This window comes from Nitrosospira lacus, from assembly GCF_000355765.4.
GTDB lineage: Bacteria > Pseudomonadota > Gammaproteobacteria > Burkholderiales > Nitrosomonadaceae > Nitrosospira > Nitrosospira lacus.
Genome location: NZ_CP021106.3, coordinates 864,383 through 922,053 on the forward strand (window position 1 = coordinate 864,383; position 57,671 = coordinate 922,053).

Genomic DNA, 57,671 nt, shown 5'->3' on the forward strand with positions numbered 1-57,671 from the left:
TGTTGCGCGGCAGCCGGTAGAAATCCGCACCATGAAAGCTGGCAAAGGCTTCGAGTTTATCCAGCGCACCTGCTTGTTCAAAAGCTTCCGCATACAGTTCAATGGCCGCGTGTGCGGTATAAATGCCCGCGCAGCCGCAGGCCGTTTCTTTGGTGGATCGGGAATGTGGCGCGCTGTCGGTGCCGAGAAAAAATTTTGGATTGCCGCTGGTGGCGGCTTCAACCAGCGTACGGCGATGAATTTCGCGCTTCAGCACAGGAAGGCAATAGTGGTGTGGCCGGATACCTCCCTGAAACAGGGCATTGCGATTGAGCAGCAAGTGATGGGCGGTAACAGTGGCGGCAATATTGCTTGAGGCGCCCCTGACGAATTCCACCGCCTCCCGCGTGGTGATATGCTCGAATACGATTCGCAATCGCGGAAAGCGTTGCGTGAGGGGGATCAGCACTCGTTCCAGAAATATTTTTTCCTTGTCGAACACATCTACTTCGGGATCGGTCACTTCACCATGCACCAGCAGCGGCATGCCCACCTGTTCCATCGTTTCCAGCGTAGCGTGGCACTTGGCAATATCGGTAACGCCGGCCGCGGAATTTGTGGTGGCGCCGGCGGGATAATACTTCACGGCCTGTATCGCACTGCTTCTCTTGGCCTCGATAATTTCCGCGGCCGTAGTGTTTTCGGTAAGGTATAGCGTCATCAGCGGCTCGAAGCGCATTCCCCGAGGCAGAGCGGCAAGAATACGCTCACGGTATGCCAGCGCCATGCCGGATGTCACGACCGGTGGCTTGAGATTTGGCATGATGATGGCACGGGCAAAGCATCGCGCGGTATCCGGCAGCACTGCGCGCATCTGCTCCCCGTCGCGCAGGTGGAGATGCCAATCGTCCGGGCGGGTGAAGGTTAGCGTTATCAAGATGGTATTTGGTGGTATCGCACCGTTGCTATTTATCCCGGCAACTGGTTGCTCCCAACATCCCGGTGAGCCAAGGTACGGACAAGTTGCAGATCTACAGCACCGGCATAGCTAGCGGTGTACTTCGCAAGTGATTGAATCTGAAAACGCGGTTTTCCGCGTCATGCGTCGTTGCAAATCCTCTCGATAGCTTGGGCTATCGCTGTGGTTTGCCCCTGAGCTGACACCAAAATCCCTCGCTTTTATTAGTCCTATCAATTACAAAACAAACCACTGGCGGCCCGTGGGACTTACAGGAAATCGGCTGCAAGAGTATCTATCCGGTCCAGATTTCACAGCTTTAGCGGCCAATAAAAATGGATGTCGACTTCAGAATCGTCAAAACTCGTCCTGAACCCCATCATTCTTCAAGTCCTACAGGCTGCTAATCCGTTATTCTTCCCTCTAGCGTAGCGTGGGAATGCACGGCTTTTTCCGCAATCAACTGGGTAGCGGCTGGAACTTGTCCCCATGTATTCCAGAGCAGGACACCGCATACCCGCTCATTGCGCAAATAGTAAATCACACCCTTGCGGAAGGGCTCCTTCCAGTCTTCGATAATATCAAGGCTTGCATCAAGCTCCCCCACCGCTTCGTAGCCCAGGTCAAACAGATCGGAATAAAAGAAAGGCTGATGATGATAGCTGTCCGACTGTCCGGCCATATTTCTGCCTGCCATTTCACCCATGACATTAGCGTTGTCCTCATGTTCCACGCGCATACGCTTATCCAGCACGGTGCTATGGAAGTTTGCCACATCGCCCGCCGCATAGATGTCAGGATTGCTCGTGCGCAGTTGCTCGTCCACGATGATGCCGTTGTCCACCGCAAGTCCGGCCTGAACGGCCAAGTCGATGTTCGGCAAAATGCCCAGCCCTGCCACAACTCCATCGGCAGGGATTTCCGTGCCATTCCCCGTGATCACAACAGTCTTGCCGCCAGCAGTCCGCACAGATTTGACGTTCTCCGATGCGAGTATGGTGACTCCTTTTTCGCGATAATAAGAATTTATGAATTCGGCCAGAGGCCTTGGATAAACACGCGCGCCGATACCATTTTCCGGAAAAATCATCGTGACCCGTTTGCCGTTCATGGCAAGCGCGGCGCCGATTTCGGAACCGATGAAGCCACCGCCGATCACTACAAAATCCGAGCCCTGTTCACTCAACTCGCGCAACCTGCGATAGTCGTCAGCGGTTCTAAAATAGATGATGCTCTCGCTGGAATCGGGGAAGCGCCGTACCGAGCCCCCTGTGGCAAGTAAAAGCTTTTCATAAGTATAGACGTTGCCGGCATCATCGGTCGCCGTTTTTTTCGATGGATCGAGGGCCACAATTTTTTTACTCAGGTGTACCGCGACATTGAGGCCATGAGCGTTACGCCAAATGGATTCGTACGGCGTATCCTTCCACAGCGACTTGGAAAGGGGGGGGCGATCATAAGGCAGATGGCGTTCCTCGCAAATCATGGCAATGGCGCCATCCTGGTCGATTTTGCGGATACCGTGAACAGCGGAATCAGCAGTCATGCCGCCGCCGACGATTAGGTACTTGTGATGTTTCATGACCGTTTCCCTTTATAGATGCGCATCAGCGCATATTGAAAATTGCCTCGATTATAATATCGCGATTTTTCCCGTATCTGCTCTTTATGAAAAAGTTAGGGCATTATCGTGGAACTTTGGATCTGACCATTACACCATGCGGAAAGAAATCGTAAATTCGCGCAGCTGTGGTCAGGACCATCAAGGTATTATCGCCATACCGGACAACTCAGTTTTTTCCACAGACCCTATAGCAGTATAGCCAGTATATAATGGGTGCCTCTATAAATTCAAAGTTAGGGTTAGGCACAGCCTCATAATTACGACAATGGATGACACGAAAACTGACGCGGGAGCGACCGGGATTGATGTTTGCGTACAACATGCGCGAGAGATGCTGGCTTCCCAGCTTGCGAAAATCAAGGACAAGGGATACGACTTTGCGCCTCAGTTCAGGCAAATGACAATTCAATTGTACTTGGCCGGTATCATGTGGCGCTGCAGTGAGAGTCTCAGCTTGTCAACCAGCGCCCGTGATCATGGGTTTGCGGCGCTTCAGGCGATGCTCATCAGCGATGGCATGACTAAAAAGCAGGCTCAACAACGAATTGCATTTCTGAATAATATGTCTCGAGTGGAAGACGGTGGCGATACACTGGCTATCACGATTGGTTATGAAGCGGTACCGGATGACAATAGCCTGGCCATGATCTTTGATGAGTATCAAAATGAGGTACGGGTTTCGGGGGCGTTCTGGCGCTTTTACGAGCGTGGTAAAAAAATCATGTTTATCGGTGGTGCGGTAGCAGCCTTTGTAACGATTTGGGCAGTCACGATTTTCCTTCCAAAAACCGAGGGAATCGATGTGCTGGCAGCGGGACTCCTGGCAGCTGCCTTGGTTGTACTTCCAACATTCTTGATCGGGTTATGGATTTACCGCATGAAGATCAAAAAACCACCCCTGCCAACTTCACCTCCGGAGTGATCGCAGCCCGGTACACTCGATCGGGAGTTTGGGTTTCTTCGAGTCCGGCAGCCGGGTCAGGCTGCTGTCTGCAAGCGTATTCCTGAACGCATTCTCGCGATAAATCTGCATGAAACGTGAAAGCCACACCCGGACAACGTATAATTGCCTGTCCATATAGCCCGCGATATTGTCGATACGACCCATAATGAGTGCCACAATCATGGATGGCAATGCGTTAGCAAGGGAAGTGCGAGCCGAATGGAAGGTTCGCGCCGAGCGCTTAACGGAAAATGGCGTGCAGCCAGGATTGGCTGTGGTCATTGTCGGTGACAATCCAGCCTCAAGCATATATGTGCGAAACAAGGCCAAGGCTTGCGGCGATACTGGAATTTATTCGGAAATACATGCGTTCCCGGAGAAGGCCAGCCAGGACGAGGTGATACAGCGCATCCAGGAATTGAACAGAAACCCCAGAATCCACGGTATTCTGGTGCAATTGCCGCTACCCCGGCATTTTGAAAGCGGCAAGATCATTGCATCCATCGCGGTGGAAAAAGACGCGGACGGCTTCCATCTATACAATGTCGGTGCGCTGGTTACCGGCAATACGGTTTTCCCGCCCTGCACCCCTTATGGCGTAATGAAAATGCTGGAAAAATGCGGTATTCCGGTTGAGGGCAAGCACGCAGTGGTGGTGGGCCGCAGCAACATCGTAGGTAAGCCGATGGCGTTCATGCTGTTGCAGCACGGAGCCACCGTCACAATCTGCACGTCGAAGACGCTTGAGTTGGCCGAACATACAAAACGAGCTGACATCCTGGTGGTGGCCGTTGGAAAGCCGCGCATGATCACGGCCGATATGGTGAAGCCCGGTGCAACGGTAATAGATGTCGGCATCAATCGCTTGCCTGACGGGAAGATTGCGGGGGATGTGGATTTTGAAATGGTCAAGGAGAAAGCGGGTCACATTACGCCGGTGCCGGGTGGGGTGGGACCCATGACCATCACCATGTTGCTGTGTAATACCATAGAGGCTGCGGAACGCGCTCAAACCGCTCAGGCAAGGGTATAGCCGCAGCGTAACATCGGCAGCCCCTCATCATATGCGAGACAAAATATGGAACCTATCCCGGACATAGATCCAACTGAAACAAAGGAATGGCTCGATGCGCTGGAGTCCGTACTCACACACGAGGGGACCGAACGAGCGCATTATCTGCTGGAAAGGCTGGTGGAGAAAGCGCGCCGTTCCGGCGCATATCTCCCTTATAGTGCCACCACTGCCTATATCAATACGATTCCTCCCGGCAAGGAGGATCACTCACCCGGTAACCATGCGCTGGAGCACCGTATCCGTTCCTACGTTCGCTGGAACTCCATGGCAATGGTGTTGCGCGCCAATAAGAATTCCAATGTTGGCGGCCATATTGCCAGCTTTGCATCCGCCGCGACACTCTACGATGTGGGCTACAATCACTTCTGGCATGCCCGCTCCAAGGATCATGGCGGTGACCTGATATTCGCCCAGGGACATTCCTCCCCTGGTCTTTACGCCTATGCTTTCCTGCTGGAGGAATTGTCACAGGAACAACTCGATAATTTCCGCCAGGAGGTTGACGGGAAGGGCATATCCTCTTATCCGCATCCGTGGCTGATGCCCGATTTCTGGCAGTTTCCGACAGTATCAATGGGGCTGGGGCCATTGATGGCAATCTATCAGGCGCGTTTCATGAAATATCTGGATAGCCGTGGGCTGGTTCAGACCAAGGGGCGCAAGGTCTGGGCTTTCCTGGGTGACGGAGAAATGGACGAACCGGAATCCCTCGGCGCAATTTCGCTGGCCTCACGTGAGAATCTGGACAACCTGATTTTTGTAGTTAATTGTAACCTTCAACGCCTTGATGGCCCGGTGCGTGGCAATGGCAAGATTATCCAGGAGTTGGAGGCCGCTTTTCGCGGTTCCGGCTGGAACGTCATCAAGGTAATTTGGGGCTCCTACTGGGATTCTTTGTTAGCCAAGGATACTAAGGGCTTGCTGCAGCAACGCATGATGGAATGCGTGGATGGCGAATACCAGACTTTCAAGTCCAGAGACGGTGCCTACGTGCGCGAACATTTCTTTGGCAAATATCCGGAACTGCTGGAGATGGTCGCCAACATGTCGGACGACGATATCTGGCGTTTGAACCGCGGAGGTCACGATCCACATAAGGTCTATGCCGCTTACGCCGCCGCAGCCAGGCATACCGGGCAGCCGACCGTGATACTTGCCAAAACCATCAAGGGTTATGGCATGGGTGAAGCGGGCGAAGCGCAGAACATTACCCATCAGCAGAAAAAAATGGGCACGACGTCGCTGAAAGCATTTCGTGATCGTTTCGGGCTGCCCATTGCGGATGACAGGATAGACGACGTACCGTATCTGAAATTTGACAAAGATTCGCCCGAGTTTGTTTATATGCGGCAGCAGCGGCAGGCGCTGGGCGGATTCATCCATCGCCGCCAGCGCAAGGCCGAGGCACTGTCGATACCACCGTTATCCGCGTTCGATACATTGCTCAAGGCAAGCGGCGAAGGACGGGAGTCCTCCACGACCATGGCATTTGTGCGCATCCTGAATATTCTCGTGAAAGACAAGGCTATAGGCAAGCATGTAGTACCGATCGTTGCGGATGAGTCGCGCACTTTCGGCATGGAAGGCATGTTCCGGCAGTTGGGCATCTGGTCGTCAACGGGACAGCTCTATACGCCGCAGGATGCCGACCAGCTGATGTATTACAAGGAAGACAAGAGCGGGCAGATTCTGCAGGAGGGGATCAACGAAGCAGGCGCCATGTCATCATGGATGGCTGTCGCAACCGCCTACAGCACTCATGGTGTGCAGATGATCCCGTTTTATATCTTCTACTCCATGTTCGGCTTTCAGCGCATCGGTGACTTGGCTTGGGCAGCGGGAGATATGCGCTGCCGTGGATTCTTGCTGGGAGGTACGGCCGGACGCACGACACTGAATGGAGAGGGGCTGCAACACGAAGACGGCCATAGCCATCTGTCCGCCTCGACCATTCCCAATTGTGTATCCTACGATCCCACATTTGCGTACGAGCTTGCGGTTATTATTCAGGACGGGTTGCGCCGAATGTATGACGTGCAGGAAGACGTCTATTATTATATTACCGTAATGAACGAAAATTACCCGCATCCGGAAATGCCCGCGAATGCGGAACAAGGTATATTGAAAGGCATGTACTTGTTTCGGGCAGGGAAACGGACAGAAGGAGAATATTCCGGGCTGCAGGTTCAATTGCTTGGATCCGGCACTATCCTGCGTGAGGTTATCGCGGCGGCAGAAATACTGGAAAAAGAATATGGCATCGCCGCCGACATATGGAGTGTCACCAGCTTTAACGAATTGAGGCGTGAAGCGCTGGATGTGACACGCTGGAACATGCTGCATCCCGCCGAACCGGCAAAACTATCCTATGTAGCGTCATGTTTCAAAGATCACGAGGGACCTGTGGTGGCGGCCACTGACTATATGAAGATATTCGCCGATCAGATACGTGAGTTTGTGCCGGGGCGTTACAAGGTGTTGGGTACGGATGGTTTTGGCCGTTCCGATACACGCGAGAAGCTGCGCCGGTTCTTTGAAGTGGATCGCCATTACGTCACCGTGGCCGCGCTCAAGGCATTGGCCGAGGAAGGCAAGATACCGGTGGAAAAGGTGGTGCACGCGATAAGCAAGTTCGGCATAGATCCGGACAAACCAAATCCAGTGACTGTATGAGAGAGCGGACGCGTGAGTGGATGCCTGTCTGCAAGACGCGTAGAGGTGCATACCCCGGTCGTGGTTTATTATCGGTGCGGGTCACGAAACTGCCGGATTTCGCGCCGCCAGCCCTTATTTCCAGATCGGGATTAATGTAGACACGAAGGAAAGAAGCGTGGCAGAGACTAAACAAGTATTGATTCCGGACATCGGCGACTTTAAAGACGTTCCGGTGATAGAAGTGCTGGTGAAGGCGGGCGATTCCATCAAGGTGGAGGATCCGCTGATCGTGTTGGAATCGGATAAGGCGACAATAGAAGTGCCTTCCCCTTTTGAGGGTGTAATTGGAGACGTACTTGTAAAAGTAGGTGACAAGGTATCTGAAGGTACGCCTATTTTAGCGATGCAAGTCGTTGAAACGGACAATTCGGTGAAAATCTCTCAAGCCGCCCTGTCAACAGGCTTGGCTTCACGGCAGGCTCCTAAGTCGTCACCTCCTTCTGCATCTGCCCAACCCGCCGATTTTTTGGAAAGATCGGAGGCGGAAGCTTCCCCATCAGCCTCGGCGCAGATTCCAACTCCGCAGCCAATCGGTCAATCCATATCTCCACCAATAGACGAAGCTGCTTTCGCGAAGGCCCATGCGAGCCCCTCGGTGCGGCGATTTGCGCGCGAACTGGGCGTGAGTCTTGGGTTGGTGAGCGGCAGCGGCCCTAAACAGCGCATACTCAGGGAAGATGTACAGGGCTACGTCAAAGCCGAATTATCAAAACCACGTGGCGGCAATGGCGCGGGACTCAATTTGCTGCCTTGGCCGCAAGTAAATTTTGCAAAATTCGGCCCGGTGGAGTTGAAGCCACTGTCGCGTATCAAAAAAATCTCCGGAACGAATCTGCACCGTAACTGGGTAATGATTCCCCATGTGACGCAATTCGACGAAGCCGATATCACAGAACTGGAAGCCCTGCGCAAGGAGTCCAATGAGGCATCAAAAAAAGATGGCGTGAAAGTCACGATACTCGCCTTCTTGATGCGTGCGTCGATAGCGGCATTAAAAAAATTTCCAGAGTTCAACGCCTCGCTTGATGGTGCGTCGTTTGACAGTGCAGGCGGTGCAGTGAATCTGGTGATAAAGCACTATTACCACCTTGGTTTTGCGGCGGATACGCCAAATGGACTGGTGGTGCCCGTCATACGTGATGTCGATCAAAAAGGCGTGATAGACATCGGCAGAGAGATGGCCAATCTCGCGGTGCTGGCTCGCGAGGGTAAGCTGAAACCCGTTGAAATGCAGGGTGCAAGCTTTACCATCTCCAGTCTGGGAGGGATCGGAGGCACCGCATTCACGCCAATTATCAATGCACCTGAGGTGGCGATTCTCGGCGTATCCCGTGCCAGCATAAAACCTGTTTATCGGGATGGCCAGTTTGTTCCTCGTCTAATGCTGCCGCTATCCCTGTCCTATGATCATCGCGTAATCGATGGGGCAACCGCCGCGCGCTTTACTTCACATCTGGTCGAGGTCCTCGCCGATATGCGCCGGGTATTATTATGAGAAAAGGCTCGCCGCAAGAAATCTCAACCCACATACCGCTAAACCAGGAATGAGCGATCAATTGCCGGATTCAGGTTTAAAGGGAACCGTTTCCGCACTCTGGCATTCCGAGTCTGTTCAGGCAATAGAATCCGGGGTTCCGCTCGTTGGTATTTTTGGTGGCACCTTCGATCCCATTCATAATGGCCACCTGCGTGTGGCTGAAGAAATTGCCGAAACCATTGGCCTGAGAGAACTGCGCTTTGTCCCCGCCGGCATTCCGCGGTTGCGCCATGCTCCCGCTGCATCGCTTCAGCACCGCGCGGCGATCGTGGGTCTAGCGATTCGGGGCAATTCCAGATTTGTCCTGGACGAGCGCGAAGTCCGCCGTCATGGAGTGAGTTATAGCGTGGAGTCGCTGCGCGAACTTAGACGGGAGATGGGAGAGTGCGTCATACTATGTTTCATCATAGGGGCGGATGCGTTCATGAAACTTGCCGACTGGCATAGCTGGCGTGAATTATTCGGATTATGCCATTTCATCATAGTGGCTCGCCCAGGATATGCGTTAGCATCGAATCGTTACGCCTTGCCGCAAGAATTGGAAGATGAGTGCGCGCAACGCTGGGCATCCAGTGCGGATAGTCTCAAATATACACCCAGTGGATTGGTTTTCATCGCACCGACGACTTTACTCGATATTTCCGCAACTTCCATTCGAGCCCATATTGCCGCCGGGAAAAGCGTCCGTTATCTGATGCCCGATGCGGCTATCGATTATATTGCAGCAAATCACTTGTACTCAGGAGGAGGATGACACCTGCTAAACTGGTAAAAACGGTTGTGGCCGCGCTGGAAGAAATAAAGGCACATGATATCGAAGTTCTGGATGTGACAAAGATTACCACTTTGTTCGACCGCATGATTATTGCAAGCGGGGATTCCACTCGTCACACCAAGGCTATTGCGAACAATGTGGTGGAAAAAGTCAAAGCCGGCGGTGGGATGGTTTATGGCGTAGAGGGTGAGCAAGCCGGAGAATGGGTGCTGGTGGACTTGGGGGATATGCTGGTACACATCATGCAAGCGACAGTGCGTGCCCACTACAATCTGGAAGAATTGTGGGCAGAAGCGAAAAAGAAGAAGATAAGCAAAGCAACTGCCGGTGCAGGCGAAAGCAAGGATCTTCTCAAGCCTCTCGTTGCCAAGTCATCGACTGTCAAGCCCCGCAAAGCCTCCATCAAGTCGGTCTCGCCGGTCAGGAAAAAATCTCCCAACCCCGGGGGCGCCAGCTAAATCCGAGTACTTCGTATGAAATTTCTTGTTTGTGCGGTGGGTCACAAAATGCCGCAATGGATTGCGGCCGGTTTTGAGGAATACCGCAGGCGCATGCCACATGAGGCTGGCATTGAATTGCTGGAAATCAAGCCGGAAAAACGTAGCGGCAAGAAGACGGAGCAGTTGCTGGCTGCCGAGGCTGCTCGCATCCTGGCGGCGCTACCGCCCAGGTGCCGAATGGTGGTGATGGATGAACGTGGTAAACAATTGACTACCACCAAGCTGGCTGATTCCGTTACGGAATGGATGAGAAATGGCGGGGATACCGCCTTTATCGTGGGCGGAGCGGACGGATTGGACGCCGGTATCAGGAATTCGGCGGATGAGGTTTTGGCGCTATCCGCACTGACGCTGCCGCATGGTTTGGCGCGGATACTGCTTGCGGAACAATTGTATCGCGCGGTATCCCTTATCAAGGGGCACCCCTACCACCGGGCGTAACAGCCTTGGACCGCAACATGTCTGAACCTGCGTGCGGCAATGGACTGCTCATTTAGTAGAACAGTATTATGATTAATAGCAATATTTCGTATTATTTGACGCTGACCCTTTAGGTGAACCCGCTCCAGCGGCCGAATAGGTTGGAAATAGAGTATTTTCCAGGACAATATGACTTTACCGGAGAATCGCATTTATCTTGCTTCCCGCAGTCCCCGCCGACGGGAGCTGTTGAAGCAGATTGGAGTAAATTTCGCAACGCTATTATTACGCGAAGCTATGCCCCGCATGGCGGATGTCGATGAAGCCTCAATGCCGGACGAAGCGCCGGAGATTTACACCTCACGTATCGCCCGGACAAAGGCCGGGACGGGGTGGATGCAGCTTATGCAGCGCAAGCTGCCACAACTTCCGGTGCTCGCTGCCGACACGGTAGTGGTGCTGAAGGGACGTATTTTTGGCAAGCCTGAGGACGCTGCTCATGCGCAAGAGATGCTGCGTGCCCTTTCGGGCCAGACTCATCGGGTATTGACTGCGGTCGCGGTGGCTGCGCAAAATGGAATACATGTGCGAACTTCCGCTTCCACGGTGCGATTTCGTCACATCAGCGAACGCGAAATTCGACTGTACCTTGCCAGCGACGAAGCGCATGACAAAGCGGGCAGCTATGCGATTCAGGGGATAGCGGCAGTTTTTATCGCGGAGATTTCCGGCAGTTATAGTGGTGTGATGGGGCTGCCGCTGTTCGAGACTGGCCAACTGCTGGAGGAATCCGGTATAAAAATATTTCCCTAAGTAAAAAAAGTAAAGATCAGTTGACGAAAAAAAGTCTGTGAGGGTCATGGCGCTCAACTGGAAAACGAACTCATAAAATGACGGTCATCTGCGGGATTCAGGAGTAATGACTAGCGAAATTCTTGTCAACGTCACGCCGCAGGAAACTCGTGTTGCCGTAATGGAGCAGGGTGCGGTGCAAGAGTTGCATATAGAGCGTACCAGTAGCCGTGGAATTGTAGGCAATATTTACAACGGGCGCGTCACCCGGGTATTGCCGGGAATGCAATCGGCTTTCGTCGATATCGGTCTGGATCGCGCCGCCTTCCTTCATCTGGCTGACATCTGGAGGCTGCGCCAAAGCGAAGATGCCGATAAGCCCATTGAAAGATTACTGTACGAGGGCAAGAATATTCTCGTTCAGGTCATCAAGGATTCCATCAGTACCAAAGGTGCACGACTATCCACTCAAGTGAGTATCGCCGGGCGGATGCTGGTGTATCTCCCGCAGGTGTCCCACATCGGGATTTCGCAGCGTATCGAGGATGAAACCGAGCGCAAGTTGCTGCGCGAAAAGCTAAAACACTTGCTGCCTCCGGGTGAAAAAGGGGGTTTTATTATTCGCACCATGGCGGAAGCCGCCAGTGAGCAGGACTTGCAGACAGATATCGATTATCTGTACAAGTTGTGGCACGACATTGAAGGGAAATCTTCAACCGGTATGCCCGGATTGCTCTATCAGGACCTGAATCTCAGCCATCGTGTATTGCGCGACTTCGTGAATGTTGGTACGGCGCGTATTCTGGTGGATTCACGCGAGACCTTTCAGAAGATGGTTGCTTTTGCGCGAGACTATATGGCCAATGTGACGGAACGCGTCGATCATTATGCCGGAGAGCGCCCATTATTTGATCTGTATGGTGTCGAAGATGAGATTGAAAAATGCCTGGCGCGACGGGTAAACCTTAAATCCGGCGGCTACCTGATCATCGACCAGACCGAGGCGCTCACCACAGTGGATGTCAACACCGGCGGATTCGTCGGTGTGCGCAGCTTCGACGACACCATTTTCAAAACCAACCTCGAAGCGGCGCAGGTCATCGCGCGTCAGTTGCGCCTGCGAAATCTGGGCGGTATTATTATTATTGATTTTATAGATATGGAAAGCGCGGAGCATAAGAATGCCGTGCTCGCCGAATTCAAAAAGTCACTGATGAAGGACCGGACGCGCATGACCGTCAATGGTTTCACCGCGCTCGGGTTGGTGGAAATGACACGAAAACGCACGCGGGAAAGCCTTGCCCATATTTTGTGCGAGACGTGTCCTACTTGCCAGGGCCGCAGCGAGGTCAGAACCGCGCAAACGATGTGTTACGAAATCCTGCGCGAATTATTGCGCGAATCCCGTCAATTTGACGCCCGCGAGTTTCGTATTCTGGCTTCACAACAAGTCATCGATCTATTCCTTGATGAGGAATCGCAAAGTCTGGCCCAACTGGGAGATTTTATCGCCAAGCCCATCAGTCTGCAGGTAGAAGCCGCTTATACGCAGGAACAATATGATGTCATTCTGATGTAGCGGTTGCTGGTGCCCTACACCGGAAATTCAGCAATCATCCGTTTCGTTCCCCGGCTTCGTCCTGCAGCACTTATTCAAGGTTCCCGATTTAGTGTCCTCCTTCCACAACCTCGATTTCAGGAGGTGCGACATGAGTGAATTCCTCGCTATCCTCATAGGCTAGATGTGTTGTTCCGGTGGCTTTGATCGCCGCACCGGCCACGAGTCCGGTAACGAAGGCAAACACCACGCTGAAAGTAATGCCGATCAGTTGAGCTGTTGCGATACCCGGCACCACCATGATGGCAATCAAGGCACCCAATAGTCCGGGCATCCCATGCAGATTATGGACACCGCAGGTGTCAACGATTTTGAAGCGCTTTTCCAATGCCGGTTGAATAAACACATACCCGATGACGCTAACAGCGCCCGCGAGCAGCCCGATTGCGAAAGCGCCTGAGGGGGATACGATATTGCATGTCGATCCAATTGCCACTCCCCCGGCCAGCGCCGCATTCGCCATGTCGACCATTGAAGTCTTGCCTTTGTGGAAGTACGTGCTCAGGAAATAGGTGCTGAGAGTGGCCCCGCAAAGCGCGAGCACGGTGTTGACCACCGTCTGCGGCATCTGCTCGAAAGGAACGATGGCGGTGGCGAAACTGGGCCAGAAAAGCCACAATACCATCGAACCAAGCATGGCGAAACGGTCAGAAGTCGCATCGGATTCGATCGGCTGGCTGCGTTGTCGCGGGGTGGTCAGCGCCAGGGATAGTCCCAAGCCAAAATAGGCGCCAAAGGCATGGATGATGACCGACCCGGCGGTATCCTGATAGCCCTCCGTCAAGCCCATCCCATTGTCGAGCACCAGGTATTCGTTCATCAGATACGCGGGAACCAGGAAAAACGCCAGTAAGGCATATTGGAAAACCCGTAGACGTCCAAGCACAGCACCCGTGGCAATCAATGCGGTCGCCACCGCGAATTCGGCAAAAAGCAGAGCCTTGACCGTATTTGGAGCAATTTCGTGTCCCAGGATTCCATTCGCGCGCAGCAGCATGTAAAAGGGAAGACCGACCGCCACCACCAGATAAGTGCCGGTCGTGGCGCCAAATCCATATCTTCGTACAAACACCATGAGAAAACCGAAACCTACCAGCAACATCGCCAGAATATGAATGACGTAGTTGTACTGAGCGACTTGCCGTGCCTCGCTAAGCTCGGGTCCAGCGCTCTCGCTCGCCCAGGCGCTGAAGCATAGAAGAAGCAGACTGACCGCACTACATAGCGTCAAGCAGAAGCTTTTCCTCATTTGACTCTCCCTTTTTTTTGCAGTTTATGGGGCCTACCCATGCAAGAGTGTGAACCTCAATAGCCTTAAATACAATAGGGATATAATGAATAACAGGAGCTCATTCCGAGCCATAAGCTATTGCTGCGAAAGGGAGACATACGGTGAGCCGGACCGTGCTGCGGAAGCCCGGTAGGTCAATTGCTCCGAAGCGAGTGGCAAATATTGGGGCGCCTTAATTATGAGCTGGAAAGCTCAAAGGGCAGAAGGATATAAGTTATCGCAAACTTTTTGGTTGGCTATTCCGGATCTACCGAACCGAATTGCTCTTATTCCTCATGCAAGGCCTTTCTCTATATCCGCCGCTATGGCGTGGTAGAGTGACCGCAAATTCGCCCGCATATTGCGAATGGTGCCGCTCACGCTCATCATTGAGGGAATACGTTTACCATGATGCTCAATTGGGCTGCCGATGTACTGAAGGTTGAATCCCAGCTTACTGAAATGGCTCGCCAGCCGTTCCTCCGTCAGGACGAACACAGTGTCGATTTCATTCAGTCGGGCCAGTTCAGTAGTGGCTAGATACAAACCGATCGGAATAAATGGAAAGCGTGGCTGGTTGGGTGTGCCAAAATCTTCACCCGAGATACCCACCGCGGTATTTGACTCACCTTTACGCCGGCGATAGCCCGCGATAACGGCGAGGCGCGACACCTCCGCGATATCGCGGCGTGACAGTTTCGCCGAATCGACGATGGATTTATCCAGCGTCGTGGCGCAGGTTTTCTCGAAGGGCAAAGGATAATGCGGATCCTCCGGTCGAGGGCGGACGATACGGGTGCAGCCGACAAACTCGCCTGTCTTGACACTGCGCATCAGGAGATGCAGCGAATAAGGGTCATGCTCATCGGTTTCAAGCCCATCCGATCGCACCGGTTCAAATTCCAGATCCTCACAATAAACTTGATGCCGTATTCGATAGACTTCATCTTTTAGCGCGTTTGAGAAAGCCGGGACGATTTCAAAGTACTGCTTAAAAATATTACCCAGGTTGAGTATATCGGATGAAACCAATTTGATCTCCTCGGCAAATTTAGTTTGGGGTGCTTCAGTTTGACCTATTCAAGTTTTTTCAGATAGTCCTTGGTAAAAATCTTGTCGGGCAGATCCCGCAGTTTCATTTCTGAATATTCGAGCACGGATTCCTCTCCCTTACGTAATGCATCTTCCATGACAAGGCGGGTGGGCCGTTGTTTGCCAAGTAGCATCTTGAAATCTTCGTAACGGGCGGTTTTGAGCAGGCGGTTGGACAGCGAATAGAACTCGGCGCGATACGGCCAGAAATTTGATTGCCGTACCCAATATAAGACTTTATGATATGTAACGCCCCGATCGACGCCAGTAAGTTCCAATACGTAATATTTGTCGCCATCAATGGTGTCGGTGCGTAAAATCGTAGCGTTGTAGTCGCCGGCAAAGTTTGCGCGCGCCAAATCCCCATTTGCTACTTGGCCGGTCAGCCGTTGGGATAATGATAAGCGTACTGGTTGCGAGATATCTGGCATGAATACCCACAGATCGCGTCCTTTCATCAGTATAATTTGACCGCGTTCGGAAGCGGGCTCGGTGGTCATCACCACGCTGTTTTCGTTACCCTTCGATAGAACCCGGTATTTACGCATATCTGCTACCTGGTCAGGTGCGGTAGTATTGATGTTGACGTCGACCTGAAAGCTCTCGCGCGGGAAACGTATCTGATCAGCCTTTTCCAGAATACTTTGAGCTAATTCCGCATCAGTAGACTCGGCGAACGCGGTGGATGCCAAAGAAACAAAAAGGGAAATTGCCGTTAATAAATACCGCGAAGGTTTTTTTTGCATTATGGTTTCCTCATTGTGGATGCCGTCTGCCCTTGCGGCTTCCTATTCTAGGATTGTTCCTGTAAAAATTTTTTGACTTGGCACGATTTCGAAGACTACACCTTTGATAAACAATAAGTCCAGCCAGGCATAGGCGTCACGTGAATGTTCTGGGTGGTGCATTCCTTGAGATAGCCGATCCATCTGTTAGTGATCAAGTCCATTCTTCTCAATCCGATCCGCTGTATGGATACCCTGTCGCTTGAGAGGGCTCATCCGCGGGATATATGCCCTGTCCATGGTCGGCGGACGAGCCGACCGCTAATTTTGCCCATAGCTCCGGCGTAGCCATTCTTCAAATTGATGAAGCATATTAACGGCCGTTTCAAGACAATCTTTACTTTTGCCGCCGTGACTGTTTTATGTCGATGCCGAAACCGCTGAAGGCGTATCGAAGACGATCTGATTGCGAGTGTCAGAATGACAATTAGGACGAGAAATTGACCATGATAATCGAGTGCTGTCGTGTGGGCGAAAATACCTCAGTCCAGGGTGCGGATTAAGTGGGGCGGATGGTGTACGCACGCAAATTTGGATATTCTGTATTCATCGCGGTACTGATCGCCCTGCCGCTGCGTTGCTTTGCCGAGCCTGCATCATCCAATTCGCTAACTCCCAATTTCCCCATCGGTGCAAGATCATCATCCAATTCACTGACAGATAAGACTGATGGGGAGCCTTTGTTCTTGTCCCTGTCTTTATCCCTATCCCCGCATCTAGTTCGCCAGACGGCCGACTCCATCGCTACCACTGTGGAAGGCAGCGCTGCTGCTGCGCATGAAGAGATTAATGGTGAGCCCTTGCTCATGCCGTTGTCTTACTCTCTGTCCCTGCCCCCAATCCCGTTGATAATCAAGGATAAGGAGCATAATGTAGTCGCGCAGGACAAAGAACAAAATAAAAGTGACATAGATGCGCGTGAGTCGCTATTCGGTGACGCTGAACCGGCAAAGGAGAAATTACCCCACGTGCCTGCCTGGAAAAAACTGGCGACTGGCTGGAGGGGGTTCTCTCAACTGGAAATTGCGGATAACTATAGTAGTCCAGAGCATTTCTCCAAAGCGAAGCTGCGAACCGAGCTGTCCCGCACCGGGCAATTCAACGAATACATGAAGTGGAAAATCAGTGGCCGCTTCGATTACGATGCCGCCTATGATCTCTCCAGTTTCTATCCTCCGGCGGTTCGGCAGGATCAACGCTACGATCTCTTTCTGCGCGAGAATTATCTGGATATTTCCGCCGGCAATTTCGATTTCCGTCTTGGCCGTCAACACGTGATATGGGGCGAAATGGTCGGATTGTTTTTCGCCGATGTTGTGTCAGCCAGGGATATGCGCGAGTTTATCCTCCCGTCGTTCGATATAATGCGTATTCCGCAGTGGGCGATGCGTGCCGAGTATACGAAGAATAATATACATGCCGAGGTATTGTGGATTCCGGTACCGACTATTGACGAGAGTGGCAAGCCGGGCGCCGATTTTTACCCTGGTCCGCTGCGAGGAACAGCCAATTTCCTTGCGGAAGATCGCTCCGGGCGCAACGTTGGCAACTCGAATTACGGACTTCGTTTATCGTATCTGAAAAACGGCTGGGATATGTCTGGGTTCTATTATCACAGCCTCGACGCCTCTCCCACGTTTTATCGTGTCAGCGGGGCCACCGAACCACTTGTCTTTCAGGCGCGACACGATAAGATTGATCAGGTTGGCGCAACTTTTGCGAAAGATTTTGGCTCAGTTGTATTGAAGGGTGAGCTGGTTTATACGGATGGACGCAAGTTTAACGTCACACGGCCTACCGCGATTGATGGTCTAACCAGGCAGAATATCCTCGATTACGTAATCGGTCTGGATTTCAGCCTGCCAGCCGAAACCCGCTTGAATCTGCAATTCTTTCAGCGAGCGTATTTCGGGCATGATCCGGACCTCATTGCGGATAAGAGGGAGAGCGGGGCAAGTATTCTGCTCAATGGCAAGATCTGGCACAAGCTTGAAGCGCAAGCCTTGGTCATCCACAGTCTGAATCGTAGCGACTGGATGTTTCGGCCGAGGCTGACCTGGAACTTCGAAAAGAACTGGCGTTGGGTACTGGGGGCAGATGTTTTTGGTGGGCAGCCTACCGGCTTGTTTGGCCGTTTCAACAATAACGATCGCGTCTATACCGAGATGCGCTATTCGTTCTGATGTCCCCCGCAAGCCGTATACAGCGCGTTGACCCATCATCCGGTTGAGCGTATATTCCAGATACAAAGATGGTTTAACCTAACTCCGGCAGTTGGACGGGGCGCAAAAAAACATATGGCACAAGATGTGTCATATGATAATTCCCTTCCAATACCTGTCATGCCTGATTATCCTCGCACTTGGCATCCGTGCAGCACATATTTCTTGCCAAGTGGGAGAATGATGCCTTGGTGGGGTTCTCCAGTTCGGACGCATGTCATCCTTTAATTACGATGAAGCTTTTTCCCGAAATATAGGCTGGCTAACCCGGCAGGAGCAGGCGCAACTGCGCTGCAAACGGGTAGCCATCGCCGGGCTGGGTGGTGTCGGCGGTGTCCATCTTCTGACGCTTTGCCGGCTGGGTATAGGCAAGTTCCATTTGGCCGATTTCGATACCTTTGATCTGGCCAACTGCAATCGCCAGGTGGGTGCGACTGTCAGCAACCTGGGCCTAGGCAAGCTTGAGGTCATGATCCGGCAGGCTCGGGATATCAATCCTGAGCTTGAAATCAAGGGATTTGCTGCCGGCGTGACCGCCGACAATCTGGATGAATTTCTGGAAGGTGTGGACATTTATGTCGATGGTCTGGATTTCTTTGCTTTCCAGGCTCGCCAACAGGTCTTCGCTGCTTGTGCGGCGAAAGGCATCCCCGCTGTTACCGCCGCCCCACTGGGCATGGGTGCGGCAGTGCTTAATTTTTTGCCGGGTGGTATGAGTTTTAATGATTACTTTTGTCTGGACGATGGTCCTGAAGCGGAAAAGCCCTTGCGTTTCCTCATGGGGCTCGCCCCTGCCCGCCTGCAAATGGGCTACCTGGTCGATCCGTCGACGGTCGATCTTGCCCATCGCAAAGGGCCATCGACCATCCTGGCCTGCCAGCTCTGTGCAGGTGTAGCGGCGACCGAAGCCCTGAAAATCCTTCTGGGGCGCGGCCCGGTTCGGAGCGCTCCCAAGGGCTACCATTTTGATGCTTACCGCAATAAATTGGCACTGACCCGACGACCGGGCGGTAATCGCCACCCCTTGCAGCGTCTGGTCATTGCTTTGGCTAAACGCAAACTGGGACTATAAATGCCTCCAACCCCTCAGCCCATCACGGATATTCTCGAACTTGCGCGCTGGGCACCCAGCGGGGACAATACGCAGCCGTGGCGATTTGAAATCGTCGGCGAACGTCATTTAGTTGTTCACGCGTTTGATACCCGTGACCATTGTGTCTATGATTTGGATGGTCATCCCAGCCAGATTGCACTGGGTGCGCTGCTGGAAACGTTGGCCATCGCCGCCAGTGCGTATGGCATGCGAGCAGAATTCAGGCGCCGTTCCGAATCGTCCGAAAGGTGCCCCGAATATTTTGTGGAACTGATTTCTGACAGCCAATTACCGCCTGATCCCTTGCTTCCCCACGTCAAGGTCCGTTCTGTACAGCGCAGACCTATGCATACCACACCGCTCAAGGAGCTACAAAAAGAGGCTTTACAAAGCGCTGTCGGAGAATCTTATACTACAAGATGGTTTGATAACCGGATTCAGCGCTGGCAATTCGCCAAATTAATGTTTGACAACGCCAAACTCCGGCTCATCTTGCCGGAAGCCTACTCCGTCCACCGGGATATCATTAAGTGGGAATCACGTTTCAGCGACGACAAAGTACCCGATCAAGCCCTTGGGTTGGATGTCATGACCCTCAAACTAATGCGCTGGGTCATGGCTAGCTGGCAGCGTGTCGAGTTTTTTAATACTTATTTGGCCGGGCACCTCGTTCCACGGATCGAAATGGATCTATTACCCGGTCTGTTCTGTGCTGCTCACTTTGCCATTCTGGCACCGAAAGCGCCTGAAACAATTGATGATTACGTGGCTGCAGGCCGGGCGGTTCAACGTTTCTGGCTGACCGCCACAAGTTTTGGACTTCAATTGCAACCGGAGATGACCCCTTTGATCTTTAGTCGCTATGTGCGCGAAGGCAGGACATTCAGCCGCCTGCCGGGCGCGCTGGGCATCGCGACTGGACTGTCTGGGCGCCTAATTCGGTTAATGGGAGACTCTCCCGTGGAACAGGTAATTTTTCTCGGCCGTATCGGTAATGGTGCTATGGCAACCAGTCGATCCTTGCGCCTGTCCGTTGAGCGATTGATGAGCATCGGATAAAGTAAAAACTGCAGCCCAGTTATTTCTTTCTATCTCAAGCGCTTTGCCGGCACGCCGCCCCAAACTTCATTCGGGCCGATGCGGGTATTTTTCAGTACCACCGCACCCGCGGAGACGATGGCTCCATCGCCAATATTGACGCCCGGCATGATGACGGCGGTAGCGCCGATGGTGACATTGTTGCCGGCCCGAATGCGGGCAAGGGAAAAATGCCTGCCTTCAATGGCGTGGCAGAACAGCACCGCATCATGGCCAATGATGCAGTTAGCACCCAGTTCGGTAAGCGGCGGGTCGAGGAGAGCGCCAACGCTGTAGGTATTTGCGCCCATGCGCGCTCCGAGCGCCTGATAGACCAGCCGCATCAGCGGTGCGGGCAGAAAATGGGTGCGGATAAGGCTGTTGAAAAGCATCAAATAGAACAGGGCGTTGACTTGAGCTGCAAATTCCTCCCGCGAACCTTCAGCCAACTCGCCCTCGCTGAGCGGCATGAAATGCAGAAACAACCGATACACGGCAAAGGCGTAGAGGTAGATGAACACGACAGCGCTCCCCACCACGGCGATACCGCGAAAGTCCCCCAGCGGCAATGCTCCCAGTAGTCTGTAAGCGGTAGCGATACCCAGTATTAGAACACCCCCGAAAAGCAGAAAAAATAGCGTAATTTGCAACGGGGTGATTTTGCGCATGGCTTTCCTTTTGCTCGGGTTTTCCTAACCCACAATTTCCGAAATAAACGCCCGGAAACGTTGCCCGGTATCAATTTTCCTGAATCGCTTGCCAGCCCGCCGAGCTGCCTGGGTATAGATCGGAGTTTCAAGCAGGGCACGGACAGCCTCTACCAGCTGGGCGGGGCCAACCTGCGCCGCCCGCAGGAATAAGCCGGCCCCCAAGCGTTTGACGGCACTCATATTGAGTAGTTGATCCATATTGGAGCAAATCCCCAAAATTGGCACCCCGGAGGATAAGGCTTGGTAGGTGGTCAGGCTACCGCCATTGCAGATGACCATGCTGGAGCGCCGGACACCATTATCCAGCGGCAGATAATCCGCCACGACAGCGTTGGCAGGCACCTCAGTAAGGTGAATTTTGCCTGCAGTGACGGCTATCACAGTGATCGGCAGTTCAGACATGGCGGACAAGACCATCGGCAACAAGTCAGCCTGGCCAGAGCTGCCCAGAGTCAGCAATACCACCGGCCTGTCTTCCGGAAGGGAACTCCACCAGTCCGGCAGGGGCAAGCCCGCAGACCAGAGCGGCGGCCCAAGATAGCGGTGGCTGGCGGGCAACGGCCGCATGGGCACCAACTCGGGCACATCAGCGTAGAGGGTGTAATCACCCCAAGTGTAGGCGACTCTCAAATCATGCCCCAAGGCAGGGAGGTTGTAGCGACGACGCAGCTCATTCAGCGGATGGGCGTGCAGGGCGAAGACGATATACTTTGCCGCATCGAACAGCCATTGCGCGAGGGATACACCCAGAAGCCGGGTCATGGGCAAATCGGGGACAGGATAGACAATGTCGGCATAGGGACTCCAATAGGCATTGACCACCGCGGCATAAGGTATTTTGCGCAACGGCGCACTCACGGCCAGCGACAGCCTGAAGTCGCCGACAACCAGATCCGGCTTGATGCTGTCAAGCAGTGCCAGGTCATCTTCGACATAGCGGGTGAGCGTTTCGACACTATACAATGGCTTACCCCGGGCGAGGGCTTGGGCAAATTCGGCGGAGGGGATAGATCGAATGGGGCGGAACGCGCACCCAGTTAATGTTTCCAGCGCAACATAGCGGGGATCCGATGCCACAATCACTTCATATCCGGATGGATCGAGCGCCCGTGCCAACGCTGCAATCCGCGCGAAATGCGCAAGCGTCACAGCTTCGGCCACAAGGAGAATGACGGGTTTACTTCGGGTTTTCATTACACCTGCTCGCAGGAAACCCCTTGCAAGAAAGCAATACCATAACACGGAGATTATCTTGTATCATCATTCATATACGGAAATAATGAGCGTCCCCCAGATGGATGGGATCGCAACTATAATCATATTGTTGAGGAAGTGCGATAAACCGCGACTGCTGCGTGCGGCAGGTGTGGCAATCCGGTTCCCCGCAGCCTGATTGCCACGAGTCTGCTTTTTTGTAATCGCACTATTCCGGCAATTCATGATTGTCCAGCTAAAAATTCCACAGCGTTAGAACACCATGGTTAATTTCCAGATCGCCGCGCGCAACCTCGCACGCAATCGGCGGCGAGCGCTCGCAGCCCTGCTTACGGTGGCTGTCGGCGGCACCTCCCTGATGCTCGCAGACGGCTTCATCCAATGGATTTTCTGGGCCATGCGCGAAGGCACTATCCAGTCCCAATTAGGTCATATCCAAGTCATGCGACCGGGATACCTCAGCGCAGGCACAGCCAATCCTTATGCTTATATACTACCGGAGGACTTGCCGCAACGCAGCGTGATCGAATCCACGGCCGGCGTCAAGCTGACGGCACCGAGGCTGGCAGTAACCGGACTCATCAGCCACAATGAAACGACGGTCGCATTTGTGGCCGACGGTGTCGATCCACAAAAAGAGGTGGAGTTAAGCAAGGCCTTGCATATTGTGGAAGGGCGGAATCTTTCCGATGCGGGTGCGAAAGAGGTGATTCTGGGCCGTGGTCTGGCACGCAGTCTCGACGTGAAGCCGGGGGCTACTGTAGTGCTGCTGGTAACCACTGCGGGGGGCAGTATCAATGCGGTCGAGGCAAAAGTCACCGGAATATTCGTAAGTGCCAATCAGGTTTACGACGATTCCGCCCTCCGCCTGCCCATTGGCTTGGCTCAGTCGCTCATGCGCGTTCACGGTGCTCACCTCTGGCTGGTACTGCTTGATGACACCGAGCGCACAGACGATTATCTCGCGCAGTTCCGCGCCCATTTTCCCACAGCGGCGAACAAACTGGAGTTAGTGCCATGGTACCAGCAAGCTGACTTCTATAACAAGACGGTGGCACTGTTTTCGCAACAGATGAACGTATTGCGGTTGATCATCGGCTGCATTATCGTACTCAGCATTTCCAATATGCTGGTGATGAACGTGCTTGAGCGTACCGGCGAGATCGGCACATTGCTGGCCATCGGTTTCAAGCGCAAAAAAATCCTTCGTCTGTTTGCCATCGAGGGATTATTGCTCGGGCTGACCGGTGCATCCCTGGGATTGGTCACCGGTTATGGACTGGCGGAATTGATCTCCGCAATCGGCATCCCCATGCCCCCGCCCCCCGGTATGACAGAGGGCTACACTGGCGAAATTCGGATTACCTTGAGCGTGATGATGCATGCGTTTCTGATTGCATTCGTCACCACGTCGCTGGCAGGTTTGTACCCGGCATGGAAAGCATCGCGTCTGCAAATCATCAACGCGTTACGCCACAATATCTAAGAACTCAAAGGATTCAAAGGACCCAAAGCCGCATGTTCAAGCTCGCCTTCCGCAACATCTTCCGCAATCGCTTACGCACTGCTTTGACGCTGGCGGCGATTATCACCGGTGTGACCGCCATCATTATCAGCGGTGGCTTTGTCGAGGACGTGTTTGTGCAACTGCGGGAGTCGACAATCCACTCACGTATCGGACATGTACAGATTTTTCGGCACGGCTATAGCGAGTATGGTGGACGCGAGCCATCGCGTTATATGATCGCGCAGCCCGCGGTTTTGATGGACGCTGTACGGGCCGTTCCGCATGTGCAGGCTGTAATGACGCGTGTGAATTTTTCGGGACTGGCCAATAATAGCCGTGCCGATTTGCCTATTATCGGCGAAGGCATTGAACCGGATAAGGAAGCGCAACTGGGAACCGGAATAACCATTGTTGCCGGCCGCCCATTGCGAGATACGGACGCGTTCGGCGCGGTGATCGGGGAAGGGGTGGCCGCCTCCCTGCATCTCCGCCCCGGTAGCTTTGTAACCTTGATGGTGAATACGTTGGAAGGTGCGCTTAACACGCTTGAGTATGAAGTCGTCGGCGTGTTCCATACTTTCTCCAAGGAATACGACGATCGAGCTGTACGGATTCCGTTGGCCGCCGCCCAGGAACTGCTCTTTACACAATCGGCACATAGCATTGTTGTATTGCTGGATGACACCAGCACGACTGACATCGTGACAGCGACCCTCAAAGCCCGGCTGGAGCCGCTCGGTTATGAAGTGAAGCCTTGGCATGAGTTAGCCGATTTTTATCAAAAGACAGAGGCGCTGTACAGGCGCCAGTTCGGAGCCCTGCAGTCCATCATCCTTGTCATGCTGGTTTTGAGCGTGGCCAACACTATCAACATGGTGGTATACGAACGCACTGGCGAGTTCGGAACCTTACTCGCACTGGGACTGCGCCAGCGCCAAGTCTTCAAGCTCGTGCTGCTGGAGAACACCCTCCTGGGATTAATCGGCAGCCTGCTCGGCGTAATTTTTGGGGTCGCGCTTGCGGGTATGATATCGAACATCGGCATTGCCATGCCGCCGCCGCCTGGCTCGAATATCGGCTACACTGCTACAATTCGACTGGTCCCGTGGGTGCTTGGAGTAGCGACTCTGACCGGAGCGCTGGCGGCAGTGGTAGCTGCCTTGCTGCCGGCTCGTCGCGCCTCACGCCTGCTGGTCGTGGATGCACTGCGCCATAATATCTAATGAATGGAAGACTATCCAGCATACCCCAATTGCCGGAATGCGGCAAAGCCAATTTAGGTTCCAACCGGAGTTTGTCATGGATAAAGGAAACGATGCTGAACCTGCGGCGGCAATAGTCGAAATCCGTGCAGTCAACAAAGAATATGCCTTGGGTAAACAGTCTGTTATCGCATTGCGCAATATCTCGCTCATGATTGACAAAGGCGAATTCATGGCACTGGCGGGACCGTCGGGTAGCGGCAAGTCGACACTGCTCAATCTGATTGGCTGCATTGACACTCCGACCTCAGGAAGCATTTTGATCCAGGGGCAGGATATCAGCGGCAAAACTGCCGATGAGCTGGCAGACCTGCGACTCAAGACGCTGGGCTTCGTCTTCCAGACTTTTAATCTATTGCCGGTATTATCAGCGTGGGAAAATGTCGAATATCCCTTGTTGCAGCGGCGTGATATGGAAAAAAAAACGCGGCAGGAACGGGTGCGGCATTATTTGAACATAGTCGGCCTGGAACGCTATACGCACCACCGCCCTAATGAGCTGAGCGGTGGTCAACGCCAGCGGGTAGCGATCGCGCGTGCCCTCGCCACCCATCCAGGCATTGTCCTGGCGGACGAACCAACTGCCAATCTTGATCACAAGACTGGCGAAGGCATTCTCAAACTGATGAAAGCACTCAATCAGGAAGAAGGCACCACCTTCATTTTCTCCACTCATGATGCTCAAGTCATGGAAATGGCCGACCGGGTCATTAAACTGGCCGATGGCCAGATAATCGAATAGTGCCGCAATGTGCCATGCAAAAATATCCATTCGATCATTTTTAATTTGGGGATGCAATCATCCAAATCCGGTCTCGCAGCCCTTAATTCACACTGCCGCGTATTTATTCATTTTCCCATGATTGGGAGCGTAGCATGGCAAACTGGGTCTTGGTGGGCGAAAAGTACCGAATCAACATGCAAGGTTTCCCTTAGAGTCAGCTGTCCCCATCCAAGCGCCTGCCTGGGAGTAAATGCAAGATGCGAATCTTGTATCTTACTTAACAATAATACGCAAACTGGTTCGAGTGGAACAACAAGTCTGAAAAAGAACTTGCTGTCAAAATAACATCAGGATAAGCTCAGCTTGCCCTTGATACGAAGCTCGCTAGGAGATATTTCCCCACGCGCCGCCTCAATAACTGTCTAACTGTCGAGAAATTTTACAGTTTTGACCCTAATACTCGGAAAAAAAGCAATCGGATTCTTAATAACTTGTTTTTGTTTGTTTTTTTATTCATGGCACAACAATTGCTTATATATTTCTGTCAGCATTAAGAGAAGCCACCTTTGACACCGGTGGTGAAATAGTGAATTCTATATTTGGCTTAATCTTTAACGAGGACATGAAAATGGAAATTCAAATGACAAAAAAAGTTTGCGCATTGGCAATCGCGGGGATATTCGGTGGGATGATGGCAACGGCCCAAGCGGCTCCCTATGTAGGTACGCTGGACACGAGAGCCGCTGCTAACGTGAATAACGCTGTCGGTGAAGGCGCCGGCACGGAACCTGCTGCGCCCAGCGCAACGGGCGGTGATGGCCTGTTACAGACTTTTACAGGTTTTGACTGGCATTCCAACGGTGCCGGATTCGTGCAGGGTTATGGCTTTAGCGGTGGCGGTCATGCCGTGGGGGATACGGATAGTTTCACCATAACCACGCAGTTCTTCGCCGGTTCGATCGGATCGAGCACCACAACACCGGATCTTCGGGTAGCTACCCCCGGTCCTTCTGTAGGAACCTATGAGTACACGGCCATAGGGCAGTTGCTGGAAACGGCGACGGTGACAAGCGTTGATGGTGGGGGAAACGTTACAGGCATCAGCATTGTTACTAATGCGGGTGGTTTTTTCAATATTTACTTCGATATTTCGCCGGATGCAAATCCAGTGGCGGGGACGGGCTTTTTTGATGGCACGCCCATTATTTCAGGTGTATTTTCTGGCGGGTTATCCTCCTTCTCAGCTAGCGGGTCTATCCCGACACCAGGCGTTATTGGTGTAGGTGGAGGCACGGTGTTTGGCGTAGTCACCAGTGTTAATAACACCTATGTTAACCCCACCATGGTGGGGACAGAGGTCGGAACGACGCTGAATTTCCCCGGAACCACAGGTGCATTTACCAGACCGGCGTTTATCAATGGGATAGCCACGGGCGTCAATACCGGGTCAGACTTTGTTTTGCAAACTGATGCTTTCCAAACATTTTCCATACCGGAACCCGGTTCTATTGCCTTGATCGGACTTGGGTTGGTAGGTTTCGGCTTTATGAGCCGCCGGAACAGAAAACAAGGATAAATTTTAGTTTGGTTAAAATCCATTTTATGCCATAGATATTCAAACTATAAGCTCAAGAAAGGCTACCGGCGAAAGCCGGTAGCCTTTATTTATGTGTGCCCAGTATGGGCACATTCTTTTGACGGGAACTGCGAGTGCTCGGCGCATCGGCGATGGCGCAATGGGTGGCGACCAACTTCTGCTGCGGGTAACGCACAGCGATGCTGCTGAAAACCGTCATGACCATCGCTCGTTCCGATCGCCTGAGTGTAGCAGTTTCTCATGACCTCAACTTCTCGAACCGCCCGGTTCGGAACTGCATGCCGGGCGGTGCGATAGGGGCGCGCAGCTTAATTTGACCGCCCCCTATGTGTACTGATGCACCCGGCAAGGAAAAAAATTGGCTGAACGGCAAGGTGTTGCGGTAATTGTGAGTCTGGAGGATATCGAAGGCAAAAGCCGCCGGCTTGATAAACAGGAAAGTGGACAGAAGGCAACATTGCAGGGTGGAGGAACCTCATAAGGGTTCTGATCCATCGCGGGATTCAACTGGAACCTGCGAGTCTCCTTCGAAAGAGAAGGAGGTTTTAATGAAGGAGCAAAAGTCTGTCCCAGACCGCCACAGGATTGGGATGGCAAATCGCGCTCAGAGAAAGGAGATATTTTGGTAATTCTTGGCGGCCAGACTCTTTCTCCCGCACTCGAGAAAACAGGAGTGTATCAAAAAGTCCTTTTACTTAACCGCATAGTGCGTTCCAACCAAAAGTAGTTGCTTCATTAATATGCCAAATTCTATTGGCTATCTTTTTTTCCTCGTGCTTAGTGAGAAAGAGAGAATAAAGGGATCTCTCTGCGGGTTTGTGTACGCCCGCCAAACGAGAGACCTGCGCGTCCACGTAATCCAATTCCAAACGCAATAGCACCGCTGGCGCATTAACACGTGGGCAGGTGCGCATTTCACTAATCTGATGAAATCCCAACATGCGCTTATAATATCCGGCGTGGCGCGGGTTAATCTCGATAATAAAGTCTGTCGCTTGATGAATGACGCGTCCATAGATATAAGCAAGATTAAATAGGGATGCCAGCAGTTCCTTTGAACTGAAGTGGGGATCTATGGCTAATTTTGATAGTTCACACAATTTTCTGTTTCTTGCGCGAAAGGGATTGATCTCCGGTTCGTAGAGCTTGTCAGCAAGCAGACCCTCATCCGAATCCAGCCGTAACGCAAGTGTGCCGACGAGTTCTTGGCCGCTGAGCGCTTCCAGTGTGGTTTGGTTATGTGACGACGATACCGAGGTGCTTTCGGTATTATAGCCACGCCAGGAATACATGCGCTTGATCAGCGCGCTCGCCTCGCTGCGCCGCTCAAGCGAATCCGCCAGACGAATATTATAATTACCACGTTTCAGAACATATTTCTGGTCAGGGATTTTGTCCTCAAGTTTCCCAACCGGCATTGTGCGAGATGTCAGCTGTAAGCGCGGCGTACTATGATATTCACCAGTTCCGGCGGATGGCGGGGAGTAAGTTCTATCGATAGGAAAAATTTTATCGCTGTGTCTTTGTAATTGCATGGGAGTGATGTCCAGAGATTTAATCAGTTTAATTTATGCCTGAAATACAGAATCCTAGCACTATGGAAAATTCAGCTATCTTCATAGCCATCATCCCCAATGGAGGAATGAATTATGTAAAAGGTATGAAGTCTGATCCAATTGGGGGAACAATAAATGCAGGTATCTACTTGGGATTTCGTTACGCGTTATTAACTCGGGGTAAGCCTGTTTGCACTAAACAAGCACAATCCATGCCAGAATATTTAGGCATTTATAATCATGTAATTGCATATATGTCAGGATGCTGAGTTGTCGTCAGATTCATTCAATTTTTTGCTGTTATATAATAATTATTTGTTTATAAAAGTATTTTTATGTCGCTAAAAAGCGACAATTTAAATCGCCTTTGTATGAAAATAGTTATCAGAATAGGTAATAGATCGGAAATGATCAGCAGAGAGACTCAAAAGCTGAGAAGGCATGATTTATCAAGGTAGACACATCGGCGAAGATAATCGAGCGGCGAAGCCTGAACATGGGACGGGCACAGAGGTCGGAATGATGTTGCGCCAGAACCGCAACCGTAAAGCGTCCAAATCAGGGGGGAGATTGCCCGCTATGCCCATGTCAGGCAATACCTGCGCATGTCCAGTCAACTGAAGAAGCTCAAGACGCCAGTCAACCGGGTCTGGCATGATACATAATGCTAATTGGCCAAGGTGCCGATGCATCCAAAACCCAAAGTCATCGGCTTGCTGCGCCAGGTAAAAGCGTTTGCACAAGCAGGAATCCAAAGATAACCACAAGTTGTACAGCCTGCACGCGCCGGAAGTAGAGTGCATAGCCGAAGGCAAATCGCGCCAGCTCTCTCTATGAGTGTGGGGTGAATGTCAGTGGGGACAGTCTGCCGGGCAGTCCCTACGACGGGCATACCTGCACGAGACTGGAAGCGAGTGGAAGTCCTGACACAGCATCAGCCGAGACAATATTCGTGGATCTGGATCTGGATCTGGATCTCGATCTGGAGCTGAAGCTAATGCATAGACAAAATCTTACCGATGCGCTCTCACCCAGTCTCGCCATTGTATGAAAAGGTCCGGATCAAGTGCGGCGATAACCGGGCGCTGCCAGAGAGGTTCCGCCCAGAAATCATCCTGATCGAAACCGCACATGTGCCCCCCTGCCTCTTCCAGAATAAGGCAGCCGGCGGCATAGTCCCACAATTTCTGTCCCCCATGCAGGGAGAGGTCAAATCGTCCCGCGGCGGTGTAACACCATTCCAGCGCACACGATCCATAATTGCGCTGCGAAGAGAAAGGCCGCTCAGTACAGATTCCCTCCGCGAGTTTGGGGCTCAGCCGCTTCAAATCGATATTCGCCATCGCGCTTCTGAGCGGTGGGACATATGCCTTGATCGGCAGTTTTTCGCCATTGAGATAGGCCCCGCTGCCTTGCTCCGCGACGAACATTTCGTCCGCGATCGGATTATAGACCACACCCAGAACACTTCTTCCCTGCCGCATTAGTGCCACCGACACGGCAAAATAAGGCAGGCCATTGACGAAATTGGAAGTTCCATCTATCGGATCCATGCACCACAACCCCGCATCCCCGGCAAGCCACTGGTCAATTTGCTCCTGCTCCGTCATTTCTTCCCCAACCACGGCACCCCGGTAAATTTTTCGCAACTCGTGCGCCAGTGCTTCTTGCGTGGCAAGATCTGCTTCGGTAATCAGGCTGCCATCAGCCTTGCGTTGACGCGCAACTCTTAGATATCGCGGTACGATCTCCTGCTGCGCCACCGCTCTGATTGCGGCAACGACCGCATCCAGCACTTGTTATTCCGTCCGCCATTTGATCGAACACCCGATGCTGGGGATCTGCTCAGCAGGTCCACGGCCAGTTTCTGCAACCTGGAGCATACCCTCGAACAGGTCACGGCGCGCGCCGGAGGACGCGGCTTCTTTGCGCGAGGCATCCAGACGGCCACGGTACTGCAGTTCAAGTCTGTTATTGAAACCAAAGAAATCCGGTGTGCACACTGCACCATATGCTCTCGCGACTTGCTGGGTTTCGTCCTGTACGTAGGGGAACGGAAAATCGTATTTCTCCGCAACCCGCATCATGTTATCGAATGAGTCCTCGGGATAATCGGCAGGATCGTTTGACATGATGGCGATGGTACCTATACCGTGCTTCTGCAATTCCCTTACGTCGCGAACAATGCGATCCCTTATCGCTTTTACATAAGGGCAGTGGTTGCAGATAAACATCACGAGCAACCCTTTCTCACCTGTTACGGACGCCAGGGTGTAGCGCTTTCCATCCACTCCCGATAAATCGAAATCCACCGCCTTCCAGCCAAAATCACAAACAGGCGTTTCCAGGCTAGCCATAATCCCCTCTCCCGAATAAATAACAAAATACTTTTGAACACCCCGACAGGCACAAATCCCGGGTGAAACCGCACCCATATCATCCAATCCACCGTATATAAGTGATGACCCAACGCTGAAATTCTTGAATGGCATGCCATTCGGACAAAATTCACAGCTGTCGATGTATCGTTATATTATCATGGGAACCGATCATTAATTGCCGTGCTTCCCAAACGATGGCGCTTCCCCGTTTTTACTGCCCTGAACCCGTTATCACCGGACAGATCATGGCGTTATCCGCCGGAGTCGCGCACCACGCCTTACGCGTGTTGAGACTGGAAGAGGGCGATAAATTGATATTATTTGACGGCAATGGGGGTGAATTCCAGGCGACCATGGCGCGTATCGGGAAAAGTGGCGCGACAGTGGTAGTTGAAAGGAATCTTGAAATTGAACGTGAGTCGCCACTCGCCATCACCCTAGCGCAGGCGGTGTGCGCCAATGAAAAAATGGATTGGATTGTACAGAAGGCTGTGGAACTGGGTGTTTACCGCATTCAACCCATCGTCACAAAGCTGAGCACGGTGAAACTATCAGAGGAGCGAGCGGAGAGGCGCACGAAGCACTGGCGACAGATTGTTGTTTCCGCCTGTGAGCAGTGCGGTAGAAATCGAGTTCCGCAAGTGCTGCCGCTGATATCATTATCCGACTGGTTCGGCTCGCAGATGGAAGAGCGGAAGAATTTAAGCAATGGAGATCTTCCCAATTCATGTTTTATGCTCTCGCCCACCGCGCAGAAGGGATTGTGCGATTTTCGCGAATCATCCCCCATCACTGCTTTAACTTTGTTGGTGGGGCCGGAAGGCGGTTTCACGCCGGAGGAAGAGTCCGCAGCCTTGATGATCGGATTCATTCCGCTACGCCTGGGTCGACGCATTCTCCGCACTGAAAGCGCCGCATTGGCCGCAGTCGCGGCGATACAGGCGCTATGGGGCGACTATTGATTCCATCGCGTCTGGTTCGGACATGGCATGAGGCCTTGTATTCTCTCCAGGTCGGGACTGGCGGCTACAGACTGGGTTTGCATGCCGTAATAATGGCCCCAATTGGCACTATCTTCAATAATAAAGCGCAAACATGAAACCGCACACCGATTTTGTAACCTGGTTCCGTTCAGTGGCACCTTATATTCACGCGTTCCGCGCCAAGACTTTTGTTGTTGCTTTCGGCGGCGAAGTGGTGGCTGATGGAAAGTTTGTCGAGCTTGTTCATGATCTCAATTTGCTGGCGAGCCTGGGCGTACGGCTGGTGCTGGTACATGGCGCGCGTCCGCAGATCGAAGCACGGTTGAATGAGCACCAGTTGCGGACGATATATGTCAGGGGAATGCGCGTTACCGATGCCGCCGCGCTGCAATGCGTGAAGGAATCCATAGGGCGGGTTCGCGTTGAAATCGAGGCCCTGTTGTCGATGGGGTTGCCAAACTCACCCATGGCCAACGCAGACATTCGCGTCGCCAGCGGAAACTTCGTTACGGCTCGCCCCGTAGGCGTAATAGAAGGTATTGACCTGATGCACACTGGCGAGGTGCGCAAGGTGGATACCGCAGCTATTCGCGCCCGGCTGGAGCAGGGCGAGGTGGCGCTGCTGTCGCCGCTGGGATATTCACCCACCGGCGAGATTTTCAATCTGACCCTGGAAAATGTCGCGGCTGAAGCGGCGGTTGCGCTCAAAGCAGAAAAGCTTATTTTTTTGATGGATACCGCGGGCATAGAGAAGGTAAGTGCGGATAGTTCCGAGCCACTGTTGCGAGAATTGACTGTGGCCGAGGGGAAGGTGCTGCTCACGAAACTTGCAAACGAAGCCGTCAAGCTCTCCGATGATGCCCGGTTGTATCTGCCCTTCGCCGTGATGGCCTGCGAAGGTGGCGTATCGCGTGTCCATCTTATCAGCCGTCATGTAGATGGTGCGATGCTACAGGAATTGTTCACTCACAGCGGTATCGGCAGCATGATATCAGAGGGGCCGTTGCAAAACCTGCGGGGCGCGGAAATAGAGGATGTAGGTGGCATTCTGCAATTGATCGAGCCGCTTGAAATCGATGGGACGCTGGTGCGGCGGAATCGCGAATTGCTGGAAATGGAAATTGATCGCTTTGTTGTAGTCGAGCATGACGGCATGATAATGGGTTGCGCGGCACTTTATCCTTTCCCCGATGACAACGCAGGCGAGCTTGCCTGTCTCACCGTGCATCCTGATTATCGTAGCGCTGGATGTGGCGATGCGTTGCTCAAGAATATCGAGGCCAAGGCCCGTTCTCAAGGCGGTAAAAGATTGTTTGTCCTCACCACCCGGACTGCCCACTGGTTTGTGGAGCGAGGTTTTCTCGAAACCGATGTAGGGGAACTACCCAAAGCCAAACAGGGACTTTACAATTATCAGCGCCGCTCCAAGGTGTTTGTAAAGGAACTATAGCCATGCCGGCTAATTGGCTGCCCGCGGCAAATCTTTGTCTTGGCGCATGCCCGCATTGTGGATGGATGGCTATGCACGGCTTGGTTTACGTGACCAAACAAAATAGCCATAATGGACTCGCAATTCTTTTTGGAGGTAATCAATGGCAAGGCTCGTTAAATGCATTAAACTCGGACGGGAAGCGGAAGGGCTGGATTTTCAGCCTTATCCGGGTGAGCTCGGGAAGCGCATTGTCGACAACGTATCGAAGGAGGCATGGGCCGGGTGGGTCAAACACCAGACGATGCTGGTCAATGAGAATCGCCTGAATCTCGCGGAGATCAAATCCCGCAAATATCTGGCTGAACAGATGGAAGCATATTTTTTTGGAGCTGGAGCGGAACAGCCTCCAGGTTATGTGCCTCCCGCGAAATGAAAAACGTCACGGAAAAATGGTTGCATCTTGCGTGGGAGCAGTATACCGACCATCATGCTTATCCCTAATTGAATCGGCGTAGGACAGACATCTTTTTCATGCCAAATCCTCCAACCGGCGGTCAATTTATCAATCGCGAACTCGGTCAGATCGAATTTAACCGCCGAGTCCTTGCACAGGCCGACAATAAAGACAATCCCCTTCTGGAGCGGCTGAAATTTCTTTGCATCGTCAGCAGTAATCTGGATGAGTTTTTCGAGGTTCGCGTCGCCGGATTGAAGGAACAAATCACTCTGGATACGCATGGTTTCGGACCCGATGGCATGTTGCCGCTGCAGGTATTCAAGCTGGTTTCCGAACAGGCTCATTCGCTGGTGGCGCGCCAATACCAGGTATTGAATCAGGAAGTCCTGCCTGGACTTGCGAATGAGGGTATCCGCTTCCTGCGCCGCGCCGCATGGAATGACGCTCAGCGCGAGTGGATCAAGACTTTTTTCTTTCGCGAACTGATGCCGGTACTCACCCCGATAGGCCTTGATATCTCGCACCCTTTCCCGCGTGTACTCAACAAAAGCCTGAATTTTGCAGTCGAGCTGGAAGGCAAGGATGCTTTTGGGCGCAGTTCCGGAACGGCTATCGTGCAAGCCCCGCGGGTATTGCCGCGCGTAATTCTTCTGCCGGGCGAAATCAGTACCAGCGAATATAATTTCGTGTTTCTGTCATCTATTCTGCATGCTCATGTGGGCGAATTGTTCTCCGGCATGAGTGTGCTGGGCTGCTACCAATTCCGCGCAACCCGGAATAGTGACTTGTTCGTGGACGAAGAGGAGGTTAAAAACCTGCGTGTCGCCCTACAGGGAGAGTTGCCTCAGCGCCATTTCGGCAACGCGGTACGGCTGGAAGTGGCGGACAATTGCCCACAACACATGGCGGATTTTTTGCTGGAGCAACTTGGCCTTTCCCGCGATGACTTCTATCAAGTGGAAGGGCCGGTGAATCTGGTGCGGTTGATGCAGGTTCCGGATCGTATTGAACGTCCCAATCTGAAATACCCGCCATTCATTCCCGGTCTCCCGCTCACGCTGCAAAAGAAAAAAGCCGTCGACATTTTTCAGATAATTCGCAAGAATGATGTTCTCCTGCATCATCCTTATCAATCGTTCCAGCCGGTGATTCACTTCATTCAGCAGGCGTCGACGGACCCCGACGTGGTGGCAATCAAACAGACCGTATACCGCACGGGAACGGATTCGCTGGTGATGACCGCGCTTATCGCCGCGGCGAGCAGCGGTAAAGAAGTCACGGTAGTGGTGGAATTGCTGGCGCGCTTCGACGAGGAGGCCAACATAAACTGGGCCAGCCGTCTGGAGGAGGTCGGTGCGCATGTGGTATATGGCGTGGTGGGGCACAAAACCCACGCCAAAATGGCGATGGTGGTACGGCGAGAAGATGGCAAACTGCGGCGTTACGTGCATGTGAGTACGGGTAATTATCATCCCAGTACCGCCCGCTTCTATACCGACTTCGGCTTGTTTACCTGCAACGAAGAAGTCTGCGCCGATGTGAATGAAGTCTTCATGCAACTTACCGGCCTCGGCAAGGCGGGAAAATTAAAACATCTATGGCAATCTCCATTCAGCTTTCATAGCCAGATGTTGATCGCTATCGATAAAGAGGCGCAGAATGCCAGAGCGGGGAAGCCCGCGCGTATCATAGCCAAAATGAATGCATTACTTGAGCCGGAAATTATTAAAGCGCTCTATGCCGCTTCAGCGGCCGGGGTAAAAATCGATCTCATTGTTCGCGGCGTGTGCGCCTTGCGTCCCGGCATCACGGGACTATCGGAGAACATCCGGGTGCGTTCCATAATTGGACGCTTTCTTGAGCACACCCGGATTTTCTATTTTCGTAGTGGCGGCGCCCACGCTATGTATCTCTCCAGCGCCGACTGGATGGATCGAAATTTTTTTCGCCGCATTGAAATATGTTTTCCCGTTCTGGACACCAGACTGAAAAAGCGTGTGCTTGTCGAGGGTTTGAATACCTACCTCAGGGACAATACCCAGGCATGGGAAATGGATAGCAACGGAAATTATCGTCTCAGATCCGCCCGTGCCAGCAAAAAATTCTGCGCTCAAGAAACACTGCTTGCGGAGCTTGCGGTCGCGAGACAGCCTGAGATATAGCAGCGGAGTTTGTGACAGCCAAAATAATGTCCACCGAGATCGAACTCAAATTGCGCTTGCCACCGGATGCTGTCGCCCGATTGCAGCATAATCCATTGCTGAAATCGTTAAGTATTTCGAATTCCGTCAGGCAAAAGCTTTACAGTGTCTACTATGACACGCCTGATTTTGATCTCAGGCGTAATGGCGTTGCATTGCGGTTGCGCCATGAGGGCAAACGGTGGATACAGTCCATCAAAGGTGGAGGTAGTGCCGCGGCGGGGCTGCATCAGCGTAACGAGTGGGAGGCGCCTGTGCTGAAAGCACAGCCCGATTTTACCAAGATCTCCGATCCCTCGCTCATTAGACTATTCAGCACTACCAGTCTGCGCGAGCAACTGCGGCCGTTGTTTACTACCGTCATCAACCGCAGCACTCGCACACTGTGTCTGGCTGATGGAAGCGAAGCGGAGTTTTGTCTCGATCGGGGAAAAATTATTGCGGGTGATGCCAGTGTTCCAATTTGCGAAATTGAACTGGAATTGAAATCGGGCAGTCCGTTGCCATTATTTCAGCTTGCGCGGGATCTACTGCACAATATTCCCGTCAGGCTGGAAAGTGTCAGTAAGGCAGAGCGTGGTTATGTGCTTGTTTCCGGCTCCAGATCTCCACCGTCCAAAGCCCAGTTGGTCCAGCTTGCACCTGAAATGAGTGTCAGTGAAGCGTTCAAAACGATAACATGGAATTGCCTCAGCCATTTGCATGACAACGAGGCCGGCATGCTGGAAGGATGCGACATCGAATATCTGCATCAGATGCGGGTTGCTTTGCGCAGGCAACGTTCCGCCTTGAGTATTTTTTCCAAGGTATTTTCCAAGGCTGCTTTTACTCAGATAGCACAGGAGTTGAAGTGGCTGACCGGGCAATTTGGTCCGGCGCGGGATTGGGATGTATTCGTCACGGAAACGCTGGCCATGGTTTACCCCGCTTTCTCCGCCCACCAGGGTATGCTGGCACTACGGGAAAAGTGTGAGCAAATGCGCCGCCATCACAATAAAGTTGCACGCAACGCTGTGGAATCCGGGCATTATACGGAGTTAATATTGAATCTGGGCGCTTGGCTATACGCGGAACCCTGGCTTGCTCAACCAGGTTTGCCGGTATCAGATGATTTGCCTGGAACGGGATCTGACGTGACGGTGAAAGAATTTTCCGGAACGTTGCTGGCGCATCGCCATCGTCAACTGAAAAGATACGGCAGGAAACTGGGGAGTCTCAGTGCGCCGGAATTACACGCTCTGCGCATCATCGCCAAGAAACAACGCTACGCTGCGGAGTTCTTTGCCGGGTTCTATCCGCATAAGGAGACGAAACGTTACATTCAGTCTTTATCCATGCTTCAAGATATTCTGGGCGTGATGAATGACACCGCCATTGCTGAACGCCTGCTGAGCGAACTCCCGATCGCCAAAGATGAAAGCGATGAGCATGAAGCCGTTGGCATCATCCGGGGTTGGGGTATGAACCTGGCGCTGGTTAAAAAACTGGAACTGAATAAGGCCTGGAAGCACTTCAATAGAAATGATTCATTCTGGTAAAGGCTTTACCAGAGGCTACTTGGGCCGTGCACACGATCAATAAAACATATGCGCCTTGACGCTGGCCTTGTATCGCGCGCAAGCAAAAAGGCGGTCAATGCTGACCGCCTTTTTGTATATCCGGGTTCCTATCATCCTTCATGATCCGGAAGGGAGATATCACCTGGATCCGTCATTCACTTTATTTATTTTATAACGGCTTTCAACTCACCCTTGGCATATTTGTTTGCCATGTTGTCCAGCATGACCGGTTTGATCTTGTCGGCCTGGCCGGCGCAGCCAAATGCTTCGAAGCGTGCCTTGCAAATATCCTTCGCCGCGGCGGTTGCATCCTTGAGGAATTTGCGCGGATCGAACTCGCTCTTGTTTTTGGCAAGATGGCGGCGGATCGCACCCGTCATGGCGAGGCGGATGTCGGTATCGATATTGATCTTGCGCACACCATGCTTAATGCCTTCCTGGATTTCCTCCACCGGCACGCCATAGGTTTCCTTCATCTCTCCACCATATTCGCGGATGATGTCGAGCCACTCCTGCGGCACGGAACTGGAGCCGTGCATCACCAGATGCGTATTGGGAATACGCTGATGAATTTCCTTAACGCGCTCGATTGCAAGAATGTCGCCCGTCGGTTTGCGCGTGAATTTGTACGCGCCATGAGAAGTCCCGATGGCGATGGCCAGCGCATCCACGCCTGTTTGTTTGACGAAATCGGCCGCCTGCTCCGGATCGGTCAGCAGTTGATCATGAGATAGCTTCCCTTCCGCTCCGTGCCCGTCTTCCGCTTCACCCATGCCGGATTCGAGTGAACCCAGACAACCCAGCTCACCTTCGACAGAAACACCGACCGCATGCGCCATCTCGACCACCTTGGCGGTGACCTCCACGTTGTATTCATAGGAGGATGGCGTCTTGGCATCCGACTCCAGCGAGCCATCCATCATCACACTGGAAAAACCGCTGCGGATGGCGTTAATGCACACCGCCGGGGAGGCACCGTGGTCCTGATGCATGACCACGGGAATATGCGGATAGGCCTCCACCGCCGCCGCAATCAGGTGGCGTAAAAAGGCTTCACCCGCATATTTGCGGGCACCCGCCGAGCCCTGCATGATGACCGGACTGTTGCATTCATCGGCCGCTTGCATGATGGCCTGAATCTGCTCCAGATTATTGACATTGAAAGCGGGCAGACCATAGCCATTTTCCGCCGCATGATCCAAAAGTTGACGCAATGATACGAGTGCCATTTAAGCCTCCTCCAAGTTAGAATCTGTGTAGGGTGAATCGTATAAGTGAACTGTTAGTGTCAGTCAGAAATATCGCTGCTTTGAGATGATACGGAAAGCAGAGAACTCAATGTTCCTGTTACTCAGATTTCAGACTTCGCCGAAGCCTTTCTGTATTCTCCCACCTTGACAATTTTCATGGTATTGGTACCACCCGCCTTGCCCACCGGTTCGCCGATGGTCATGATAATCAGGTCGCCATTGCGCACCACGCCCCGCTTGAGAAGCTCGTTTTCCGCATGATTCAGGATGATCTCGGGATCATTCGAGCCGCCGCCAAATTTTATCGGGTAAACACCGCGAAACAAGGTCATTTTACGGCGGGTGTCCTCTTGCGGGCTTAAAGCAAATATGGGTACATTGGAGCTTCTGCGCGACATCAGCAATACCGTTCTGCCGCTCTGCGTAAGCGCGGCAATGGCGCGAAGTTTCAGGCCACCGGCAGTGAACATGGTGGCACGGGCGATCGCCTCCTCAATGGTATCCGGAAGGCCGCCCTGAAGCCGGCGAAGTTCGCTGCTCGCCAGATATTCCTTTTCCGCCTCGAGGCAAACCCTGGCCATGGCCGCAACAGCTTCGACAGGGTACTGGCCCGCGGCGGACTCCGCGGACAGCATTACCGCATCGGTGCCATCAAGTACCGCATTCGCCACATCAGATACTTCGGCACGGGTGGGGACCGGACTGGTGACCATTGACTCCATCATTTGCGTGGCGGTTATCACCAGCTTATTGTTGGCGCGTGCCGTGCGGATCATGCGTTTCTGCAGCGCCGGCACCACCGCGTCGCCTACTTCTACCGCAAGATCACCACGCGCCACCATAATAGCGTCGGACGCCTGCAAAATATCATCCAACGCCAGAATTGCCTCTGATCGCTCAATTTTCGCCATCAATAAACTTTTACCACCGGCTTCGTGCATCACTTCGCGCGCCCAGCGCATATCCTCCCCGGAGCGAGGGAAGGATACCGCGAGGTAATCCGCCTTGAGCGCCGCGGCAGTCCTGATGTCTTCGACGTCTTTGCTGGTCAGCGCGGGGGCGCTGAGTCCGCCGCCTTTGCGGTTGATACCTTTGTTGTTGGACAGCACGCCGCCCTGTTCAACTACGCAATACACCCGGGATCCCTGGACATCGGAGACACCGAGCACGATACGGCCATCATCCAGGATTAGTGTCGCACCCGTCTCGACATCATTGGGAAGCTCTTTGTAATCCAGTCCCACCCGTTCCTGATCGCCAAGCGTACATTCGGCGTCGAGTATAAATTTGTCACCGGTCTTAAGTGCAATCTTTCCTTTCTCAAATTTGCCAATCCGAATTTTTGGCCCCTGCAGATCCGCCAGCACCCCCACAGCATGGCCAGCCGCACGTGCCAGCGAACGAGTCAGTTCGGCGCACTCGATGTGCTCCTCTCGTGTGCCGTGAGAAAAATTGATGCGTACTACATCCACTCCCGCATTTATCATACGCTCCAGAACTTTTGGATCCCTGGATGCGGGGCCGAGCGTGGCGACGATTTTTGTTCTTCGAATCATTCTAAATCCGGTAGTTGTAGCAAACTCATTAAAGAGGTGACGGTCACACAATACAAAAAATCTTTGTCAATCATGGTGTCGAGCTTGAAAATAAGTGAAACATAAGCGATCCATTGCCGGATTCACGATCATTCTCAGGGAGGTATGCCGTATCGATCAGCCGCAAAAAATTAACCTGCGCGCTGTTCGAGTATTTCCACGGCGGGCAGTTTCTTGCCTTCCAGGAATTCCAGGAAGGCGCCGCCAGCTGTGGAAATGTACGATATCTTGTCATAAATACCGTATTTCTGAATCGCGGCGATGGTGTCGCCACCACCAGCCAGGGTAAATGCTTTGGTATCGGCAATTGCCATGGCGATGGTTTTGGTCCCGGTGCCGAATTGATCAAACTCGAATACGCCAACGGGGCCATTCCATACCACTGTGCCTGCTTTCATGATGATATCCGCCAACTCCTGCGCACTCTTCGGGCCGATATCGAAAATCATTTCGTCATCGGCCACTGAATCGGCATCTTTTAATATCGCCGGTTCGTTCGCCTCGAATTTTTTTCCCACCACGACATCCACCGCGATAGGAATGGAAGCGTGGCGCTTCGCCATCTTATCCATCAATGCCCTCGCGGTAGGAACCAAGTCATCCTCACATAAAGACTTCCCGGTATTCTTGCCGGCAGCTTTGAGGAAGGTATTGGCGATGCCGCCGCCAACCACCATCTGGTCCACTTTCTCCGACAGGGATTCAAGCACGGTAAGCTTGGTCGAGACTTTGGAGCCCCCGACAATCGCGACCATGGGGCGCGCTGGATTCAGCAGAGCCTTGGTTAGCGCATCCAGCTCCTCTGTCAGCAGGATACCTGCGCAAGCAATCGGCGCATACTTGGCAATACCATGGGTCGAGGCCTCGGCACGATGCGCTGTGCCGAAGGCGTCCATTACAAAGACATCGCAAAGCTTGGCATACTTTTGTGCAGTCTCATCGACATTCTTCTTTTCGCCTTTGTTGATACGGCAGTTTTCCAGAACGACCAATTCACCTTCCGCGACCTCGAATCCGTTTTCTACCCAATCCTTGATCAGGCGCACGGGTTTGCCCAAACGGGCAGCGATATTCTCGGCCACCGGCTTGAGCGAATTCTCCTCAGACCACACACCTTCCTCCGGACGGCCCAGATGCGAAGTCACCATCACTTTAGCCCCCTGTTTCAGGCAGTGATTGATGGTAGCCATGGAAGCGGTAATACGCGCATCGGATGTAACCTTGCCATCTTTAACGGGTACATTCAGATCGGCACGAATAAAGATACGCTTGCCTTTAAGATCGAGATCGATGAGTTTGATGACGGACACGGGAAGCTCCAGATTTTGCGGCATAAGGGACGGCTTGCGGCCTATACCCTATGCCTGTTCGAAGTGAAAAATGGAAGGTGAGAAGCGGATCAGGCAGACTTCTTCATGTCCCGGCGATTCTCAACTCCTCGCCGTACATTACTTGGCGGCGGCAACGCGGACCATTTCCAGAATCTTGCTGGAATAACCCCATTCGTTGTCGTACCAGGAAACAACCTTTACGAAACTGCCATCCAACGACATGCCAGCCTCCGCGTCAAAAATGGAGGTGCAACTGTCACCGCGAAAATCGGTGGAAACGACCTTTTCATCCGTATAGCCGAGCACCCCCTTCATGGATCCCTCCGATGCTTTCTTCATGGCGGCACAGATTTCCTCGTAGGTGGCATCCTTATTCAACTCGACGGTGAGGTCGACCACCGATACGTCGGAAGTCGGTACGCGGAAGGCCATGCCGGTGAGTTTCTTGTTCAGTTCCGGAATAACCACGCCGACTGCTTTGGCGGCGCCGGTCGAGGACGGAATGATATTTTCAAGAATACCGCGCCCTCCGCGCCAATCCTTGTTGGAAGGGCCATCGACAGTCTTCTGTGTGGCAGTGGCGGCATGTACGGTAGTCATCAGGCCGCGCTTGATACCGAAGGTGTCGTTCAATACCTTGGCGACAGGGGCAAGACAGTTGGTGGTACACGACGCATTGGAAATGATGGACTGTCCAGCATATGTTTTATCATTCACGCCATAAACGAACATGGGCGTGTCATCCTTGGACGGTGCCGACATGATGACTTTTTTGGCACCGGCCGTAATATGTTTCTGGCAGGTTTCCTTGGTCAGAAAAAGACCCGTAGACTCAATGACAACATCGGCACCTACCTCGTTCCACTTCAGTTCAGCCGGATCCTTGATGGCGGTCAGGCGGATCTTCTTGCCATTGACGACCAGGGTATCGCCCTCGATCGAGACATCTCCCTTGAAGCGGCCATGCACGGAGTCGTGTTGCAGCATATAGGCCAGGTAGTCTGGTTCAAGCAGATCGTTAATCGCGACGACTTCGATGTCTTTGAAATTTTGTATTGCCGCGCGGAATACCATGCGTCCAATACGGCCAAACCCATTGATACCGACTTTGATTGTCATATTTTCAACTCCTTGGATAAAAAAATCGAACCGTAGCGCAAAAGAATCCCCATGCCGCAAGTTTCTGCCGAGATTAAATAACGCTATTCACCGCCTTTATCACATTTTCGACGGTGAAGCCGAAATGCTTGAATAGATCGCCGGCAGGCGCTGACTCGCCAAATGTATCCATGCCGACCACCGCGCCTTCAAGTCCAACATATTTGCGCCAGTAATCGGTGACACCTGCCTCGACCGCTACGCGTCCTATACCCTTTGGCAATACACTATCTTTATAAGCCGGGTCCTGGCGGTCAAACAGGTTTGTACAAGGCATTGAAACCACGCGCACGTGGATACCTGTTTCAGCAAGTGCCTTTTGTGCCATTATTGCCAGTCCCACTTCAGAACCGGTGGCGATAATGATGGCCTGTGGCTTATCGCCCGCGGCCTCGGAAAGGATATAGCCACCCTTGTCGATCAGCTTGATAGTGGCGGCGTCGCGTTTCTGAAAAGGCAGATTCTGGCGGCTGAAGATCAGTGTTGAAGGACCATCCTTGCGTTCAATTGCGCGTGCCCACGCGATAGTGGATTCAACGGTATCACAAGGCCGCCATACGTCCATGTTGGGGATATAACGTAACGTCGCGGTCTGTTCCACCGGTTGGTGTGTCGGACCATCTTCGCCCAAGCCGATCGAGTCATGGGTAAACACGAACAAAGTGCGAATTTTCATCAGTGCAGCCATGCGCAAGGCATTGCGGGCATATTCCGAAAACATCAGGAAGGTCGCGCCGTACGGAATGATGCCGCCATGCAGGGACAGCCCGTTCATCATTGCGCTCATGCCGAATTCACGCACGCCATAATAAACATAGTTGCCTCCGTTCTCCCGCTTGCAGCCCTTAGAGCCTGACCAGAGGGTTAGGTTGGATCCTGCCAGATCTGCGGAACCGCCGACCAGTTCCGGCAATGCCGATGCCAGGCCTTCAATGGCGTTTTGCGAAGCCTTGCGGGTGGCAATCGTTTCCTGCTTGGCATCGACACGGCCGATCAAGCCATCCACGTGCTCGCGCCAGCCATCCGGCAATTCCCCCGACATGCGCCGCGTGAACTCGGCGGCCTCGGCGGGATATCTCTCGCTATACTCGGCGAACTTGTGGTTCCACTCGCTCTCCAGTTTTTCGCCTTTTGCGCGCCTATCCCACATTGCATAGACATCGTTGGGGATTTCGAATGGCAGATGATGCCAGCCGATATGTGGCCGGGTAGCAGCTATCTCCACGTCACCCAGCGCGGCACCATGGACTTCGTGAGTATCGGCCTTGTTGGGAGAGCCCATGCCGATGACGGTTTTGCAGCAGATCATTGAAGGCTTTCCGCTGGCCCGTTTGGCCGCTTCGATCGCCGCCTCGATCGCTACCGGGTCATGGCCATTCACATTGGGAACGACATGCCACCCATAAGCCTCGAAACGTTTGGGCGTGTCGTCCGTGAACCAGCCTTCCACATGGCCGTCGATGGAAATGCCATTGTCGTCATAAAAACAGATCAGTTTGCCGAGTCCCAGCGTGCCTGCCAGCGAGCAGGCCTCATGAGAAATTCCTTCCATAAGACAGCCATCACCAAGAAACACGTAAGTGTAATGATTGACAACGTCAAAGCCGGGCCGGTTAAAATCCGCGGCAAGTATTTTCTCCGCCAGTGCCATGCCTACCGCGTTGGCGAGCCCCTGTCCCAAAGGGCCGGTAGTGGTTTCTACGCCCGGCGTGTAACCATATTCAGGGTGCCCGGGAGTTTTGGAATGGAGTTGGCGGAAGCGTTTGATTTCCTCCATCGGCAAATCGTAGCCAGTAAGATGCAGCAAAGCATAAATCAGCATCGAACCATGGCCATTGGACAGCACGAACCGGTCGCGGTCCATCCATTTGGGATTGGCGGGGTTGTGGCGCAAATGATGAATCCATAATACCTCAGCTATCTCCGCCATACCCATGGGCATGCCGGGGTGACCCGAATTGGCTTTTTGCACAGCGTCCATAGCCAGCGCACGGATAGCGCTGGTAAGATTCTTGAACACCGGCGCATCAAAATCTCTAAATGTTCCCATGGGCACAAACTCCCTCGTTCAATGGATATATGGCGATAAAAATACCACCCCCTAACCTAGGCAGGGGGGCGGATCGGAAAAAACCATTATTATCGCTTAAGATACGATGTCAGACAACTTTGCGTTGACACTAATACAAGATTTAAAACGCGGCGGATTGCAGTTAGTCTAAAAGTATTATTGGAAACCAGCCGCTAAGCGATACAGCTGCGTATCCGTGAATACCGGTAACCGCGGTAATTTTATGGATATGCATATAGCGGGAAATTTTTCTCCGCTCAGTGATTCCGTAGCTTAATCCCCAGTAGCTTCAGCTTGCGGTAAAGATGCGTGCGCTCCAATCCGGCTCGCTCCGCCACCCGACTCATATTGCCATTCTCCTGATCGATGAGCTGTTCAAAATAAATTTTCTCGAAAATATCGCGTGCCTCGCGTAACGGAATATTAAGCGGGACACCGGCCACTGCTTGGATCGGAGATGAGGAGGCCAGTATCTGCTTTATATCATCCGCCGATATCTCATCGCCAGCGCAGGTGAGCGCCAGAGAGTGAACCGCCCCGGTGAGTTGGGCAAGATTGCCGGGCCAGTCATGATTCCGCAAGGCATTGAGCGCGGCGGTACTGAATTGCCGCAGGGGTACTTCGCCTGACTCAATACAGCGCGAGAGAATCTGGCTGGCCAGTTCAGGAATATCTTCCCGATGCTCCCTCAGGGCGGGAATATGGATGCAAAGACCGCTCAAGATTTCATATAACCTCGGGTCATAAGCGCCTTGCGCAGTCAGGCCGGCCAACGGCATGGATGTGGCGCATACCAGCCGTACACTGTATTTCTCCAGTTTGCCCAGGAGCAACAGCAGGCCTTTTTGTGCCAATCTGTTGAGATCTCCAATTTCCTTGAGAAACAGCAAGCCGCCTTTTGCGCGTTCAAGTAGATCAAACGGAGCATTCGTAAGGGCAGCAAGCGTGTCCGGCTCCACCCAGGGGGTATTAGGGCGGTGTAGAAAGCGTGCACACAAATCCGCTCCGGTTCCTGGTTCGCCGGTGAGCAATAGCGGTGTTCTAAGATTGGCGACCTGCTCCAGCCGTTTCTTCAGGTCGGCGATCAATGGGCCTCTGCCCAAGCTGGCGAGCGGAAGTATAGCGGGCGGCTTGCCCTGCCCGCCACGCAGGGCGCGCCCTACCGTACTCAATAATTTTTGCAGTGGGACCGGTTTTTCCAGATAGCCGGATGCCCCCATCCGTGTTGCCTCTACCGCGGTGTCTATGGTCCCATGCCCCGACATCATCACTACCGGCATGGTGAGCAACCCGCCACTTGCCCACTCTTTCAGCAGCGTAATGCCATCAGTATCCGGCATCCATATATCGAGCAATACCAGATCGGGTCGCGCCTGCTTGCGCCAATTGCGTGCCTGTCCGGCATTTTCCGCAAGGGCCACTTGATAGCCCTCATCACGCAAGATCTCGGACAATAGCTCCCGGATGCCGATTTCATCATCAACGACCAGTATCGTATTGCTGCTCATGGTTCACCTAGATTCATCGATTGGACAAGATGTGAACCGACCTGGAGCGAATTCACCAGAAAGATGAAGATCAAGCGGGATACAAGGTCATTACAGATCATAGTGCTTAGCTAAAAAGGCTAAAAAAAAATTCTGAGCGCTTCCAGAGATGCAGGATATTCATAAGGCTGATGATTATGTGATTTTATGATAAACCGTCAAATTGCTCGCCTTGGCCGGAAGGGTAATTGAAACACGTGCGCCGTGAGGCTGGATATTCTCTATTTGAATCACCCCGCTGTGTTCTTCAACGATTTTTTTAACAATGGGTAGCCCAAGTCCTGTGCCTCTGGGCTTCGTAGTAACGTAGGGCTCGAACACGCGGGCTCTGACTTGTTCGGTAAATCCCGCCCCATTATCGCTTACGCTAAACCGCACTCCATTGGACATGCTTTCGGTTCGAACCATGATAACGGGTTCCGGGACGCCTATCAGCGTATCCTGGGCATTCTGCAAGAGATTGTGAATAACCTGGCGTAAGCGTGCGGAATCACCCCTCACCGTCGGCAGGTCTGAAGCCAGGGCCAAATGGATGCGAGGTTGCGGATTTCCAGATGTTGCCATGCTTGCGGCTTCATATAATGCAAGTACCTCCCGCACCAGGCCGTTGAAATCCAGCACATGGAATTCCAGTTCGGGTGCGCGCGCATATTCGCTGAATTCATTGACCATTTTCTTGAGTGCCTCGACCTGATTGACGATAGTTTCGGTGGAGCGCCGCAAGATATGTGCATCCTGCGTACTTAATTTTTCCGCAAGCTTATGCTGCATACGTTCAGCCGAAAGCTGTATCGGTGTCAGCGGATTTTTGATTTCGTGGGCCAAGCGCCGCGCCACCTCGCCCCAGGCGGCGGTGCGCTGAGCCTGTATTAAACTGGTGATGTCATCAAATACCACGACACCGCCGCCGCCCGAGACGTGCGACAGACGTGTCCCGCGGAGCAGCAATACCTGGCTTGTGCTGTCCCTCGTGCGCTCTACCTGACACTGCCATTCGCCTCCCTTGCCTGAATGAAACCCCTTAAGAATTTCCGTCTTGAAAGAATTCAGTTGCGGTTCGCGTGCTGCGCATTCTTCAATGGTTAATCCCTCGAAGCTCATCAGTGGAACCTTCAGAATCTGCTCGGCGCTGAGATTAGCGGTACGCATGCGCAGGTTTTCGTCAAATACAAGAACGCCGGATGAGAGGTTTGCCAGGATGTTTTCCAGATAAGCCCGGGCGCTTTCCACCTCCTGCTGATTGCGCTCGGCGGTGACGCGGGCCTCCTCCAGCTGCTGAGTCATGAGATTAAATGATTCGGTCAGTACGCCCAACTCATCGCGACTTTGGACGGGATGGCGTCTGCTGAAGTCGCCCTGCGCTACCGCTCGGGTACCTTCGGCCAGCATGCCCAAAGGCGCGCTCAGCCGTTCACTGATAAGGAATGCTGCCGCCAGTGCGGAAAAAAGCGAAAGCAGCAGCGCGAGCGTGAGCGTCACGCCATACAGCCCTTTCAGTCCCTCGCGCGAGAGAAGCAATTCCTGATAATCGCGATACGCCGCCTGCACTATTTCTGCATCTTCGGTCAGCTGCTTCGGTACCGGTTGCAATAATTGCAACATCCGCGCATCTCCCTTCATGCCTGTGGCGTCGACAGGCACCACCACTCTCAAATACAAACCTTTACCGGGGATGGATTCAACCGTGCTGTAGGCATTTTCCGTCCTCGCCTGTTGCATTACCGCCGCACTCAGAGTGTCCGGGAATAATCCTGTGTCATGTAAGCCGGCAAATACAATTATCTGGCCGTTCTGATCAAACAGCGCGGCCTCCTGTATTTGTGATTGATTCAGCAGCTGATCCAGCGCCGGTAACGGCGAAGTGGATTCCTCAGCCAGGGTAAGCGTGGCAGATTGAGCCTTGTTGCGTAATTCCACCAGGAGATTGTCGAGGATGGTGCGCCCCAGATTCAATCCTCCCTCGAGCGCCCGATCTACTTTGACATCAAACCAGGACTCGATACTTTTCCCGAGGAATTGCACAGAGACGCCGTACACCAGCGCACCCGGAAGAATCGCCATCAGGGAGAAGATCAGCAGCAGGCGCAGCGCCAGCCTGGAACCGAATACGCCAGCCTTGAGCCTGCGTTTGAGTCTCCACAGCAGATATCCCACCACTGCCATGAGAAACAACACGAGGCCGATATTGATCCGGATCAGAAGCCTATACTTTCGTTCGAAGAGTCCTGTGTCGGCACCCGCGGTGGCGAGCAAAAACAGCATGACCGCACCCAGCCCCGCGCCGATGATGATGACGTATTTCACGACCTGGTATTATCTTGAAGCTTTGGCAATGGTAACTTCGTGCTCCACCGTAGTGTGCCGGTGCTTAGATCCCACTCTCTGGAGCCGAGTGTTTCCACCTGAAAAGGTTTAGGCAATGCCGATATATCAAGCCGCATCCGCAATTCCACAGTGTATTCCACATCCGGTTTTAGCTCGGAGTTTGCGATAAGGGGACGGTCGCGCACCCGGCTAAGCGCCTGTAGCGCTTCCTTAAGCGTGTTGAAGTTCTGCGACAACGCTCCGCGACTCAAGCGGTACTGACGAGTCAGCGCATAATAGCTCAATCCCTCACGTACTCTACTCTGCGCAACTCTTTCGTCCAGCCAGTACCAACGGAAATTCATCAAGTTGAGTTCGGTGACGAAATAAAGCACGATACCTTTCTCAAGTGCATGTTCCAGCTTGGGATTAAGCGCGATCTCGAAATCAGCGTCAAACTGATAGCCCTCGTCCGTGGCATCTATTACGATGGACTTTATCTGTATTCCTTCCGCGTGGACGGTGGTGCTCAGCGGCAGCGCGAGGCTCAGGAATATCACTGCTGCTGCCTGTAACAGGCGTGCGAGGGAATCAGACTTTGTGCAGCAGAGCATAAAAGAAACCGTCATGATGAGAATTCGGCAACAGTTGCCCATCGATTGTGTCAACCTGGGACAGAGGCAACAGACGGGCGTCTGAATGATGGCGCAGAAACTTCTCCACCTGCAATTTATTTTCTTCGGCGAATACTGAACAGGTGGCGTAGAGCAATTTACCATCTCTGGTCAGGATCTGCCACAAGGCATCCAGGATTTTTCCCTGCTTTTGACCAAATTGGGAGAGGTCGCTTTCACGCCTCAGCCATTTGATATCGGGGTGGCGGCACACCACACCCGAGGCGGAGCAGGGTACATCGGCTAAAATACGATCGAACTGCTTGCCATCCCACCATTCCGCCAAGTTTGCCGCATCTGCGTGAATGACACGGTGGGCATCAAGCCCCAGGCGAGAGAGATTTTGTGCTATGCGGGCCACTCGTGCGATGTCCTTGTCGAGCGCGGTTAATTCCACCTCCGCCAATTCCAGCAAATGTGCGCTTTTTCCTCCGGGTGCGGCGCAAGCATCCAAGACGCGCATGCCGTCGTGCGTATCCAGCAATGGTGCGGCAAGCTGGGCACCCGCATCCTGTACCGACACCAGGCCCTGGGCGAATCCCGGCAGACTGTCGACCGTTATGGGCTGTACCAGCTTGAGCGCGCCATTCCACAATCGTCGTGCCTCCATGCCGTTCTGATCGAGAAGATTCTCGTATTCCGCCACGCTGATCTTGCGCGGGTTAACCCTCAGTGTCATGGGCGGATGCTGATTGCCGGCCTCTAATATTGCCTGATAGCTTTGTGGATAGTATGCGTGGAGCTTGTCTATCCACCATTGTGGATGAGAATACCGCCCCACCTCACTTTCAGCCGCCCGTTCCAGAAGACTCGCGCGTTGCCGCACAAAGTTGCGCAATATCGCGTTGACCAGTCCTTGGGCACCTTTATTGCCGCTTACAACATAAGTAGCAGATACGGCGTGATCCACAATTGCATGCGCGGAAGCCTTGCTGTATCCCAGTTGATACAACCCCACCAATAATAAATGACATATATTCCGGTCCCGTAGCGGCTTGTTCAGTAATAAGCCAAGCATCCTGTCGAGTTGACCATAAAAACGCAGCACACCGTAGCTTAAATCCTGAATTGCCCCGCGTTGCTGAGTGGAAAGGTCGCCATGGGTACGCCAGACCTCCTGCAACACCTCGGTCAGGCTCGCGCCAGCCAGTACCTTACCTACAGTTGCGGCAGCCAAACACTGAGTTTTAAGCATGCTGCGGCATTCAGCTTAAATCCGGCAATGTAAGCAAGCTCATCGGGAAGCTGAAATTCAAGTGTGGTAAAAAGTCATGATGGGTCATGGCGCCGGGGATAGGGAAAAATGAGTGATCAACTGCCACTTTTGGGTTCAAATCGGTCACCCGGTTGCAAGGAATGCCCGGAGAGAAATTCCGCTGCGAGCATCTTTTTTCCGTCAGATTTCTGCAAGATCTCGACTATGAGTGCTCCCTCGCCACATGCAACCACGATTCCGTCGCGTCCAGTTGCAACAATTTCTCCCGGTTGGCCAAGGGCATCCGGGATGACCTTTGCTTGCCATATTTTCATGGAGATTCCACGTACTTGCGAATAAGCGCCGGGGCGAGGATTGAATGCCCGCACTACTCCGCCGATGTATTCCGCGCTTAGTTGCCAGTCAATCTCCGCTTCATTCTTTTCCAGTTTCGGTGCGTATGATGCGACAACTTCATTCTGAGGAACCTGGAAAAAAATGTAGTCACGCAAATGCGCCAATGCTTCCACGATGCAGGTTGCTCCCAGTAAGGCAAGCCTGTCATGCAGAGTTTGCGCGGTGTCTTCCTGTGTAATTGCCACGCTCCGCTGCAACAGGATTGCGCCCGTATCCATGCCGCGATCCATTTGGATGATAGTGATCCCGGTCTCCCGATCTCCCGCCAATATTGCCCGCTGGATTGGGGCTGCGCCCCGCCAGCGAGGCAGCAGGGAAGCATGGATGTTAAGACAACCAAGGCGCGGGATGCTCAAAACAGCTGGAGGCAGAATCAGTCCATAAGCGACAACTACCATGACATCCGCACCGACGGCAGCAAGCTGCGCGTGTAACTCGGGTTGTTTAAGCGAATAGGGTTGCAGCAAGGTAAGTTTGCGTTGTTGTGCCAGCAGCTTGATCGCGCTTGCGGCGGGCTTCATGCCCCGTCCGGAAGGGCGGTCTGGCTGGGTCAGCACCAATGCGATCTCATGCCCGGCATCTGCCAAGGCTTCGAGCGCAGGGACGGAAAATGGCGGGGTGCCCGCAAAAATTATTTTCAATCTAAACCCGGCAGTTGAGCGGAGTGGAGTGTGCAATTTTCGGAATATGGGACAAGCGCAACGACGCGGAACGCGATACGGGGCGGAACAGTATTCTCCGCGGGAAGGTCCGATCACGCACCAGCATACGGACGCCGCGTCTGGATACAATGCAGGCGCCATGAAACGCGGCCGCGGAGATCCCGATTTTGCCAGTGGCCAGGAAACGGGCGCTCACATTACCTTGCGTCGCTGCTTTTTGAACTTGGTCTGAATACGCGATTGTTTCATCCGTGACCAGTATTCAACAAATACCTTGCCTACCAAATGATCCATCTCGTGTTGAATGCATACCGCCAGCAAGCCATCGGCATCGAGCACGAACGGATTGCCATCGCGATTCCACGCCTCGACGGTGACCCGCTCCGCGCGCTCCACCTTCCCGAAGATTCCCGGTACCGACAGGCAACCTTCTTCGTAGTCAGACTCACCGCTGCGAGCGGTGATTTCAGGATTGATCAACACATGCAGCTGGTTATGGGTATCGGAGATGTCGATTACGATGACACGCTGATGCACGTCAACCTGGGTCGCCGCCAGTCCAATTCCAGGAGCGGAGTACATGGTTTCTGCCATATCGTCTACCAAAGCCCGAATCTCGTCAGTAACCTTCGGTACTCGGCTCGCTATGGTGTGCAGCCGTTCATCCGGGTACTGTAGTATCTGCAGAATTGCCATAAAAAGACTTGCGCATTTAATAATCTAAATGCAGAATTTAAACTGTACTATTACGATGTTTGGTTTGACCCCTGTCCGGAGTTTCTATACCAATGATTCTCCAAGCGTAAGTCCATTATATCCTGATTTGGGCCGGAGCTTGAGTCCAGTCACCCCGCCGAAGACACCGATACAAAGTTTCGGACAGTCTGATTACTAATTTGTTGATCCGGGCAATGGCTTGAGAGGCTTTGCCTGGAGCTTTCTTAAAGAATCAATGGCTTCCCGGTAAAAAAGCTGTGAACCGGGGCAATCGAAGCAGTACGAATACCGTACCATTCATTTGAACCTGAATTCGGCAGCTTAGCGCTTATTTTTCAGTCATAGGATTATGATTCGTAAAGAATTCTTTTGTTATTCGATTCTTATTTTTTGGAAGAATCCACCCCGTCCAACTACCGGATTTACGAGTTGACTCATACAAAGACAAAGCCGATCGAGGATATTGAATCCTGGCTTGCACTTGGCTTGATTGATGGTCTCGGCGACGAGTCAATTCGGCGATTGCTGGTGGCTTTCGGCAGCCCCGCCGGCATTTTCTCAGCGAAAGCTGCCGCCCTAGCCGGCTTGGTGAAGAAAAAGGTGGCGGACAGTATTGTGCAAGGGGTGGCCAGAGAAAAAATTGCGGTAACGCTCAAATGGCTCGAAGACCCTGTCAACTCGGTCATGACGCTGGCTGATCCCGATTACCCTTTGATGCTGCTCAATATTGCAGATCCGCCGCCGCTTCTTTACCTCAAAGGGAAACGGGAACTGCTGAATTCACCCGCTCTTGCCGTGGTCGGCAGCCGTAACGCCACACCTCAAGGGCTTTCCAATGCGGAAGCTTTTGCCGCGGCTGCCAGTAACGCGGGACTTTGCATAGTGAGTGGAATGGCGCTCGGCGTGGATGCCGCAGCCCATCGTGGGGGTCTGCGTGGCACGGCTGCCAGTATTGGCGTAGTGGGAACCGGCCTGGATATCGTTTATCCTGCACGCAACCGGGATCTTGCCCATGAGCTGGCGGAACATGGAGTGCTTGTGTCCGAGTTTCCATTGGGCACTCCCGCCGTGGGTAGCAACTTTCCACGCCGCAACCGCATCATCAGCGGCATGAGCCGGGGTTGCCTGGTGGTGGAAGCCGCGCTGCAAAGCGGTTCTCTTATCACTGCACGACAGGCGCTGGAGCAGGGGCGAGACGTATTTGCCATTCCCGGTTCGATTCATTCTCCATTATCAAAGGGTTGTCACGCGCTTATCAAGCAGGGGGCAAAATTGGTCGAAAGCGCCGACGATATACTGGATGAGCTGGGGTATCAGTCCGCGCAAATTGCGGTCAATGGTACTAATGAACCTACCGCAAAAGAATCGCTGCTGCTGAGATATCTCGGCCATGATGCTGCCGACATCGATACACTGTGCACCCGTAGTGGCTTGACGGCGGAAACGGTATCGGCGATGCTATTGCCGCTTGAACTGGATGGCGTGGTTGCCCTGCTGCCGGGCGGATCCTACCAGCGGCTTCGGTAGCTGCGCCAGAGTCCGCTTGTTCTCGCCATCCGTGTAATCCCGGAAAAGCGGTTGAGCGTAAAGTACTGGTAATTCTTCTTGCGAAAGCTGGGCTGTTGCCGCCCGGCAATAGTGTGTGCTTTCGCAAGACCGCTACCCAATCACGGAGTGTTCACAGGAGTTTCATGGGAAAAACCTTAATCATCGCCGAGAAACCTTCCGTCGCCGCCGATATTGCGCGGGTACTGGGGGGGTTCACCAAGCATACCGACTATTTCGAGAGCGATGAGTACGTGCTGTCATCAGCTATCGGCCACTTGCTTGAGCTGGCGGTACCCGAACAATACGAAGTCAAACGCGGAAAATGGAGTTTTTCCAATTTACCGGTAATCCCGCCGTACTTTGATCTTAATCCTATCGAGAAATCAGAATCGCGCCTGAAGCTTTTAACTAAACTCATCAAACGCAAAGATGTGAACGCGCTTATCAATGCCTGCGATGCGGGACGCGAAGGAGAATTGATTTTTCGTTACATTGCGCGTCATGCGGGAAACAAAAAGCCGGTGAAGCGACTTTGGCTGCAATCGATGACTCCCGCCTCAATTCGCGAGGGATTTACCAAATTGCTTGACGATATCGCTGTTCAGCCATTGGCGGAAGCGGCCGTCAGCCGGTCGGAAGCCGACTGGCTTGTGGGTATAAATGGCACTCGCGCCATGACCGCGTTCAATTCTCAGGAGGGTGGTTTTCATAAGACCACCGTGGGACGGGTACAAACTCCGACCTTAGCAATTCTGATTGAGCGGGAAGATGCGATCAGGAAATTTGTCCCCCGTAGTTACTGGGAGGTACACGGCACGTTTGCCGCCCAAGCAGGAACGTATAACGGACGCTGGTTCGATGAAAAGTTTTCAAAAGACAAAAAAGATAGCGAACAAAAAGCAGAGCGATTGTGGGATGAGAATACGGCTGAGGCTATTCGCGCCAAATGTCAGGATAAACCCGGCATTGTCAGCGAAGAAAGCAAGCCAACCGCGGAAATCTGCCCGCTGCTGTACGATCTCACCAGCTTGCAGCGCGATGCTAACGGGCGCTTCGGTTTTTCCGCCAAAACAACGCTAGGACTGGCTCAGGCGTTATATGAGAAGCATAAGGCATTGACCTACCCCCGCACCGACTCGCGTGCGCTGCCGGAAGACTATATTGCAACCGTTAAGGATACCCTTAATTCACTGGAGAAGACCCGGTATAGCATATTTGCAAAACAGATTCTCAAAGCGGACTGGGTCCAGCCCAACAAGCGGGTATTTAATAATGCGAAAATTTCCGATCATTTCGCCATTATTCCAACCTCGCTCGAGCCCAAGGGTCTGAGCGACGCGGAAGCGAAACTTTATGATCTCGTGACCAAGCGGTTTTTAGCCATTTTTTATCCCGCCGCTGAATTTCTTGTTACAACTCGAATCACCCGTGTAGAGAGCGAGCCATTCAAAACCGAAGGTAAGGTGATGGTCAACCCGGGCTGGCAGACGATATACGGCAAAGAGGCTCAGATGGAGGGCGGGGATGACGACTCGGCTTTGGTTGCGGTCAATCCAGACGAGCCGGTGCTCGCCAGGGAAGTTAACGTCGTGGCCAGCAAGACCCGGCCACCGGCCAGATTCAATGAAGCGACGTTGTTATCAGCCATGGAAGGCGCGGGCAAGCTGGTGGAAGACGAAGAACTTCGGGAAGCCATGAGTGCAAAAGGGCTGGGTACCCCGGCCACCCGCGCTTCCATCATCGAAGGCCTGGTATTCGAAAACTATATGCAACGCGTAGGTCGGGAATTGCATCCCACTGCCAAGGCATTCTCATTAATTACATTGCTGCGCGGACTGAAGGTGCCTGAACTTACCTCACCCGAATTAACGGGTGACTGGGAATTCAAACTGCGCCAGATCGAGCAAGGCAAGCTCGAACGCAACAAATTCATGGAAGAAATTGCGGGAATGACGAGTCATATGGTGACGCAGGCGAAAAGCCATCGTGGTGAAACCATAAGCGGAGATTTTTCCACGCTCAAGTCTCCCTGCCCCAAATGTGGGGGGGTGGTACAAGAGACTTACAAAAAGTTTCAGTGTCAAAAATGCGATTTCGCGTTATGGAAAATTCTGGCTGGCCGACAATTTGAAACGAAGGAAATGGAGCAGTTGATCACCCGCCGCGAGGTAGGTCCGCTGCAAGGCTTTCGTAGCAAATTGGGGCGGCTATTCAATGCCAACATCAAGCTTACCAGCGAATTTGAAATGAAATTTGATTTTGGCGGAGAGAGTGAGGAGGGTGCCGAAACTATCGATTTTTCCGGACAGGAATCGCTGGGAAAATGCCCCCGCTGTGGTGGTGAGGTATTCGATCACGGTATGAGCTATACATGTGAGAAGGCTGTCGGCTCGGTACGCACCTGCAATTTTAAAATCGGAAAAATAATCCTCACGCGTCCTATCGAACGCGAGCAGGTCGGGAAATTGTTACGTACCGGTAAAACCGATTTGCTGCCAAAATTCATTTCCAAGAAAGGGAGGCCGTTTTCAGCTTATCTGGTGGCCGGTACGGACGGAAAAGTGGGATTCGAGTTTGAGCCGAGGGAATCAAGAACGAAAACAACAGCAGCACTCGCGGAAACCAAGGCAGCGAGACCAAAATCCAGGACATCCGCCGTTAAGAAAACCGCTATACGGAAACCATAGTACAAGCCGCGGGCATCGAAGAGTGGTCCGAGGTTTTAGTTTCCAAAGTTTCGACAAGGTTGCTCTGGAAAGCTCCAATGTTGTGTTTAGGCTTTATCCCTCAGGGAGATGGCACCTGACTCTTTTCAATATAAGAAATGATATCCCCGACGCAGGTAAAACCTTTCGCTTCTTCACTATCAAAATTAATACCAAATGTATCTTCCGCATCGAACAAGAGTTGAATCGTATCCATGGAGTCAAGTCCGAGGTCTTCAAATTTTGAAGACCTGTTTATGGTGGAAGCATCCAGGTTCTCCACCTTTGTTGAGATGAACTGTATTACCTTTGCTTCAATATCCGCTGTATCCATAATCGGGTTCCATTCCTTCATTCAAGGGTTGTGAAGATAATACTTGCATTGTTGCCACCAAATCCAAAAGCATTACATAGGCCACTCCGTGGATTCCTCTGCTG

The 57,671-nt window shown here is 52.8% G+C and carries 51 protein-coding genes (2 of these 51 running past the window's edge); 26 read left to right on the top strand and 25 right to left on the bottom strand.

The genetic code is table 11. The annotated features are described in order from the left end of the window. Positions 1-916: the 5' portion of a dihydroorotase gene (pyrC, locus tag EBAPG3_RS03880; RefSeq protein WP_004178166.1), read on the bottom strand. The gene continues 128 nt to the left of window position 1, outside the view; 916 of the gene's 1,044 nt are visible here — the first part of the coding sequence; the start codon lies at positions 914-916; its stop codon lies off the left edge, out of view. A 424-nt stretch (positions 917-1,340) separates the two neighbouring features. After that, positions 1,341-2,519, bottom strand: a complete 1,179-nt coding sequence (locus tag EBAPG3_RS03885; RefSeq protein WP_004178167.1) for an NAD(P)/FAD-dependent oxidoreductase — start codon at positions 2,517-2,519, stop codon at positions 1,341-1,343. A 373-nt stretch (positions 2,520-2,892) separates the two neighbouring features. On the opposite strand from EBAPG3_RS03885, the gene EBAPG3_RS03890 reads away from it, so the two are divergent. Further along, the gene (locus EBAPG3_RS03890) at positions 2,893-3,483 is read left to right on the top strand and encodes a hypothetical protein (RefSeq protein WP_227869266.1); all 591 of its coding nucleotides are present in this window, start codon (positions 2,893-2,895) and stop codon (positions 3,481-3,483) included. On the opposite strand, the gene EBAPG3_RS03895 is transcribed toward EBAPG3_RS03890, so the two are convergent. Beyond that, positions 3,469-3,687, bottom strand: coding sequence for a hypothetical protein (locus EBAPG3_RS03895; RefSeq protein WP_151898856.1), 219 nt, complete (start codon positions 3,685-3,687; stop codon positions 3,469-3,471). The genes EBAPG3_RS03890 and EBAPG3_RS03895 overlap by 15 nt on opposite strands. Here EBAPG3_RS03895 and folD point away from each other — a divergent pair. The 8 genes from folD to rng all read left to right on the top strand — a co-directional run bounded on the left by folD (position 3,671) and on the right by rng (position 12,897). Then, positions 3,671-4,537 (top strand): bifunctional methylenetetrahydrofolate dehydrogenase/methenyltetrahydrofolate cyclohydrolase FolD, encoded by an 867-nt coding sequence (gene folD / locus EBAPG3_RS03900; RefSeq protein ID WP_040852430.1) that lies wholly within the window; start codon positions 3,671-3,673, stop codon positions 4,535-4,537. The genes EBAPG3_RS03895 and folD overlap by 17 nt on opposite strands. Positions 4,538-4,582: 45 nt before the next feature. Then, complete coding sequence (gene aceE, locus EBAPG3_RS03905; protein WP_004178176.1) at positions 4,583-7,252, top strand: pyruvate dehydrogenase (acetyl-transferring), homodimeric type; 2,670 nt, start codon at positions 4,583-4,585, stop codon at positions 7,250-7,252. A 157-nt stretch (positions 7,253-7,409) separates the two neighbouring features. Continuing rightward, a complete protein-coding gene (gene aceF, locus EBAPG3_RS03910) occupies positions 7,410-8,789 on the top strand; it encodes a dihydrolipoyllysine-residue acetyltransferase (RefSeq protein WP_004178177.1) in 1,380 nt (459 codons plus the stop codon). A gap of 49 nt (positions 8,790-8,838) precedes the next feature. Further along, positions 8,839-9,585: a nicotinate-nucleotide adenylyltransferase gene (gene nadD, locus EBAPG3_RS03915; RefSeq protein WP_151898857.1), complete on the top strand. Its 747-nt coding sequence runs from the start codon at positions 8,839-8,841 to the stop codon at positions 9,583-9,585. Continuing rightward, a complete protein-coding gene (gene rsfS, locus EBAPG3_RS03920; RefSeq protein WP_004178182.1) occupies positions 9,582-10,064 on the top strand; it encodes a ribosome silencing factor in 483 nt (160 codons plus the stop codon). Before nadD ends, rsfS begins: the two co-directional genes overlap by 4 nt. Before the next feature lie 15 nt (positions 10,065-10,079). Further along, positions 10,080-10,547 carry a 23S rRNA (pseudouridine(1915)-N(3))-methyltransferase RlmH gene (rlmH, locus tag EBAPG3_RS03925; protein WP_004178184.1) on the top strand — a complete coding sequence of 156 codons (468 nt, stop codon included), beginning with the start codon at positions 10,080-10,082 and terminating at the stop codon, positions 10,545-10,547. Positions 10,548-10,715: 168 nt separating this feature from the next. Next, positions 10,716-11,339 (top strand): Maf family protein, encoded by a 624-nt coding sequence (locus EBAPG3_RS03930; RefSeq protein ID WP_040852432.1) that lies wholly within the window; start codon positions 10,716-10,718, stop codon positions 11,337-11,339. A gap of 106 nt (positions 11,340-11,445) precedes the next feature. Then, on the top strand, positions 11,446-12,897 hold the full coding sequence (gene rng, locus EBAPG3_RS03935; protein WP_004178186.1) for a ribonuclease G: 1,452 nt from the start codon (positions 11,446-11,448) through the stop codon (positions 12,895-12,897). 88 nt (positions 12,898-12,985) lie between these two features. Here rng and EBAPG3_RS03940 read toward each other — a convergent pair whose 3' ends face one another. From EBAPG3_RS03940 to EBAPG3_RS03950, 3 genes are all read right to left on the bottom strand, one after another. After that, a complete protein-coding gene (locus tag EBAPG3_RS03940; RefSeq protein ID WP_040852435.1) occupies positions 12,986-14,185 on the bottom strand; it encodes an ammonium transporter in 1,200 nt (399 codons plus the stop codon). 315 nt (positions 14,186-14,500) lie between these two features. Next, positions 14,501-15,238 (bottom strand): PEP-CTERM/exosortase system-associated acyltransferase, encoded by a 738-nt coding sequence (locus EBAPG3_RS03945; protein ID WP_004178189.1) that lies wholly within the window; start codon positions 15,236-15,238, stop codon positions 14,501-14,503. 44 nt (positions 15,239-15,282) lie between these two features. Further along, a complete protein-coding gene (locus EBAPG3_RS03950) occupies positions 15,283-16,044 on the bottom strand; it encodes an outer membrane lipoprotein-sorting protein (RefSeq protein ID WP_004178190.1) in 762 nt (253 codons plus the stop codon). Between the two features lie 551 nt (positions 16,045-16,595). On the opposite strand from EBAPG3_RS03950, the gene EBAPG3_RS03955 reads away from it, so the two are divergent. The 3 genes from EBAPG3_RS03955 to EBAPG3_RS03965 all read left to right on the top strand — a co-directional run bounded on the left by EBAPG3_RS03955 (position 16,596) and on the right by EBAPG3_RS03965 (position 20,457). Then, positions 16,596-18,266 carry a DUF1302 family protein gene (locus EBAPG3_RS03955; RefSeq protein ID WP_004178193.1) on the top strand — a complete coding sequence of 557 codons (1,671 nt, stop codon included), beginning with the start codon at positions 16,596-16,598 and terminating at the stop codon, positions 18,264-18,266. A 253-nt stretch (positions 18,267-18,519) separates the two neighbouring features. After that, positions 18,520-19,377 (top strand): ThiF family adenylyltransferase, encoded by an 858-nt coding sequence (locus EBAPG3_RS03960; RefSeq protein WP_004178195.1) that lies wholly within the window; start codon positions 18,520-18,522, stop codon positions 19,375-19,377. Further along, positions 19,378-20,457 (top strand): nitroreductase family protein, encoded by a 1,080-nt coding sequence (locus tag EBAPG3_RS03965; protein WP_004178197.1) that lies wholly within the window; start codon positions 19,378-19,380, stop codon positions 20,455-20,457. A 29-nt stretch (positions 20,458-20,486) separates the two neighbouring features. On the opposite strand, the gene EBAPG3_RS15590 is transcribed toward EBAPG3_RS03965, so the two are convergent. Further along, positions 20,487-21,143 carry a DapH/DapD/GlmU-related protein gene (locus tag EBAPG3_RS15590; RefSeq protein WP_004178199.1) on the bottom strand — a complete coding sequence of 219 codons (657 nt, stop codon included), beginning with the start codon at positions 21,141-21,143 and terminating at the stop codon, positions 20,487-20,489. Between the two features lie 24 nt (positions 21,144-21,167). After that, positions 21,168-22,379 carry a glycosyltransferase gene (locus EBAPG3_RS03975; protein WP_040852438.1) on the bottom strand — a complete coding sequence of 404 codons (1,212 nt, stop codon included), beginning with the start codon at positions 22,377-22,379 and terminating at the stop codon, positions 21,168-21,170. A 283-nt stretch (positions 22,380-22,662) separates the two neighbouring features. On the opposite strand from EBAPG3_RS03975, the gene EBAPG3_RS03980 reads away from it, so the two are divergent. From EBAPG3_RS03980 to pepA, 4 genes are all read left to right on the top strand, one after another. Beyond that, positions 22,663-23,886 carry an ABC transporter permease gene (locus EBAPG3_RS03980; RefSeq protein WP_040852439.1) on the top strand — a complete coding sequence of 408 codons (1,224 nt, stop codon included), beginning with the start codon at positions 22,663-22,665 and terminating at the stop codon, positions 23,884-23,886. A gap of 32 nt (positions 23,887-23,918) precedes the next feature. Next, positions 23,919-25,130: an ABC transporter permease gene (locus EBAPG3_RS03985; RefSeq protein WP_004178204.1), complete on the top strand. Its 1,212-nt coding sequence runs from the start codon at positions 23,919-23,921 to the stop codon at positions 25,128-25,130. Between the two features lie 76 nt (positions 25,131-25,206). Continuing rightward, positions 25,207-25,911 (top strand): ABC transporter ATP-binding protein, encoded by a 705-nt coding sequence (locus EBAPG3_RS03990; RefSeq protein ID WP_004178205.1) that lies wholly within the window; start codon positions 25,207-25,209, stop codon positions 25,909-25,911. A 622-nt stretch (positions 25,912-26,533) separates the two neighbouring features. Next, positions 26,534-27,469, top strand: a complete 936-nt coding sequence (gene pepA, locus EBAPG3_RS03995; protein ID WP_051049021.1) for a flocculation-associated PEP-CTERM protein PepA — start codon at positions 26,534-26,536, stop codon at positions 27,467-27,469. Between the two features lie 85 nt (positions 27,470-27,554). Here the strand turns inward: pepA and EBAPG3_RS15540 are convergent, their stop codons facing one another. Further along, positions 27,555-27,689: a hypothetical protein gene (locus EBAPG3_RS15540; protein WP_257789916.1), complete on the bottom strand. Its 135-nt coding sequence runs from the start codon at positions 27,687-27,689 to the stop codon at positions 27,555-27,557. Between the two features lie 159 nt (positions 27,690-27,848). On the opposite strand from EBAPG3_RS15540, the gene EBAPG3_RS15545 reads away from it, so the two are divergent. Continuing rightward, positions 27,849-27,971, top strand: coding sequence for a hypothetical protein (locus tag EBAPG3_RS15545; protein WP_004178208.1), 123 nt, complete (start codon positions 27,849-27,851; stop codon positions 27,969-27,971). A gap of 214 nt (positions 27,972-28,185) precedes the next feature. Here EBAPG3_RS15545 and EBAPG3_RS04000 read toward each other — a convergent pair whose 3' ends face one another. After that, positions 28,186-29,025, bottom strand: a complete 840-nt coding sequence (locus EBAPG3_RS04000) for an N-acyl amino acid synthase FeeM domain-containing protein (protein WP_004178209.1) — start codon at positions 29,023-29,025, stop codon at positions 28,186-28,188. Positions 29,026-29,060: 35 nt separating this feature from the next. On the opposite strand from EBAPG3_RS04000, the gene EBAPG3_RS14905 reads away from it, so the two are divergent. Together EBAPG3_RS14905 and EBAPG3_RS14910 are read left to right on the top strand one after the other, a co-directional pair. Further along, positions 29,061-29,315 carry a hypothetical protein gene (locus tag EBAPG3_RS14905; protein WP_151898858.1) on the top strand — a complete coding sequence of 85 codons (255 nt, stop codon included), beginning with the start codon at positions 29,061-29,063 and terminating at the stop codon, positions 29,313-29,315. A 575-nt stretch (positions 29,316-29,890) separates the two neighbouring features. Beyond that, positions 29,891-30,097 carry a hypothetical protein gene (locus EBAPG3_RS14910; protein WP_004178210.1) on the top strand — a complete coding sequence of 69 codons (207 nt, stop codon included), beginning with the start codon at positions 29,891-29,893 and terminating at the stop codon, positions 30,095-30,097. On the opposite strand, the gene EBAPG3_RS04005 is transcribed toward EBAPG3_RS14910, so the two are convergent. Both EBAPG3_RS04005 and EBAPG3_RS04010 read right to left on the bottom strand, forming a co-directional pair. Further along, positions 30,060-30,842 (bottom strand): inositol monophosphatase family protein, encoded by a 783-nt coding sequence (locus EBAPG3_RS04005; protein WP_004178211.1) that lies wholly within the window; start codon positions 30,840-30,842, stop codon positions 30,060-30,062. The genes EBAPG3_RS14910 and EBAPG3_RS04005 overlap by 38 nt on opposite strands. Positions 30,843-30,845: 3 nt before the next feature. Then, on the bottom strand, positions 30,846-31,403 hold the full coding sequence (locus EBAPG3_RS04010; protein ID WP_004178212.1) for a thioredoxin family protein: 558 nt from the start codon (positions 31,401-31,403) through the stop codon (positions 30,846-30,848). A 218-nt stretch (positions 31,404-31,621) separates the two neighbouring features. On the opposite strand from EBAPG3_RS04010, the gene EBAPG3_RS04015 reads away from it, so the two are divergent. From EBAPG3_RS04015 to EBAPG3_RS04035, 5 genes are all read left to right on the top strand, one after another. Beyond that, on the top strand, positions 31,622-32,389 hold the full coding sequence (locus tag EBAPG3_RS04015; protein WP_004178213.1) for a 16S rRNA (uracil(1498)-N(3))-methyltransferase: 768 nt from the start codon (positions 31,622-31,624) through the stop codon (positions 32,387-32,389). 133 nt (positions 32,390-32,522) lie between these two features. Then, positions 32,523-33,860, top strand: coding sequence for an amino-acid N-acetyltransferase (argA, locus tag EBAPG3_RS04020; protein ID WP_004178215.1), 1,338 nt, complete (start codon positions 32,523-32,525; stop codon positions 33,858-33,860). 142 nt (positions 33,861-34,002) lie between these two features. Beyond that, entirely contained in the window at positions 34,003-34,275 is a 273-nt protein-coding gene (locus EBAPG3_RS04025) for an oxidative damage protection protein (protein ID WP_004178216.1), read from the top strand. A gap of 98 nt (positions 34,276-34,373) precedes the next feature. Then, positions 34,374-36,461, top strand: coding sequence for a polyphosphate kinase 1 (ppk1, locus tag EBAPG3_RS04030; protein ID WP_004178217.1), 2,088 nt, complete (start codon positions 34,374-34,376; stop codon positions 36,459-36,461). Between the two features lie 11 nt (positions 36,462-36,472). Continuing rightward, positions 36,473-38,038, top strand: coding sequence for a CYTH and CHAD domain-containing protein (locus tag EBAPG3_RS04035; RefSeq protein WP_151898859.1), 1,566 nt, complete (start codon positions 36,473-36,475; stop codon positions 38,036-38,038). A gap of 185 nt (positions 38,039-38,223) precedes the next feature. Here the strand turns inward: EBAPG3_RS04035 and fba are convergent, their stop codons facing one another. The 11 genes from fba to def form a co-directional block, all read right to left on the bottom strand. After that, complete coding sequence (fba, locus tag EBAPG3_RS04040) at positions 38,224-39,288, bottom strand: class II fructose-bisphosphate aldolase (protein WP_004178219.1); 1,065 nt, start codon at positions 39,286-39,288, stop codon at positions 38,224-38,226. Positions 39,289-39,410: 122 nt separating this feature from the next. Then, a complete protein-coding gene (gene pyk / locus EBAPG3_RS04045) occupies positions 39,411-40,865 on the bottom strand; it encodes a pyruvate kinase (protein WP_004178220.1) in 1,455 nt (484 codons plus the stop codon). Positions 40,866-41,035: 170 nt separating this feature from the next. Next, positions 41,036-42,214: a phosphoglycerate kinase gene (locus tag EBAPG3_RS04050; protein WP_040852477.1), complete on the bottom strand. Its 1,179-nt coding sequence runs from the start codon at positions 42,212-42,214 to the stop codon at positions 41,036-41,038. Between the two features lie 138 nt (positions 42,215-42,352). After that, entirely contained in the window at positions 42,353-43,354 is a 1,002-nt protein-coding gene (gene gap, locus EBAPG3_RS04055) for a type I glyceraldehyde-3-phosphate dehydrogenase (protein WP_040852441.1), read from the bottom strand. 73 nt (positions 43,355-43,427) lie between these two features. Further along, positions 43,428-45,443, bottom strand: a complete 2,016-nt coding sequence (gene tkt, locus EBAPG3_RS04060; RefSeq protein WP_004178224.1) for a transketolase — start codon at positions 45,441-45,443, stop codon at positions 43,428-43,430. 278 nt (positions 45,444-45,721) lie between these two features. Next, the gene (locus EBAPG3_RS04065) at positions 45,722-46,972 is read right to left on the bottom strand and encodes a sigma-54-dependent transcriptional regulator (RefSeq protein WP_004178226.1); all 1,251 of its coding nucleotides are present in this window, start codon (positions 46,970-46,972) and stop codon (positions 45,722-45,724) included. A 174-nt stretch (positions 46,973-47,146) separates the two neighbouring features. Further along, complete coding sequence (locus EBAPG3_RS04070; RefSeq protein ID WP_004178227.1) at positions 47,147-49,315, bottom strand: sensor histidine kinase; 2,169 nt, start codon at positions 49,313-49,315, stop codon at positions 47,147-47,149. Then, the gene (locus tag EBAPG3_RS04075; RefSeq protein WP_051049024.1) at positions 49,312-49,929 is read right to left on the bottom strand and encodes a DUF4390 domain-containing protein; all 618 of its coding nucleotides are present in this window, start codon (positions 49,927-49,929) and stop codon (positions 49,312-49,314) included. Before EBAPG3_RS04075 ends, EBAPG3_RS04070 begins: the two co-directional genes overlap by 4 nt. Next, the gene (gene rsmB / locus EBAPG3_RS04080) at positions 49,907-51,184 is read right to left on the bottom strand and encodes a 16S rRNA (cytosine(967)-C(5))-methyltransferase RsmB (protein WP_004178229.1); all 1,278 of its coding nucleotides are present in this window, start codon (positions 51,182-51,184) and stop codon (positions 49,907-49,909) included. Before rsmB ends, EBAPG3_RS04075 begins: the two co-directional genes overlap by 23 nt. Before the next feature lie 116 nt (positions 51,185-51,300). Then, positions 51,301-52,242, bottom strand: a complete 942-nt coding sequence (fmt, locus tag EBAPG3_RS04085; RefSeq protein WP_004178232.1) for a methionyl-tRNA formyltransferase — start codon at positions 52,240-52,242, stop codon at positions 51,301-51,303. A gap of 213 nt (positions 52,243-52,455) precedes the next feature. Continuing rightward, positions 52,456-52,959: a peptide deformylase gene (gene def / locus EBAPG3_RS04095; protein WP_040852443.1), complete on the bottom strand. Its 504-nt coding sequence runs from the start codon at positions 52,957-52,959 to the stop codon at positions 52,456-52,458. Between the two features lie 450 nt (positions 52,960-53,409). Here def and dprA point away from each other — a divergent pair, with 450 nt between their 5' ends. Both dprA and EBAPG3_RS04105 read left to right on the top strand, forming a co-directional pair. Beyond that, positions 53,410-54,507 carry a DNA-processing protein DprA gene (dprA, locus tag EBAPG3_RS04100; RefSeq protein WP_040852479.1) on the top strand — a complete coding sequence of 366 codons (1,098 nt, stop codon included), beginning with the start codon at positions 53,410-53,412 and terminating at the stop codon, positions 54,505-54,507. A 164-nt stretch (positions 54,508-54,671) separates the two neighbouring features. Beyond that, positions 54,672-57,215, top strand: coding sequence for a DNA topoisomerase III (locus EBAPG3_RS04105; RefSeq protein ID WP_004178242.1), 2,544 nt, complete (start codon positions 54,672-54,674; stop codon positions 57,213-57,215). 100 nt (positions 57,216-57,315) lie between these two features. Here the strand turns inward: EBAPG3_RS04105 and EBAPG3_RS04110 are convergent, their stop codons facing one another. Together EBAPG3_RS04110 and fabF are read right to left on the bottom strand one after the other, a co-directional pair. Next, positions 57,316-57,567 (bottom strand): acyl carrier protein, encoded by a 252-nt coding sequence (locus EBAPG3_RS04110; RefSeq protein ID WP_004178243.1) that lies wholly within the window; start codon positions 57,565-57,567, stop codon positions 57,316-57,318. Positions 57,568-57,584: 17 nt separating this feature from the next. Next, positions 57,585-57,671 carry the 3' end of a beta-ketoacyl-ACP synthase II gene (gene fabF, locus EBAPG3_RS04115; RefSeq protein ID WP_040852445.1) on the bottom strand. It continues 1,134 nt past the right edge of the window, so 87 of the gene's 1,221 nt are visible here — the last part of the coding sequence; the start codon falls outside the window, past its right edge — the gene reads right to left on this strand; its stop codon occupies positions 57,585-57,587.

Bases quoted from the DNA above. Each gene is read 5' to 3' on its own strand.
- def (WP_040852443.1), bottom strand. From the start codon at position 52,959: ATGGCAATTCTGCAGATACTACAGTACCCGGATGAACGGCTGCACACC.
- EBAPG3_RS04015 (WP_004178213.1), top strand. From the start codon at position 31,622: ATGGCGCTTCCCCGTTTTTACTGCCCTGAACCCGTTATCACCGGACAG.
- tkt (WP_004178224.1), bottom strand. From the start codon at position 45,443: ATGGGAACATTTAGAGATTTTGATGCGCCGGTGTTCAAGAATCTTACC.
- pyk (WP_004178220.1), bottom strand. From the start codon at position 40,865: ATGATTCGAAGAACAAAAATCGTCGCCACGCTCGGCCCCGCATCCAGG.
- EBAPG3_RS03940 (WP_040852435.1), bottom strand. From the start codon at position 14,185: ATGAGGAAAAGCTTCTGCTTGACGCTATGTAGTGCGGTCAGTCTGCTT.
- rsmB (WP_004178229.1), bottom strand. From the start codon at position 51,184: ATGCTTAAAACTCAGTGTTTGGCTGCCGCAACTGTAGGTAAGGTACTG.
- EBAPG3_RS03930 (WP_040852432.1), top strand. From the start codon at position 10,716: ATGACTTTACCGGAGAATCGCATTTATCTTGCTTCCCGCAGTCCCCGC.
- EBAPG3_RS04110 (WP_004178243.1), bottom strand. From the start codon at position 57,567: ATGGATACAGCGGATATTGAAGCAAAGGTAATACAGTTCATCTCAACA.
- nadD (WP_151898857.1), top strand. From the start codon at position 8,839: ATGAGCGATCAATTGCCGGATTCAGGTTTAAAGGGAACCGTTTCCGCA.
- EBAPG3_RS04025 (WP_004178216.1), top strand. From the start codon at position 34,003: ATGGCAAGGCTCGTTAAATGCATTAAACTCGGACGGGAAGCGGAAGGG.
- rlmH (WP_004178184.1), top strand. From the start codon at position 10,080: ATGAAATTTCTTGTTTGTGCGGTGGGTCACAAAATGCCGCAATGGATT.
- EBAPG3_RS03990 (WP_004178205.1), top strand. From the start codon at position 25,207: ATGGATAAAGGAAACGATGCTGAACCTGCGGCGGCAATAGTCGAAATC.
- aceE (WP_004178176.1), top strand. From the start codon at position 4,583: ATGGAACCTATCCCGGACATAGATCCAACTGAAACAAAGGAATGGCTC.
- EBAPG3_RS03975 (WP_040852438.1), bottom strand. From the start codon at position 22,379: ATGAAAACCCGAAGTAAACCCGTCATTCTCCTTGTGGCCGAAGCTGTG.
- EBAPG3_RS03980 (WP_040852439.1), top strand. From the start codon at position 22,663: ATGGTTAATTTCCAGATCGCCGCGCGCAACCTCGCACGCAATCGGCGG.
- EBAPG3_RS03885 (WP_004178167.1), bottom strand. From the start codon at position 2,519: ATGAAACATCACAAGTACCTAATCGTCGGCGGCGGCATGACTGCTGAT.
- EBAPG3_RS03985 (WP_004178204.1), top strand. From the start codon at position 23,919: ATGTTCAAGCTCGCCTTCCGCAACATCTTCCGCAATCGCTTACGCACT.
- ppk1 (WP_004178217.1), top strand. From the start codon at position 34,374: ATGCCAAATCCTCCAACCGGCGGTCAATTTATCAATCGCGAACTCGGT.
- rsfS (WP_004178182.1), top strand. From the start codon at position 9,582: ATGACACCTGCTAAACTGGTAAAAACGGTTGTGGCCGCGCTGGAAGAA.
- EBAPG3_RS15540 (WP_257789916.1), bottom strand. From the start codon at position 27,689: ATGACGGTTTTCAGCAGCATCGCTGTGCGTTACCCGCAGCAGAAGTTG.
- EBAPG3_RS04065 (WP_004178226.1), bottom strand. From the start codon at position 46,972: ATGAGCAGCAATACGATACTGGTCGTTGATGATGAAATCGGCATCCGG.
- EBAPG3_RS03895 (WP_151898856.1), bottom strand. From the start codon at position 3,687: ATGATTGTGGCACTCATTATGGGTCGTATCGACAATATCGCGGGCTAT.
- argA (WP_004178215.1), top strand. From the start codon at position 32,523: ATGAAACCGCACACCGATTTTGTAACCTGGTTCCGTTCAGTGGCACCT.
- EBAPG3_RS04105 (WP_004178242.1), top strand. From the start codon at position 54,672: ATGGGAAAAACCTTAATCATCGCCGAGAAACCTTCCGTCGCCGCCGAT.
- fba (WP_004178219.1), bottom strand. From the start codon at position 39,288: ATGGCACTCGTATCATTGCGTCAACTTTTGGATCATGCGGCGGAAAAT.
- pepA (WP_051049021.1), top strand. From the start codon at position 26,534: ATGACAAAAAAAGTTTGCGCATTGGCAATCGCGGGGATATTCGGTGGG.
- gap (WP_040852441.1), bottom strand. From the start codon at position 43,354: ATGACAATCAAAGTCGGTATCAATGGGTTTGGCCGTATTGGACGCATG.
- folD (WP_040852430.1), top strand. From the start codon at position 3,671: ATGAGTGCCACAATCATGGATGGCAATGCGTTAGCAAGGGAAGTGCGA.
- EBAPG3_RS04075 (WP_051049024.1), bottom strand. From the start codon at position 49,929: ATGCTCTGCTGCACAAAGTCTGATTCCCTCGCACGCCTGTTACAGGCA.
- rng (WP_004178186.1), top strand. From the start codon at position 11,446: ATGACTAGCGAAATTCTTGTCAACGTCACGCCGCAGGAAACTCGTGTT.
- EBAPG3_RS03960 (WP_004178195.1), top strand. From the start codon at position 18,520: ATGTCATCCTTTAATTACGATGAAGCTTTTTCCCGAAATATAGGCTGG.
- EBAPG3_RS03955 (WP_004178193.1), top strand. From the start codon at position 16,596: ATGGTGTACGCACGCAAATTTGGATATTCTGTATTCATCGCGGTACTG.
- EBAPG3_RS03890 (WP_227869266.1), top strand. From the start codon at position 2,893: ATGCTGGCTTCCCAGCTTGCGAAAATCAAGGACAAGGGATACGACTTT.
- EBAPG3_RS15590 (WP_004178199.1), bottom strand. From the start codon at position 21,143: ATGCGCAAAATCACCCCGTTGCAAATTACGCTATTTTTTCTGCTTTTC.
- EBAPG3_RS04010 (WP_004178212.1), bottom strand. From the start codon at position 31,403: ATGGCTAGCCTGGAAACGCCTGTTTGTGATTTTGGCTGGAAGGCGGTG.
- EBAPG3_RS04000 (WP_004178209.1), bottom strand. From the start codon at position 29,025: ATGCAATTACAAAGACACAGCGATAAAATTTTTCCTATCGATAGAACT.
- EBAPG3_RS14905 (WP_151898858.1), top strand. From the start codon at position 29,061: ATGCCTGAAATACAGAATCCTAGCACTATGGAAAATTCAGCTATCTTC.
- EBAPG3_RS03965 (WP_004178197.1), top strand. From the start codon at position 19,378: ATGCCTCCAACCCCTCAGCCCATCACGGATATTCTCGAACTTGCGCGC.
- EBAPG3_RS03950 (WP_004178190.1), bottom strand. From the start codon at position 16,044: ATGCAAAAAAAACCTTCGCGGTATTTATTAACGGCAATTTCCCTTTTT.